The organism is Microbacterium paludicola, from assembly GCF_015235415.1.
Lineage (GTDB): Bacteria > Actinomycetota > Actinomycetes > Actinomycetales > Microbacteriaceae > Microbacterium > Microbacterium paludicola.
In genome coordinates this window covers 57672-111782 of sequence record NZ_JADGLL010000005.1, presented here as the reverse complement: position 1 = coordinate 111782, position 54111 = coordinate 57672, and the positions used below count along the sequence as shown (strand labels likewise).

Here is a 54111-nt window from a genome sequence, read left to right as displayed (position 1 = left end):
CAGTACAACGCTCCCGGATCGTCCGAGCCCACGCCCGAGCAGCCCGAGGCCACTGCCGCGCAGGAGCCGGCCGCGCAGGAGCCGGCGACGCCGGAGCAGCCCGCCGCCCCGCAGGAGCCCGACGCGACCGTTCCCCCGGCACCCGCCGAGCCGACCTACGCCGCTCCCGCCGAGCCGACGTACTCCGCTCCCGGGGCACCGACGTTCCCGGGCGCCCAGGCTCCGTACTCGCCTCCGGCCCCCGGCCAGGGCTACCCGCAGAGCTCCGTGCCGCCGTACGCGCAGCCGACGCCGCCCGCGCAGGGCTACCCGGGCGCCCCCGGCGACTCCGGTGGCCCGGGCACTCCCTACGGCGGTGCGCCGTACAAAGGGGCCCCCATGGCGCCGCCGGCTCCCGGCAAGGGCCTGGCGATCACCGGCCTCGTGCTGGGCATCCTCGGCTTCCTCGGCGCGCTGATCCCGTTCGGGATCTTCGGTGCGGGCCTGCTCCTGCTTGCCGCGCTCGTCATCGGCATCATCGTCCTGGTCAAGAAGAAGCCCGGCAAGGGAATGGGTCTGACCGCCGTGATCCTCGGCGGCGTCGGCCTCATCGCCGGCATCGCCATCACCATCGCCGTCTCCAGCTTCATCGCCGACCAGGTGCGCAACGCGCCCAACGAGATCCTGGAGCAGGCGTGCGACGACGCCGGGCTGACGCAGGAGGAGTGCGACGAGATCTACGGGCAGGGAGACGGACCCGCGACCGACCCCGGCATCGATGAGGGTGGAACGACCGGCGGGGAGGACGGCGCCGGCGTCGTCGCCGGATCCGTGGAGTTCGGCGAGACCGCGTTCGGCACGCGCGGCCCCGACGACGACTACTACTGGTTCACCGTCGAGGTGACCAACACCGACGAGGCGAACGCGCTCGAGAACTTCTACGCGAGCGTCGAGGCGGTGGACGCCGGCGGCACGATCCTCGACAGCTCGTCGATCGGCGGCATGCTGCTGCCGGGCACGACGATCTACACGGGCATCTTCTCGCAGATCGGCGACAACGAGATCGCGAAGCTCGATGTCCTTCCGGAGGAGGGCTTCGGGTCGGAACAGGTCGAGATGAGCGGCGCGTTCGCCGTCGAGGGCCTCGAGGCCGTGACCGACGAGTACTCGACCACCGTCACGGGCACGATCAGGAGCACGTTCGCGGAGGACCACGACAGCCTCGACCTGACGCTCATCGCGCGCGACGCCTCGGGAAAGATCGTGCTCGCCGATCAGGGCTACACCGACCGGGTTCCCGCCGGCGGATCGGCGAACTTCGAGATCTACCTGATCGACCCGATGCCCGAGGGGATCACCTACGAGGTGTACCCGCACATCTGGTGACGGGTCACACCGCGCAGCGGATGCAGCGGGTCGCGGTGGGGCGCGCCAGCAGGCGCCCCGCCGCGATCGGCTCGCCGCACACCTCGCACACGCCGTAGGTTCCGGCGTCGATGCGGGCGAGCGCCGCGTCGATCTCCTGCAGCTCGCGTCGGGCGGCATCGCTCAGGCCGCTCAACCGCGACCACTCCCCCGACAGCGTCGCCCCCTCGGGGTCGTGCTCGTCGTCTGCGGTCGCGTCGCCTCGCGCCGCCGCCACTCCCGACAGGTCGCTCGCGCGCGCGGCGAGGCGCCGCAGCGCGTCGGATCGCCGCTCGAGCAGCCGCTCGCGCGCGGCGTCGGACCCCTCGGACATGCGTGTCAGCCTACGCCGGACCTCCCCCACGCCCGGCGGTCACCGGCGCGTAGTCGTCCAGCGTCAGCGGCCGCACGCCGTCGTCGTGCAGCAGGAACTGCGCGCGCAGGGGCACATCCTGCAGCCGGAGCGCCTCTGCCATCGCGGCCGCCCAGGCGAGCTCCTCGCGCTCGAAGTCGGCCGCGCCCTCGCGCTCCCACACCAGCACGAGCGCCGCGGCACCCACCGCCTCGAGCACGAGGGGCATCCGCGCCGCGATCAGGTGCGCCGCGGTGACGGGCCCCAGGTCGTCGACGATGTTCGGCTCGTGCGGATCGCGGGGGAAGTCATCCGTCGGCATGATCGCCTCGCTGAGGCGGTCGTCCTCGTCCAGGAACAGCAGCCACAGCTGGCGCCGGATCGCGCCGGTGAGCAGGAGACCGATCAGCTCCTCGAGGTGGGCATCATCCAGCGGCTCCTCACGGAGCTCGTTCATGCGGCGCTCGTCCGCTTTTGTGTACGTCATGGAGAGAGCCTGACGCGCGCAGGCGATCCGGATCCGGGATCCGCGCATCCGGGGACGCCTTCACCGGTGGATGTCCCCTGTGGACGAATGAGACGACCCCCGCACCTTGTGGGTGCGGGGGTCTTGTTCCTGCTCAGGTAGAGCGGTCTCGTCAGCGAGCGGCAGAGCCCTCGACGTAGTCCTCGTCGGTCTGCTTCCAGGCGAACAGGGCGCGGAGCTCCTTGCCCGTGGCCTCGATGGGGTGCCCCTGCTCCTTCTCGCGCAGCGCGAGGAACTCCTGCGCGCCGTTGTCCTGGTCCTCGATGAAGCGCTTGGCGAACGCACCCGACTGGATGTCCGCGAGGACCTCCTGCATGCGCGCCTTCGTGCCGGCGTCGATGACACGGGGGCCCGAGACGTAGTCGCCGAACTCGGCCGTGTCGGAGATCGACCAGCGCTGCTTGGCGATGCCGCCCTCCCACATCAGGTCGACGATGAGCTTGAGCTCGTGCAGCACCTCGAAGTACGCGATCTGCGGCTGGTAGCCGGCTTCGGTGAGCACCTCGAAGCCCGCCTGCACGAGGTGGCTCATGCCACCGCAGAGCACCGCCTGCTCGCCGAACAGGTCGGTCTCGGTCTCCTCCGTGAAGGTCGTCTTGATGACGCCCGCGCGGGTGCCGCCGATGGCCTTCGCGTACGACAGCGCCACATCCCAGGCCTGGCCGGAGGCGTCGCGCTCGACCGCGATGATGTCCGGGATGCCGCGGCCCGCGACGAACTCGCGGCGCACGGTGTGGCCCGGCGCCTTCGGCGCGACGAGGATCACGTCGACACCGTCGGGAGCCTCGATGTAGCCGAAGCGGATGTTGAAGCCGTGCGCGAAGGCGAGCGTCTTGCCCTCGGTCAGGTTCGGGGCGATCGACTCGGAGTAGATGCCGCGCTGGTGCTGGTCGGGGGCGAGGATCATGATCAGGTCGGCCCACGCGGTGGCGTCGGCGACGTTCTTGACCTCGAAGCCCTCCTCCTGCGCCTTGGCGGTCGACTTCGACCCGTCCTTCAGCGCGATGGCGACCTCGACACCCGAGTCGCGAAGGTTCTGCGCGTGGGCGTGGCCCTGCGAGCCGTAACCGACGATCGCGACCTTCTTGCCCTGGATGAGCGACAGGTCGGCGTCCGCGTCGTAGAAGATCTCGGTGCTCACGGTGGTGGTTCTCCTTGGGTTGGGGTGTGGGAAGTTCGTGACGGTCGCTTCGGCTCGCTTCGCTCGCTCAGCAACCGGAAGCGGGTCAGCCGCGCATCACGCGTTCGGTGATGGACTTCGAGCCGCGGCCGAGAGCCACGAGGCCCGACTGGGCGAGTTCGCGGATGCCGAACGGCTCGATCGCCTTGAGGAAGGCGTCGACCTTGCCCTTGTCGCCCGTGATCTCGATCACGAGGGCATCCGGCGCGTAGTCGACGACGCTGCCGCGGAACAGGTTCACGACCTCGAGCACGTTCGAGCGCGAGGCGTTGTCGGCGCGCACCTTCACGAGCATGTGCTCGCGCTGGACGCTCGACGACGGATCGAGCTCGACGATCTTGATCACGTTGATCAGCTTGTTCAGCTGCTTGGTGACCTGCTCGAGGGGAAGCTCGTCGACGTCGACGACCACGGTGATCCGGGACAGGCCCGGCACCTCGGTCACGCCCACGGCGAGGGACTCGATGTTGAAGCCGCGGCGCGCGAACAGGCCGGCGACGCGGGTCAGCAGACCGGGCTTGTCCTCGACGAGGAGGCTCAGCACGTGCGTCGTCATGTCAGTCGTCCTCCGAGAACGCCGGGGCGTGGTCGCGTGCGTACTGCACGTAGCTGTTGCTGACGCCCTGCGGCACCATCGGCCACACCATCGCGTCGGCGCTCACGACGAAGTCGATCACGACGGGGCGGTCGTTGGTCTCGAGGGCCTTCTGGATGGCGGCATCCACGTCCTCCGCCTTCTCGACGCGGATGGCCAGGCAGCCGTACGCCTCGGCGAGCTTCACGAAGTCGGGAACCCGGATCGACTCGTGCCCCGTGTTCAGGTCGGTGTTCGAGTAGCGGCCGTCGTAGAACAGCGTCTGCCACTGGCGCACCATGCCGAGCGACGAGTTGTTGATGATGGCGACCTTGATCGGGATGTTGTTGATCGCGCAGGTGGCGAGCTCCTGATTGGTCATCTGGAAGCAGCCGTCGCCGTCGATCGCCCACACCACGCGCTCGGGCTGGGCGACCTTCGCGCCCATGGCGGCGGGCACCGAGTAGCCCATCGTGCCGGCGCCGCCGGAGTTGAGCCACGAGTTCGGGCGCTCGTACTTGATGAACTGCGCCGACCACATCTGGTGCTGTCCGACGCCCGCGGCGTAGATGCCCTCGGGGCCGGTGAGCTCGCCGATGCGGCTGATCACGTACTGCGGTGCGAGCAGGCCGTCGGTGGTCGGCGCGTAGCCGAGCGGGTACTGGTTCTGCAGGCCCCGGAGGTACGCCCACCACTCGGACGTGTCGGCCTTGTCGCCGATCGCGTGGAGCGCGGCGTCGAGGTCGACGAGCACGTCCTTCAGGTCGCCGACGATCGGCACGTCGGCCGTGCGGATCTTCGAGATCTCCGCGGGGTCGATGTCGACGTGCACGACCTGCGCGTTCGGGGCGAACAGCGCGGCCTTGCCGGTCACGCGGTCGTCGAACCGCGCGCCGAGGGCGACGATGAGGTCGGCCTCCTGCAGCGCGAGCACCGCGGGCACCGTGCCGTGCATGCCGGGCATGCCGAGGTGCTGCGGGTGCGAGTCGGGGAACGCCCCGCGGGCCATCAGCGTGGTCACCACCGGGGCGCCGCTCGCCTCGGCGAGGGTCTTCAGCTCCTCCGCGGCCCGGGCGCGGATCACGCCGCCGCCGACGTAGAGCACCGGCTTCTGCGCCTGCGCGAGCAGCGCGGCCGCGGCCTGGATCTGCTTGCCGTGCGCCTTGAGCACCGGCCGGTAGCCCGGCAGGTCGATCTTCGGCGGCCACACGAACGGCGCCTCGTTCTGCTGGGCGTCCTTCGTGATGTCGACGAGCACGGGGCCGGGGCGGCCGGTCGAGGCGATCTCGTACGCCGCGGCGATCGCGGCGGGGATCTCCGCGGCGTTCTTCACGAGGAACGAGTGCTTGGTGATCGGCATGGTGATGCCGACGATGTCCGCCTCCTGGAACGCGTCGGTGCCCATGAGCGTCGAGAACACCTGGCCGGTGATCGCGAGCAGCGGCACGGAGTCCATGTAGGCGTCGGCGATGGCGGTGACGAGGTTCGTCGCGCCGGGACCGGAGGTCGCGATGCACACGCCGACCTTGCCGGTGGCGGCCGCGTACCCCTCGGCCGCGTGACCGGCACCCTGCTCGTGGCGGACCAGGATGTGGCGCAGCTTCTCGGCCGACATCAGCGGGTCGTAGACGGGCAGGATCGCGCCGCCGGGCAGGCCGAAGACGTCGGTGACGCCGAGCAGCTCGAGCGAGCGGACGACGGCCTCGGCACCCGTGATGACGGGGGCCGACGGAGCGGCGGGACGGGACGCGGGAGGCCGCGGGAGGACCTTCGCCGCGTCGCCGGATGTCACGGAATGGAACGTGGAATCGGACGGCATGGTGATGCTTCCTTGAAGTCGGGTCGATGGATCCGCGTGAAGGGACGCGGATCAGCCGGTCGTCGCGCCCTCCGCTGCGGAGCGCACGAGTCGCGAGTACTTCGCCAGAACGCCTCGGGTGTAGCGCGGGGGCAGGGGCTCCCAGCCGGAACGGCGGGATTCGAGCTCTGCGTCGTCGACGAGTAGGTCGAGAGAGCGAGCCGCGATATCGACCCTGATCAGATCACCATCGCGCACCAGGGCGATGGGACCACCGTCCACCGCCTCGGGTGCAACATGGCCGATGCACAGTCCGGTTGTGCCGCCTGAGAATCGACCGTCCGTCAAGAGTAGTACATCCTTGCCGAGCCCTGCGCCCTTGATGGCCGCCGTGATGGCGAGCATCTCGCGCATGCCGGGGCCGCCCTTGGGGCCCTCGTAGCGGATGACGACCACGTCGCCGGCCTTCACGGTTCCCTCGGCGAGGGCATCCATCGCGGCCCGCTCGCGCTCGAACACGCGAGCGGGGCCCTCGAACACCGAGGCGTCGAACCCGGCCGTCTTCACGACCGCGCCCTCGGGGGCGAGCGATCCGTGGAGGATCGTGATGCCGCCGGTCGCGTGGATCGGGTTGTCGAAGCCGTGGATGACCTCGCCGTCGATCGGGTCGGGGTTCAGGTCCTTCAGGTTCTCGGCGAGCGTCTTGCCGGTGACGGTGAGCGCGTCGCCGTGAAGCAGGCCCTCGTCGAGCATCGCCTTCATGATCACGGGGATGCCGCCGTGACGGTCGACGTCGTTCATGACGTACTTGCCGAAGGGCTTCATGTCGGCGACGTGCGGCGTCCTGTCGCCGATGCGGTTGAAGTCGTGGAGCGTGAGGTCGACCTCGGCCTCGCGGGCGATCGCCAGGAGGTGCAGGACGACGTTCGTCGAGCCGCCGAGCGCCATGGCGAGGGCGATCGCGTTCTCGAACGACTCCTTCGTCAGGATGTCCTTGGTCGTGATCCCCTGGCGCAGCAGGTTGACGACGGCCTCGCCGGAGCGGTGCGCGAAGTAGTCGCGGCGGCGGTCGGCGGCGGGCGGCGCGGCGGAGCCGGGGAGGCTGAGGCCCAGGGCCTCGGCGACCGACGCCATCGTGTTCGCCGTGTACATGCCGCCGCAGGCACCCTCGCCGGGCGCGAACGCGCACTCGATGCGCTTGAGGTCCTCCTCGCTCATGAGGCCCGCGCGGCACGCGCCGACGCCCTCGAACGAGTCGATGATCGTGATGTCCTTCTCGGTGCCGTCCGACAGCTTCACCCAGCCCGGCGCGATCGATCCGGCGTACAGGAAGACGCTGGACAGGCCGAGGCGGGCGCTCGCCATGAGCATGCCGGGGATCGACTTGTCGCACCCGGCGAGCAGCACGGTTCCGTCGAGGCGCTCGGCCTGGATGACGGTCTCCACGCTGTCGGCGATGACCTCACGCGAGACGAGCGAGAAGTGCATTCCCTCGTGGCCCATCGAGATGCCGTCCGAGACGGAGATGGTGCCGAACTGCAGCGGGTAGCCGCCGCCCGAGTGGACGCCCTCCTTGGCGCCCTGCGCCAGGCGGTCGAGGCTCAGGTTGCAGGGGGTGATCTCGTTCCAGCTGGAGGCGATGCCGATCTGCGGCTTCTCCCAGTCGGCGTCGCCCATCCCGACCGCGCGGAGCATTCCTCGCGAGGTGGTCGCCTCGATCCCGTCGGTGACGACGCGGCTGCGGGGCTTGATGTCGGGCGTAGAGGACGGTGTTGCGAGGTCGACCATGTCGGCAGTCTATGCCCGGTGCGGAGGCGCTCCCGTTCGCCCGGACAAAGCGCCCTACGACGCACCGACGGCGCCTTCAGGATGCTCGCGAGACGGCCAGAGCGGTGAGCAACTCGGCGAGTTCGAGCGGGTCGGCGACCCGCACCTTGGCGGCCGTCTCGCCCTCCCCGACGCGGATGCCGAGGTCGCCCTCGCCCAGGCTGCGGAGGGCGTCCTCATCCGTGACGTCGTCCCCAGCGAAGACCACAGCCGTCGCCTCGGACTCTGCGCGCAGGCGCGCGATCGCCGTGTCCTTGCCTTCATGCCGCCAGGCGTATTCGACGACGTTCTTGCCCGTGCGGCGGCGCCACTCGGGGGCGCGTTCGGCCACCAGCGCGTCGACGAGCGACTGCGCGCGGGCGGCGTCGTGCTCCTGGGCAAGGCGGGTGTGCAGCGCGAAGCCGTAGGCCTTCGGCTCGACCCAGGCGCCGTCGATTCCCTCGACGGCACGCTCGACGTCGGCGACGAGCGCGTCGGCGATGCCCGCGCGCTCCACGACGTCCGCCATGGGGACGTCGTCCGCGGCGATCTCGATCCCGGCCGGTCGCCAGTGCTCGGCCCCGTGCGAGCCGGCGAGCCACACGACCGAGTCGTCCGCGTGCTCGCCGATCACCCGCAGATCCGCGAGCTGGCGACCGGACACGAACGCGACGGTCGTGTCGGGCGCCGCCGCAAGCCGGCGCACCGCCTCCGCCGCCTCAGGCAGCGCCCGGACCGCCATCGGATCGTCGCCGAGGGGAGCCAGCGTGCCATCGAAGTCGAGGGCGACCAGCAGTCTCTCCGTACGCGCGATCTCCTCGACGGCGGACGTCCACGCGGGGGCCATGGGGTTTCTCCTTCGGCTCAGCGACGAGCGTTGCGCGCCGTGCGGATCTTGTCGATGTCGTTGAGGATGTCGTGCGACCAGTCCTCGACGTCGTGTTCGAGGACACGGCGGCGCAGCGCGCGCATCCTGCGGGACTGCTCCCCCGGCGACATCTCGACGGCGCGCATGATCAGGTCCTTGAGGCCGCCGATGTCGTGCGGATTCACGAGCAGGGCGCTCGTGAGCTCGTCCGCCGCTCCGGCGAACTCGCTCAGCAGCAGCACGCCGGTGTTGTCGGTGCGGGCGGCGACGTACTCTTTGGCGACGAGGTTCATGCCGTCGCGCAGCGCGGTGACGAGCATCACGTCGGCCGCGAGGTAGAGCGCCACCATCTCCTCGCGCGGGAAGCCCTGGTGCAGGTAGCGGATCGCCGTGTGGTGCATTGTGTCGTAGTCGCCGTTGATCCGGCCGACCGTCAGCTCGATCTCGTCGCGCAGCTCGGCGTAGGCATCGACCCGCTGCCGTGACGGGCTCGCGACCTGCACGAGCGTGGCGTCGCCGACGGTGAGCCGGCCGTCCTGCAGCAGCTCGCCGAACGCCTTGAGGCGGTGGCGGATGCCCTTCGTGTAGTCGAGGCGGTCGACGCCGAGCAGGATCGTCTTGGGGTTTCCCAGCTGTTCGCGGATCTCGACCGCGCGCGCCCGGACCTTCGGGTCCTGCGCGAGCTCGATGTAGGACTGGGCGTCGATCGAGATCGGATACGCCTTCGCGATCGCGACCCGCGAGTCCTCCTTGCCGTCCTGCGGCGAGGTCACCACGATCTCGTTGGAGCGCGTCGTGTGGTGGAGCACCCGGCGCACGCTGCGCTGGAAGTTCCCGGCGTCGGCCTGGCGCTGGAATCCGATGACGTCGGCACCGAGCAGGCCCTCGAGCACCTGACGGCGCCACGGGAGCTGCGAGTACAGGCCGTATGCGGGGAACGGAATGTGGTGGAAGTAGCCGATGGTGACATCGGGCCGGAGCTCGCGGAGCAGCTTCGGCACGAGCTGCAGCTGATAGTCCTGCACCCAGACGACGCCGCCCTGCTCGACCGCGTCGGCTGCGGCCTGCGCGAAGCGGCGGTTGACCTGCACGTACGATTCCCACCACGACCGGCGGTACACCGGAGCGGCGATGACGTCGTGGTAGAGCGGCCAGATGGTGCCGTTGGCGAACCCCTCGTAGTACGACTCGATCTCCGGAGCGCTCAGCGGCACGGGCACGAGGCGGGCGCCCTCGAAGTCGAACGGCTCGATGTCGAGGTCGGGCTGGCCGCCCCATCCCACCCACGCGCGATCGGGCTTGCGCATGACCGGCTCGAGGGCGGTGACCAGACCGCCGGGCGAACGCCGCCAGCTCTCCTCGCCGTCCGGCGCGATCACCCGGTCGACGGGAAGGCGGTTGGCGACGACGACGAGATCTGCGCGAGACATATCGGCTCCTCCTAGGGGCTCCTTTTCACGGTATCAGCGGGGCCTTTCCGCGGCGGGCCCGGCCGCCGGGGCTTGACGGCGCATGCCCCGGCGGTTATGGCCGCGTGCCATGGGCACCGTCTCGCGCGCAAGCCCCTGCGCCCGGATGGTCCGGCCGCTAGCGTGGTGCCATGGCACTGCGCAAATACCTCAGCGGCACCGGACTGATCGGCACGCTCACGAGCGGCTACGCGCTGCTGCGCGGCGCGAACGCCCAGAAGTTCACCTGGCGCACCGGTCTCGGCTGGGTGAGCTGGGGCATCACCCTCGCGCTCACGATCGGCACGATCATCGACATCCGCAACGCCAGCCGCGGCCGCACCGTGTCGGAGGACTCCCCCATCCACGGCAAGGAGGCGAAGTACTACTCGCCCCGGGATGCCGAGAAGGAGCTCGCCAAGCGCCGTCGCTGAGGCCCCGCACCCGCGCGATCCGCGAATCAGGTGATGCCGCGGGTGAATTTCACCTTGGTAAGACCGAACGCGGCGCCCACTCGCACCAGGATCCACGACGTGCGGCATATCTTTGCCTCACCGCAGAGAGATTCGAGCAAAAGGAACCCCCCGTCCCTGGTCGCCCCCGACCCGCCCGACTGCGCACACTCGACGAAAGTGTCCGCGGATGCTGCCGACCGACAGGTCCGCGACCCTCGGCTGCGCCGAGGCCACCGTGCTCGAGGTATCGACGGGCGTGCGGCGTGGGCCGCGGAGGAGTAGACGATGATCGAAAGCCTCGAGATCACATCCGTAAGGCTCAGTGACCAGGTCGCGCGGCGCATCGCCGCTGCGATCATCGACGGCACGATCCCCGCGGGCGCCCGAGTGAGGGACAACGAACTCGCGCAGCAGCTCGGCGTGTCACGCATGCCCGTGCGGGAGGCGTTGCAGCGACTGCAGCGCGTGGGCTTGATCGAGACGGCGGCGAGCCGTTACACGCGTGTCACCGACGTGACGCCCGGACTGGTGCGTTCGACGCTCGAGTTCACCGCGCACTACACCACCTCGCTCCTGCGAATGGCGCTCCTGCGCATGGACCAGGCGCAGCGCGAGGAGGCGTCGACGCGTATCGACGAGATCATCACGCGCATGATCGCCTCCGATGCGGGGCTCGTCGCCCAACGCGAACTGCAGGAACTGCTGCTCGCCTACCCCGACAACAGTTTCATGGAGATCGTGTCGGGCGACCTGGGCATGGCGATCCAGCGCAATCTCACCGCTGCGGGACCCGTCGGCTCGGTCGCCGCGACTCTGGCCTACCTCACCGGCCTGCGGGACGCCGTGCGCGCGGGCGACGCCGACGAGGGCGAGCGGATCATCCGGGAGCACCACGGCGTGCAGGACTGACGTCAGAGCAGACCCTGCTCGCGCGCGACGCGCAGCATGTCGTGGCGCCGGGAGACGCCCAGCTTCCGGTAGATCGCCTGCAGCTGACTCTTCACCGTGTTGGCCGACACCTCCAACTGAGCGGCCGTCGCGGCGATCGACCTCACCGCGTCGATTGTTTCGAGAACGCGCCGCTCTCGTGGCGTCAGCGAGGCCAGCGTGACGGCAGGCTCCGGTCTTCGCATGTGCTGCCGGGCCAGGGAGACGAGGCTCGCGCTGTCATGCGAACGCTCGACGAAACCACGCAGATCTGCGAAATCGGTGCTTCCGATCAGGCCGAGCGCGACCGGCAGCGTGTCACGGTCCGCGAGCGCAACCGCGCGACCGAACGACTCGCGCGCCGCTTCCCTGGCTCCGCCACGCAGCTGCACGACCGCGAGCACCGCCCACGCCTCGATCACGAATCTCGGCATCGCACCGCCCTCCTCGATCGCGGCCATGGCCGACATCTCTGCGGCGTGGAGGTCACCCGCCTGAAGCAGCGCTGAGGCGCGGCGCGCTTCGGCGTAGAGGGGCAACCGAACGCCGGCCGGCGCCTGCAGCAGCCGCAGGGCGCGCGCCGGGGAGCCTTCGAGCAGCAGGCGGTACGACTCTGCGTATGCGAGCGCGCCGGCGTTGAGGGGCGCGGCGAGCAGACCGGGCGGCGATGTCTCGCAGGTGCGAGCGAGCTCGCTCTTGGCTCTCCCGATCTCGATTGGTCCGAGGTGCACCGCGTACATCACGGCCGCGGTCGCCGCGAGGATCCGGTGGTCGTACAGGTGATCCCCCGACAGCGCGACCAGCGAGGCGAGCGCGCCGCGGAAGTCGAGAGCGTCAGAGCGGCGCATCGACTCAGCGAGGCGCGCAGCAGACGACAGGCCGGCAGCCGTTCCCGGCCTCGCATGATGCACGGCGGACGCGCGCTCGATCCACTGCGCCGTGGCGTCGGCTCGCCCCGCAAAGGAGTTGAGCCAGGCCATCTCGGCTGCGGCCCCCGACGCGATGTCGTAGTCCGCTCGGGCGAACGCGGACGAGTACGTCTCCTCGAGCTGCGCTTCCGGCTGCGTGTCCCATCCGGTGCGCTCCATCGGCCCACCGACGACGAAGGCGAGCGCCCACTCGAACATCAGCCGCGGAGCAGAGGGAGGTGGCTCCTCACGCGCCGCCGCTCGGCGGTATTCGTCGCGCGCTTCGAAGGCGCACTCGACCGCCATCCCGACGTCGCCGGCCAGTCGTGCCGAGCGGCTCCGTGCGGTCAACTCGGCGACGCGGCGCCAGGCCGGGTCGGTGGACAGGCTCGTTCACCGAGCCGACGGTGGTGACGCACGGTAGGGGATCTGGAGATGAAGCTTCTTCCAGAGCGGCCGGCCCTCCAGCATCTCAGCGGGAACAGCCTCGGCTATGGCCCTGAGTGCCGTCGGATGCTCGCGGAGCATCACGTCCCAGTTCGCGTCCGCGAGCGCCATGGCATCCTCCCACTCGGCGTCGGCGAGGGCACGGAACGCCTGCGCCACGAGCGGTGGGACGCTCACACGAGCCCCCGTCGTCGTGCCGCCACGAGCAGTTCGCGTCGGTCATGCACTCCGAGCTTGCGGTAGAGCATTCGCAGCTGCGTCTTGACAGTGTTCGCCGAGACCATGAGGCGCGCGGCGGTCTCGGCGACCGTGTGCCCTTCGGTGAGCACCCCGAGCACGGTGCTCTCGCGTGTGCTCAGCCGCGGGCCTTCGGGGCCGGGTGTCAACGCGATGGGGGCCTCTGCCACCGCGAGCGCCAGGTGGGCGTGCGGATGCCGCCGAGGCAGAAGCGCGGTGAGCTCCCGCAGGTCGTCGGCAGGCAGCACTGCGAGTGCCACGAGCAGCCGGTGCTCGGCGGCAAGTTCCAGCGCCTCGCCGAACGCCTCCGCGGCCGCGCCATCCTCGCCGCGTCGCCGCAGCAGAATCGCATGCACGGCCAGCGCATCGATGCGCATCCGCGGCCAGCTGGCCCCTTCCGACAGGAAGCGGGTGGTCATCGCGTACGCGCGCTCGTCGTCGCCGAGCTGACGCAGGGCGGCGGCCGCGCGGCCCGACCCGATGGCGCCAGGAGCCCGCTCAGCCGTGCCGACGGCCTGCACCGCGAGCGCCGCCTGTCCGGAGAGCAGGTGCAGGCGCGCCTGCGCCACTCCCACCATCGCCTCGTTCAGATGAGCGGTCGCCCAGCCGTCGTGGAAGGTATCCAACTCGGCGCGCAGCTGCGCGAGCGTGGTGGCCGGGTCGAGCTGAGGATCGTGGGCGTCGATCAACGCGCGTACAGCGCACAGGAGGAGCGCGTGATCCCGCGCGTCGCCGACGGCGGCCAGTTCGGCGCGCGCCCCCGCGAGGTCGAGCTCATCGAGCAGCAGCTGCGCCCGAGCGATGCGGTCGGTGCGACGCGTGTGGTGCACGGTCGGGTGCTCCGCGCGGAGGCGGTCGATCCGGCCCAGTCAGGCCAGCGCCTGCGCTCTCTCCCCCGTGAGCGTCATGAGCCATGCGAGCTCGGCCGCGGCGTTGATCGCCGCACCCGGATACTCCTCCTGCTCGGCCGCCTCGTAGGAGCGCGTGAACAGCACGATGGCGTCGGCCCCTCGCCCGGCGAAGAGGGCGACGAGGGCCCACTCGTGATAGAGCTCGGCGCGGATGAACCTCGCTGCGGCGCGCTCTGCCTCCGGCGCCCGGGCGAGTTCGGACTGGGCACGCGCGGCCCACAACGCGGCATCGCCGAGCCGACCGCGTGTGCGCGCGGCCGCGGCGTACCCGGTATGCACGGCAAGGCGATCCACCAGGCTGTCGCTCGGGCGCAACGGAGGGAGCAGCCCACCCCACAGGCTCGGGCGCACGCGACCGAAGAAGGCGTGCGCGAGCGCCTGCCTGGTGACCACCCATAGCGGCCGCGCCCGCAGGACGTCGTCGGGCAGCGAGTCGGCCACCGTGCGCTTTACCTCGAGGCGGAAGCTGGAGAGGTATGACCAATGCTGCTCGCTGAGGGCGATCGCCTGGAGATGGTCGCCGTCCGCGAGCGCGCGGAAGATCGCGCTGACCCGGGGATCCTCCCCCTGGCTGCTCGGCATCCGATCTTCTTTCCTTCACTCGACGGATCGACGCGTCGAGACCGACGACACGCCCGAGGATTCTACGGTGCACCCCTGAGGGGCGAACCCCCGCATCCCCGTCCTTAAGCTCCCTGGGTGCTCACCATCGACGTCACCCAGCCCGGCACCCTCACTGCCGACTCGCGCGGAGCTGCGCGAGGCGTGCGCGCTCTACGAGCGCTGGCCGCGTGACCCGCGCCGAGAACGGAAGAAGCCCCGACGCGTCGTGACCGATACGTCGGGGCTTCTTGCTTGTGCACCCCCAGGGACTTGAACCCTGAACCCACTGATTAAGAGTCAGTTGCTCTGCCGATTGAGCTAGAGGTGCATGTTCCAGAGGCTGACTTTCGCGCTCCCGAACCGAGGGACTACGTTACCAGCCGGGATCGCTTCGCGCGAATCGGGGCGGCAGCTCCCGCTCTCCGGGCGTGTCACCGCGTCGTCGACAGGCGGAGATAGGATGGCCGCCCTGGCATACACGCCTCTCCTGCCCCCGAAGGAGTCAAGTGGCCGCTCTCATCCACATCCTCGTGAGGCAGGGTGCCCTGGCGCGGGAACGCGCTCTGGAGCTCGCCGGCTCCGATCGCGACGAACTGCAGCGGCTGCGCGAGCTGCTCGAGTCGGGCGAGCTTGACGGAGGCCCTCGACGGGATCACCTCGATCGAGGAGATCCTGCGCGTCGTCGCCTGATCAGAACGGCGCGTCCCGGCCCATCCTGAGATCGGGCATGGGCACCTCGGCGAGGGCTTCGAAGCGCACCATCGGGGTGGGCTTGTACGCGTAGGCGCGGCCGGCGGGTGAGACGTACTCGAGCAGTCCGTCGGGCCCTTGCCGCGTGCGCCAGGGCGAGTGATGCTTCAGGCGGTGATGCGCTTCGCAGAGGTGGGCGAGGTTCGTGACCTCGGTCGGGCCGCCCTCCGAGTACGGAACCGTGTGGTCGACGTCGGATCGTCGTGCGGGCTGTCGACAGCCGGGGAAGCGGCAGTGCTCATCTCTCGCCGTGAGGAACCGGCGCTGCGCGGCGGTCGGGGTGTACGCGTCGACGGAGAGCAACGCCCCGGTCTCGCAGTGCTGCCACAGGCGGGACCAGGTGGGCGCGCTCGCGGCGAGACGGCGGGCGGTGTCGGGGTCGATCGGGCCGTACCCGGCGAGGAACGCCGCACCGTCGCCGATGCCGTCGTCGTCGGTGAGGGTGTCGGTGGGGATGGTGACCTGGATGACGGCGCGGATGGCATCCACCCCCTCGCCTGCCGTGGGCGTGCCGGTGAGGACCATGTCGATGAGCAGGTCGGCGCGGTGGTGGTCGAGGGTGCGACCGTCGACGTCGCCGGCGGCGCGGGCGATGGCCTTGTTCTTGGTTCCCATCTGGGTGACCCGGTCGTGCATCGCGTAGATGAACGCGGCAGGGCCGACGATCAGCAGCTGCGCCATGCCGCCCTCAAGCGGGGAGGCCCACACGCCACGCGTGGCCATGGCTTCCTCGTGCCGCGCGGCGATCGGCAGCGGGTCGATCCGTTCGGCCACCACCTTCACCAGTGCGCGCAGCTGACCGACGGTCATGACCTCCGCGCGGGGAAGGACGATGCTCTCGTATTCGGCACGGGAGTCGTCATCCAGCCGCTCGCCCGCGGCGAGGATCACCTTCGCATGGGCCTCGGTGATGCACCCGTCGCGCAGCGCGGTGAAGGTGGCGGGGAACTCTGTGACCAGGGTGAGCGCGTCGGACATCCGGTTGCGGATCGTTCCGTCCGGGATCCGCGCCGCCGCACCGAGTTCTGCCGCCATGGACCGGGTGGCGAAGTCGTACTCCGACTCCGATCCGCTGCGCCGCGCCTGGGCCGCGGCGATCTGGGCGAGGCCCACCAGTGCGGATGCCTGGCGCGCACGCAGGCGTGCGATCTGCGCCTCGGCGTCGACGTATTCGTCGACCAGCGCCGACGTGCGGGCGTTCTCTTCGTCCGTGGGGATCCACGGAGCCGGAGCGATCGCCTGGGAGGTCATGAGGTGATTCTTCCAGGGGCCACCGACATTCCAGGTGAGGAAAAGGGCTGATCCGGGGTGTGAATCTGATCGCCTGGCACACAGGTTGTGGACGACAGATCCGAACGGCGGAGAGTGGCGGCGCCGTCGGCTGACACGAGTGTTTCGACTCGCTGCGCTCGCTCAACGCGACGTCCTCCGCGTCTCCGCCACGGCGCTGCTCGACGGATTCGTGTGGGCGCTGCCCGAGTGACGATCGCCGGATGACACGCCGGATGACGCACCGTGTTCCGCCGTCCGGACCCGGTGGGAGGCGCCGTTATCCTGAGAGCGTGACTCCCCCGGCGTCGGCCACCTCCCTTCCGCACGGCGATCCCGACGCCGACCTGCAGCTCGCGCTGCGGCTCGCCGACGCGGCCGATGCCGAGACCCTGCCGCGGTTCGACGCCGCCGACCTCGACGTGTCGCTCAAGGCCGACAGGTCGCACGTGACCGACGCCGACCTCGCGGCCGAGCGCGCGGTGCGCGCCCTGCTCGCGGAGCACCGCCCCGGCGACGGCGTGTTCGGTGAGGAGTACGGCTCGGACGCGCCGACGTCGCGCCGCTGGATCATCGACCCGATCGACGGCACCGCCAACTTCCTGCGCGGCGTCCCGGTGTGGGGCACGATGATCGGGCTGCAGATCGACGGCGTCGTGCGCCTCGGCGTGGTCAGCTCCCCCGCGTTCGGGCGCCGTTGGTGGGGTGCCGAGGGTCTCGGCGCCTGGACGAACACCCCCGAGGGTGAGCCGCGTCCGATCCGGGTGTCGACGGTGTCGACGCTCGACGAGGCGAGCGTGAGCTTCCAGAGCATCGCGCAGTGGGACCGCGCCGGACACCTCGACGCGCTCATCGCGCTCACCCGCGGCGTGTGGCGCGACCGCGCCTACGGCGACATCTGGTCGTACATGCTGCTCGCCGAGGGCCGGCTCGAGATGGTGGGCGAGTTCGACGTCAAGGAGTACGACCTCGCCGCCGCCGCCGCGATCGTCACGGCCGCCGGCGGCCGGTTCTCGTCGTTCGACGGTGAGCCCACGATCGCCGCGGGCTCCGCGGTCGCGACCAACGGGATACTGCACGACGCGATCCTCGACATCCTGCACGGCCGTTCGGGGCCCTCATGACCCTCGCTCGCCGCGCCACGGCGCTCGTGCTGGCGGTCGCGGCGACGCTCGCCCTCGCCGCATGCGCGCCGACCTCGCCCGCCGATCCGCAGGCGAGCGCTCCGGCAGGCGGCGAGCAGCAGTCGGATCCGACCATGCCGCCGACGTGCAAGACGATCCTGCCCGAGACCCTCGTCGCCGACTTCGAGAGCTACGGCCTGGTGCCGGTCGAGGAGCCGTTCAGCTTCGGCGATCCGGCGACCACGAGCATCCCCGACGGCGTCGAGTGCAAGTGGGGAAACGCCGACATCGCGACGGATCACGGCGTGCAGCTCTTCGGCTGGGCGCCGATCGACGCCGCCGGCACGGAGAAGTGGCTCACCTACCTCACCGAGCAGGGCTGGACGCGCACCGAGGGCGACGGCCTGATCTACCTGAGCGACCCGTTCGAGGGCGTCGAGGGCGTGACCTACGCCTTCGCCGATGGCTACGTGGTGCTCGCCGACAGCAAGGAGTTCGTCCAGCTCGTCAGCCCGCGCTGACGCGCCTCTGCCACGCGCAGGCGCTCCGGTCAAGCCGGATGCACAATCCTCTCGGGCCGCGTTACATGGTCATCCCAAGACCACGAGCGGTAACGGAGAGGAAGACCGATGTCGCAGAACTATGGTGCGGTGCCGCCGTCCACGCCGACGGGATACGGATCCGAGTCGGACACCACGGCATATGGATCGGACGCGTCCGGCCACGACTCGTCGGGCAAGACCGAGGCGGCGAAGCAGGAAGCCGCGGAGGTGAAGGACACGGCCAAGGCCGAGGCGGGGCACGTCGTCGACACCGCGAAGGAGGAGGCCTCGACGGTCGCGCACGAGGCCAAGACCCAGGCGAAGCAGGTCTATGCGCAGACGCGGCAGGAGCTGAGCGAGCAGGCGGCGACGCAGCAGCAGCGGGTCGCCGAGGGGCTTCGCTCCATCGGGGACGAGCTGCAGGCGATGGCCCGCGGATCCGAGAACCGCGGTATGGCGACCGAGTTCGTCGAGCAGGCCTCCGCCCGCCTGACGGATGCGTCGTCCTGGCTGTCCGACCGCGATCCGGGCTCGCTGCTGAACGAGGTCAAGTCGTTCGCACGTCGCAAGCCGGGCGTCTTCATCGCCGGCGCGCTCATCGCCGGCCTCGCCGCTGGACGCCTCACACGCGCCCTGGCGGAGAACGCCAAGGACGAGCAGGGCTCCACCGGCACCGGGACGGGCGCCGCGAACCCCACGCCGGGTGGCGAGGGCGCGCGCGGGGCCTTCGGCTCCGGCACGCCGAGCCCGGCGGGCATGGCGACGGCGGTGGATCAGTCGGGCACCGGAGCCGCGTACGGTGCGGGGGCTGCGGGTGTCGCAGCGACGGCCGGCACCGGGTATGGCGAGGCCGCGGGCAGCGGCTACGACGGCACGTCCGGCACCGGCTACGGCCAGGCCGACACCGCCGGCACCGGCTACGGCGAGGGCACCGGCTACACCCAGAGCACGGGCTACGGCTCGAGCGCGGAGACGGCGGAGTACCCGGCGGCCGGGCTCGACGACCCCGCGGCGTACCCGACGGAGGGCGCCGAGGGCGAGCCCACGCCGATGTACGACGAGTCGCGTGCCGCGAACCCCGCCGGTGAGCCGGGCTTCACGCCCCCTGGGGAGGCGAACGATGGTCGATGAGCACACTCCCTCCGAGCAGAAGGCGGCCTCGACGTCGCTCGGCGATCTGCTCGGCGAGGTGACGCAGGATCTCTCGGTGCTGATGCGCCAGGAGATCGCGCTGGCGAAGGCCGAGCTGAAGGAGTCCGCCACCAAGGCGGGCACCGGCGCGGGGATGATGGGCGGCGCCGGATACGCGGCGATGATGGCCGTCTTCTTCCTGTCGGTCGCCGTCTGGTGGGGAATCGGACAGCTCACCGGCCTGGGCTGGTCGGCCGTGATCGTCGCCCTCCTGTGGGCGGTGATCGGCGCGGTCCTGTTCCTCGTGGGCCGCAACAAGATCAAGGAAGTGAAGGGCGCTCCGCGCACCGCGGAGACGCTCGGGAAGATCCCGGACGCCCTGAAGAGAAATGAGGAGAACCGATGACCGATTCGCCTGAGGCGATCCGCGCCGAGATCGAGCGCACTCGCCGTGAACTCAGCTACGACGCCGACGCCCTCGTCGACAAGGTGACGCCCTCGAAGGTCGTCCACCGCCAGACCGACAAGATCAAGGGTGCCTTCGGCTCGGTCCGCGAGCGCATCATGGGAAGCGCCGACGACGCGGGCTCCTCGCTCCAGGACGCGGGCTCCTCCGTGAAGGACGCGACGCACCGGGTCGCCGCGAAGGCGGAGGGCAACCCCCTCGCGGTGGGAGTCATGGCCTTCGCCGCCGGTCTGCTCGTGTCGTCGCTGATCCCCGCCTCCGAGAAGGAGAAGCAGCTCGCCGACGACGTCAAGGACCAGGCGCAGCCGCTCGTCGACGAGGCGAAGCAGGTGGCTCAGCAGGTCGGGCAGGACCTGAAGGAGCCGGTGCAGGATGCCGCGACCGCCGTCAAGGACACCGCGACGGATGCCGCATCCCACGTCCGCGACGACGCGCAGGATGCCGCCGGCACCGTCCGCGAACGCGCGGACGAGGCGCGCGGAAACGTCAGCGGGGCCTGAGCCGCGACGACCACGGGAGGGGCGACGAGCGATCGTCGCCCCTCCTTCTGCGTGCGGGGTGGGGACCGCGCCGCGTCAGGGCGCGACGGGATAGTGCGACGAGACGGCGATGCGGTTCCACGCGTTGATCTCGACCACGAGCCAGATGATCGCCGAGATCTGCACGTCGTCGAGGAACGCGGCGGGGTCGACGCCGCGACCGGGATGAACACCACCCGCTCGGCGGGCGTCATCGACTCGAGCACCACAAGCAGCGCCGTGCTGACGCTGTCGTCCAGCGTGACACGATCCAGCGGATCCGGTGTGGGCTGTGCGAAGGCCGACGCGGGCACCGGCTCGGGAAGCCACGGGGCGACGTAGCGCTCCCGTCGCGCGCGGGCCGAGGTCAGCATGTCGAGGCACACGCGGCTCGCGACGCGGGTGAGCCAGGCCCGTGGCACCTCGATCGCGGCACGGTCGACCTCGCTCATCCGGTACCAGCGCGCGTACGTCTCCTGCACGGCGTCCTCGGCCTCGGCCACCGTGCCGAGCATCCGGAAGGCGAGCGAGACGAGGTGACGCCGCTCGCCGAGCACCTGCTCGTCGACCGTCGCCGCCGGATCCGTCACCTGGTCGTCCATTGGTTCATCCTCCTCGTCCTCAGGACGTCGCGACGCACGGATGTGTGAGGTGTCGCCGGATCGCGGGCCCGCGGATGGTCGCCCCGTCCTCCTGCCATGCCCGCCGCGTGGCGTCAAGCCGGAGGCGCGAGGCGGCCCGCTCGGGTTGCATTGGTGCATGAGCCCCGCGACCGATCATTCAGTGAACGACCAGAAGACCGCGCCGGATCCCGAGCACCCCGCGAAGCCCGACTCGATCGGCGAGATCGAGAAGCCGTCGTGGAAGTACGTGCTCAAGAAGACGTTCGCGGAGTTCAAGGACGACGAGTGCCAGGACCAGGCGGCAGGCCTCACCTACTACACGGTGCTGTCGGTGTTCCCCGCGCTCATCGCCGTGTTCTCGCTGCTCGGTGTCGTCGGCCAGGGCAAGGAGGCCGCGAACGCCGTGCTCGGCATCGTGGAGCAGGTCGCGCCGGATGCCGCGCAGGGCCTGAAGGGCCCGATCGAGGAGCTGGCGGGATCGGGGGCCGCCGGGTTCGCTCTCGTCATCGGTGTGCTCGTGGCCATCTGGTCGGCCTCCTCCTACGTCGGCGCGTTCGCCCGGGCCATGAACCGCGTGTGGGAGATCGACGAGGGGCGTCCCTTCTGGAAGCTGAAGCCCGCGCAGCTGGGCGTCACGCTGCTGGCGATCGCGCTCGTCGTCGTCGCGCTCATCCTGCTGATCGTGTCGGGACCGGTCGCGAAGGCGGTGGGCGAGGCGATCGGCATCGGCGAGGTCGGCCTGATGATCTGGCAGATCGCGAAGTGGCCCGTGCTCGCCTTCATCGTCGTGTTCTTCGTGGCCGTGCTCTACTACTTCACGCCCAACGCGAAGCAGCCGAAGTTCCGGTGGGTGAGCACCGGCGCGGTGATCGCCATCGTGGTGCTGGTGCTCGCCTCCCTCGGCTTCGGGATCTACGTCGCCAACTTCTCGAACTACGACCGCACCTACGGGTCGCTCGCGGGCGTCATCATCTTCCTGCTGTGGCTGTGGATCGCGAACCTCGCCCTGCTGTTCGGCGCCGAGTTCGACGCCGAACTCGAGCGAGGGCGCCAGCTGCAGGGCGGAATCGAGGCGGAGGAGCGCATCCAGCTGCCGCCGCGCGACACCTCGCGGATCGACAAGAAGGCCGAGCGCGAGGAGAAGGAGCTCGCCGAGGCGCGGGAGATCCGCGAGAACGCCGGCGACCCTGACGACCGCGACCGCCGCTGAACCGACGCGGCGCGTCAGGCGCTCGCGCAGCCGAAGGTGATGGCCCCGAACGCGGCCTCATCCGCCATCCGCGCGATCCGCGCGGGGTCGAGTTCGGGGTCGCCCGCGGAATCGAAGTCGAAGCGGACCTGCATGTTCGGATGGATCCAGAGGGTGCTGCGCCCGGATCCGTCCGGGTGGCGCCACGACAGCGAGAAGCACTCCGCGCGGCGCAGCTTGGTCGTCATCACGAGCTTCAGGTGAGCGAGCTCGAGGTCGTCGACGACGATCGGCGTGCCGAATCCGTCATAGGTGAGGCGCCCCATGGCGCCCACGGTACGCGGTGCGACCGGAATTCCGCAGGCCCGCGGTGGCGGGATCCGATCAGACGATCGATGCCGATCAGCGCGGCGCCCAGGGCATCCGCTCCGACCGCACGGTCTCCCCCGTTTCGGCGGCTTGCCGGATGAGCAGCCCGAGGTGGTGATCCTGCGCGGCCTCGGCGAGGTCGTAGATGGGAGGGCCGCCGTGCACGTGCGCCAGCATTCCGAGCAGGGCGCGGGCGATGCCGATCTCGTCCTCGGCGAGCCGCGCCGGCGCGAGGTCGTTGCGGAACAGCCACTGCCCGTGGAGCTGGTATCCCCGCAGGTACATCCCCTCGTGGTTCCCGGGGCCGCCGGCGTCGAGGCGCGTGATCTCGGAGCGGACAGGAGTGCGGTGATCCAGCACCCGACGCACCGTCGTGTCGCGAAGTTCGCCGTGCGAGCCGCGCAGCTGCAGCCGCGGGGTGCGGATCCACGAGCGGTACTGCTGCTCGTCGAAGTCGTACACACCCAGCCGTCCGTCGAAGTCGAGCCAGGCGAGCGTGCGCGTCGACGGCGCGATCCGCTCGTCCACCGGGTCGCCGGCGCGCTCGGGCCCCCACATCACCGGCGCCGCGGTGCGCATCGCGCGGATGGTGACGGGGTCGAAGCCGACTCCGAGCGCCCGCCGGATCACGCTCACGCCGTGGTACTCGTGGGCGATGGCGACGTCCGCCTGTGTCACCTCGCCGAGGAGACCCGCCTGGGCCACGGCAAGCTGCGCCGTGACGAGCGGCTCGAGGTGGTACTGCTCGGCGACCTGGATCACGGACCCGCCCTCGACGAGCCGGTGCAGGTCGACGAGCCCCGTGACATCGGGGGCGGGCGGCGTCTCGACGAGCACGGCGCGGCCGGCGGCCGCGAGCGCGGCGACGACGGCCGGTGCCCTGTCCCCCTGCACGGCGACGAACACGAAGTCGGCCTCCACCTCGCCGGCGAGGGCGGCGGCATCGGTCCAGACCGGTACGCCGTGTTCCCGCTCGAGGCCTTCACGCCGTTCGGGACGCCGAGTGGCGATGCCCGTCAGCCGCAGGCGTCCCTCGAGCCGCCGCGCGACGCGGGCGATCAGCCCCGCCCGGTATCCGTCTCCGACGATGGCGAAGGTCCCGGGCGTCGTCGGCTGCATCCCGCCACCGTATTGAGTGCACGAGTGTCGCGGCAACCGACGAGCCGGGAACGACGAAGCCCTCGCGATCCGGCGGGATCGCGAGGGCTTCGTTCAGTGCGACAACGTCCGTGGAGATGGGGGGAATCGAACCCCCGTCCATCGCTGAGTCTCTGGGGCTTCTCCGGGCGCAGTCTGTGAAAGCGTTCTGCTCGGCCCCGACCTTTGTCACAGACACCTAAGTCGACGGGCCCAGTCGAGAAAGAGTCCCGCGTGACGTCCCGACACCGTCACGCAGCAAGATCCCTAGATGACGCCAGAATCCGTGTCGGGATCACCCACGGTCTGACGGACTATCGGGCTCGCTTACGCAGCGAGGGCGAAGTCAGTGCGCTTGGAGTTGGCACTTATTGGTTTGCAGGGAGCGTTAACGAGATAACCCCGCATCCTCGGCCCGCTTCTCGCAGATTCGCAAGCAATGTCGAAACCGATCATCCCCGTGAATCCTTCGCGTGAAGGAGGCGCTGTCGCACTGTTGAGTTACCAGGCCCGCCTCACGGAGGGCCACCCTCGGTGAAGAACACCGAGCATCACAGACTACAACGGATCGCCGCGCCGCGCCATTCCCGCTCCCCGCCGACCGGCGCCGTCGGCCCGGGATCCCGCGGCACGGGGGTGTTCTTCGCGACGGGCGCCACCCACTACTGTGAGCGCATGGCAGACCCGAGCCACGCCGCGTCGACGCGCCCCGACGCCGATGTCCCCCGCCGCGAGGGCTACGCCGAGCGCCTGGCGCAGATGATCCGGATCCCGACGGTCAGCGCCGAGTACGCCGTGCGCGGCGCGGCCCCGTTCGAGGAGTTCGTCGCGCTGCTCGCCGAGCTGTATCCGCGCGTGCACGATTCGCTGGAACTCGAGCGGATCACCGACCTCGGGCTGCTGTACCGGTGGCGCGGCAGGAGCGATGCCTCCCCCGTTGTGCTCATGGCCCACTATGACGTGGTGCCCGCCGACGAGGCCGACGGATGGGCGCGTCGCCCGTTCGACGGCGTCGTCGCCGACGGCTGGGTGCACGGGCGCGGCGCCCTCGACGACAAGGGGCCGCTGCTCGTCATCCTCGAAGCGGTCGAGGATCTGCTCGCGACCGGCTTCACGCCCGCGCGCGACGTGCACCTCTCGTTCGGCGGCAACGAGGAGACGTTCGGCGACGCGGCGCGCGCGATCGCGCTGACCCTGCGCGAGCGCGGAATCGTGCCGTGGCTGGTCGTCGACGAGGGCGGTGCCGTCGTCGACTCTCCCCTGCCGTTTGTGAAGGGGCGTGCGGCGATGATCGGCGTCGGCGAGAAGGGCGTCGCGACGTTCCGGATCGAGGCGCAGGGCGACGGCGGTCACGCGTCCGCGCCGCGCGGCACGACGGCCATCGGGCGGATCGCCGCGGCCGTCGACCGCCTCGGCCCCGCGACGTTCCCGCCGCGGGTGACGACCGCGATCGCCCGGATGCTCGAGACCTTCGCGGGCAGGGCCACGGGCGCCTCTCGCCTGCTGCTGCGGATCCTCGCCGTCGCGAGGCCGCTCACCGCCCGGGTGTTCGCCCGCCTGGGCGGCGAGCCCGCGGCACTCGTCCGCACCACGATCGCGGCCACCCTGCTCGACGGCGGATCGGCCGCGAACGTCCTGCCCGCGCGCGCGTCGGCGACGCTGAACGTCCGAATCCTCCCCGGCGAGACCGTCGCGGGGACGCTCGCGCGCATCCGCCGGCGCATCCGGGATCCGAAGGTGAGCGTCGAGGTGCTGGAGGGAAGCGATCCCTCGCCCGAGTCACCCGTCGACGGGCCCGCGTTCGCCGCCGTGGCGGCCGCCGCGCGCGTCGCGTACCCGGATGCGCTGCCCGCGCCGTACCTGATGATGCAGGCGAGCGACGCGCGCCACTTCCACCGCTTCAGCCCCGCCGTATACCGCTTCGCGCCGCTCGAGATGTCGGCGGCGCAGCGGGCATCCATCCACGGCGTGGACGAGCGGGTCGAGGTCGCCTCGCTCGAGCGCGGCCGAGACTTCCACGTCGCCCTCATCACGAACCTGACGGAGCACTCATGAGCACCGCTGTCGTCGCCTCGAAGCCCCGGCTCGGCGCCCTCGCCGGCGTCGTCGGCTTCCTCGCGTTCGTCGAGTTCACGAGCGGCGTGCTGCCGGGGGTACTACACCCCGATGCTCACCGACATCGCGCGGCACGTGGGCATCCACGACGCCGACGTGAACTGGCTCGAGGGCTCGCAGCTGATGCTCTCGGCGCTGGTCGTGCCGATCTTCGCGAAGCTCGGCGACATGGTCGGCCACAAGCGCATGCTGCTCGTGTCCACCGCGCTCACCGCCGCCGCCTCGTTCGCCCTGCCGTTCACCGACTCGTTCGCGGTGTTCCTCGTCGCCTGGGCGCTGCAGGGCTTCTACGTCGTCTGGCTGCCCCTGGAGATCGCGCTGATCTGGTCGCGATCCCGCGCGAGCGGGGCCGGATCGATCCTGACCGCGCGCGCCGCGGGACTGCTCGTGGCGGCCCTCGAAGCCGGGGCGATCACCGGCGCCCTCGCCGGCGGGGCGCTCGTCGACGCACTGCCGCTGTGGATCGTGCTGCTCGTCCCGGCCCTCGCGGTCGCCGCGTGCTTCGTCGTCATCCTGTTCGGCGTCACCGAGTCGCCCGCGGTCAGCGGCGGCAGGCTCGACACCACGGGAATCGTGCTGCTGACGCTCGCGCTGCTCGCGTTCACGGGCGGTCTGAGCCTGCTTCGCCTCGACGGCGGACCGCTCGCCTGGGCGCTGGTGCTCGGCGGCGCGCTGCTGATCGTGCCGTTCGCGCTCTGGGAACGGCGGACGAAGGATCCGCTCATCGACGTGCGCATGTTCGTCGATCCTGCCCTCTGGCCGGTGTTCCTGACCGCAGGGCTGTTCGGCGTGAGCGTCCTCGGCGCGCAGGCGCCGCTGTCGACGTTCGCCCGCACGGATCCGGCCGTGCACGGATACGGGCTCGGCACGGCGGGCTTCGCGACGTCGGTGATCATCGGGCTGTACCTGATCGCGATGATCGGCGGTGCCCTGCTCTACCCCGTCGCCGCTCGCCTCGCGTCGCCGCGCGTGGCGCTGATCGGCGCGAGCGCGCTCGTCGGCGTCGGTTACCTGCTGTTCCTGCCGTTCCACGACGCGTACGCGCAGCTCGTGACGAACATGGCCGTCGCAGGCGTCGGCTCGGGCGCGCTCGTCGCCGCGCTTCCCGCCGCGGCGGCGTCCGCGGCGCCCGCCTGGGCGACGGGACAGGCGACCGGCCTCACGAACGCCGTCAAGACCGTCGGCGGCGCCATCGCGTCCTGCGTGTTCGGCATCGCCCTGCTGCAGGGTGCGGGGGCCGCGGCCGAGAGCACCGCGGGGTCGTTCGCGGGCTATGTCACGGTCTGGATCGTGTGCGGCGCGACGGGCCTCGCCGCCGCGGCCGCACTCACGGTCGTGCCGAACGGCGCGTTCACCGATCCGCGCGCGGAGGCGCCGATGCCTGTGGCGCCTCCCGGCTGATCTCCAGCGGTCGGCGCAGGATGATCCCGGGCAGGCCCCGGCGATCGGCCGTCGTGAAGACGAGCACGAGGCTCACGAAGGCGAACAGGATGTCGAGCGGGCTCAGCAGACCGAGCAGCTGGAAGCCGCTCGAATCCCCGCTCACTCGCGCATCACGTTTGCGCGTTCGTTCATGATCGCTTATCGTTCACGCATGCTGACGAACGAACGACACCGCCGGATCCTGGCGCGCGTGCAGGAGGACGGCGCCGTCGCCGTCGCCGATCTCGCCGCAGAGCTCGGGGCATCCGAGGCGACCCTGCGGCGCGACCTCGCCGACCTCGACGCGCAGGGCCTGCTGCGCCGCGTCCACGGTGGGGCACGCCGGGCCGAGCTGCGCGGACTCGAGCAGCCCTTCGGCGCGCGTGCCGGCAGCAATCCCGACGGCAAGCGCCGAATCGGCCAGGCGGCCGCCGCTCTGCTCGCACCCGGCGAAGCCGTCGTGCTCGACAGCGGCACGACGGCCGTCGAGGTCGCGCACGCGATGCGAGAGCTCTCCCTGCGCGTCGTTCCCCTGTCGCTGCCCGCCATGAACGCGCTCGCAGAGGGCGCTCGCGTCCGCATCACCGCCCCTGGTGGTGAGCTGCGACCCGGCGAGCACTCCTTCACCGGACCGCTGACCCAGCGCACCCTCTCGGGCCTGCGCTTCGACACGGCCGTGATCTCCCCGTGCGCGCTCAGCCTCGAGGGCGGCGCCACCGCGTACGACACCGACGACGCCGCGGTCAAGCAGGCCGCGATGGCATCGGCCGAGCGCCGCATCCTGCTGTGCGACGCCACCAAGTGGGGACGGTCAGCCTTCGCCGCGATCGCCGATCTCTCCTCGTTCGACATCCTTGTCACCGACCATCAGCCCACCCCCGAGGAGAGCGCCCTCCTCGAGGAGAGCCGCGTCGACGTGGTGATCGCGTGAGCGCCCGCGACCGGCGCGCACGCCGCGCCGTGATCGGCGCCTTCCTCGTCAACGGATTCCTGCTCGCGACCTGGGTCGTGAACATCCCGGCGATCCAACAGCAGTCGGGGGTCTCGCATGGTGTTCTCGGCGGGCTGCTGCTGCTCCTGGGGCTCGGCTCGTTCGTGGCGATGCAGGCGACCGGATGGATCGTCGACCGCGTCGGCAGTCGCGTCGCCACCATCACGGGCGCCGCCATGCTGATCCTCGCGACGCTGACACCGCCGCTCGCGACCGACCCCGTGACGCTCGCCGTCGCCGTGTTCGCGATCGGGCTCGGAAACGGCACGCTCGACGTCGCGATGAACGCGCACGCGGTCGTCGTCGAGCGGCGCTACCAGCGGCCGATCATGGCCAGCTTCCACGCCTGGTTCTCGGTCGGCGGCGCGATCGGCGCCGGCTTCGGCGCGCTGGGCCATGCGCTCGGCTGGGACCTTCCGGTGCTGTTCCTCGTCGCGGCGGCGATCGCCGCCACGGCCGCCGCGATCGCCCTTCCGGGCCTGCTGGGCGACGCGGACATCTCCCCGGCGACGCCCCACATCGACGGACCGGAGGGCGGCCCGGTTCCGGGGCTCGCCCGACGAGCGATCCTGCTCGGCACCCTCGCGTTCATGCTGATGCTCGCCGAGGGCGTCGCCGCCGACTGGAGCGCGCTGCACACGCGCGAGCACCTCGGCGCGTCCGAGTCGACCGCCGCCCTCGCCTATGCGGCCTTCGCGGTCGCCATGACCGCCGGGCGCTTCGCCGCCGACGGCGTCGCGGCCCGGGTCGGGCCGGTGGCGATCGTCCGCTACGGCGCCGCGGTGGCGGCCGTGGGCCTGCTCGTCGTCACGCTGTCGACGGCCGTGCCCGTCGCGCTCGGCGGCTGGATCCTGTTCGGCCTCGGCCTGTCGGGAGCGGTGCCGCAGATCTTCACCGCCGCCGGCGGCCTCGGCGCCGCCAACGCGGGTGTGGTGATGTCGCGGATCGTCGGCGCCGGCTACGTCGGCCTGCTCGCCGGACCGGCGCTGATCGGGTGGCTCGCCGAGGGGATGACGCTCAGCGTCGCGATCGCGGTGCCCATTCTCCTGTGCGGCGCCGCCGTGGCGCTCGCCTCGTCCGTGGCCGTGCCCCAGCCCGCGCAACCGGTGGCCGCATGACCCCGCGCCCCACGATCCGCGACGTCGGTCGCGCGGCCGGGGTGTCGCACCAGACGGTGTCGCGCGTACTCAACGGCTCAGAGGCCGTGCATCCCGCGACGCGGGAACGGGTGGTCGCCGCGATCGAGGCGCTCGGATACACGCGCAACGATTCGGCCGCGGAGCTTGCCCGGTCACGCCGGGGAGCCTGAACGACGGACGGCGAAGTTCAGCGCTGCGAAGCGCGCTCGCTCCACTCGTCCCACTTCGCCATGAGCTGCTCGATCGCGGCGTGGAAGCGCGCGGTGGCGGCGCCGGGAGTGGTGTCGCCGAAGTAGTGCGAGACCCAGTGGTGAAGACGTGCGGCTGCCTCGGGGTCTGCCTGGACGCGCTCGACCTCCTCCACGATGCGCGACGCGTCCTCGGCGCGCAGCCACTCGCACGCCGACAGGTAGCCGCCCTCGTCGACCTCGGCCGCCGGATCGACCGGACGCGTGATCAGCAGCGGCTTGCCCGCGGCGAGGCGGTCGTAGACCATCGCCGAGATGTCGACGATCGCGACATCCGCCGCGGCGAGCTGCCAGCCGAGATCCGGTCCGTCGTCGTACACATGGTGTGCATCCGGATCCGACGTGTTCGCCGCCTGCAATGCCGCGATGATCCGCTGGTTCGCCGCTCCGAACTCCGCGTCCACCACCCCGCTGCGCGGGTGGGGCCGGTAGATCACGCGGTGGCGCCCCGTGGCGAGCAGCGCCGAGACCAGCGCCTCCCCGTGTGAACGGATCGAGCCGTAGTGCGCCGACGGACGGTCGCCCTCCCACGTCGGGGCGTAGAGCACGACCGTGCGGTCATCCGGCATGTACGGCAGAGTTCCCGAGTAGTGATCCGCCTGCGGGCGACCGATCTCGATCGTGCGCCGGTCGAGATCGAAGTCCCACAGCGTGCGGCCGAGGCGCTCGCGCGCCGCCTGCCCCGCGATCAGCGCATAGTCGTACGCCTTGTACTGATTCGTGGTCATGTACATCTTGTCGGACTCGCCGTGGTTGATGAACACGTGCCAGCGCTCGCCGTACCGGAACATCTGGAAGTTGCGGGTGTTCTGGTTCACGTACAGGACGATCCGGATGTCCTGCTCAGCGAGGAAGCGCTCGATGTCGCGCACGGCCGGCACGTAGGCGACCGGAAGCGCATCGTCCTTCAGGATGGCCGCCGCGCCCGTTGCGTTGCGGGCCATAACGATGACCGGGTGCGCCTGCGCGAGCTCGGCCAGCGGGCGGTACCACTGGCGCAGCTGGTACATGTTGACATCGCCGTCGGCGAAGTACACGGCGATGCGGAACTGGCGCTGCCGGAACGGCGCGCGGGCCGCGATCGCGTGGCGGATCTCCTGCTTCGCGTGCCGTGCATCGAGGGCCTTCCTGACGAGTTCTGCGGCCTTCTTCACGTCACTCGCAATGCCCATCCGACAAGCCTAACCAGGGGTCTCCCGGCCTCCCCGTGGGATGATCGTCGAATGCGTAACGATCCCGCCGAGCGGCCGTCGCCGTCCCCGCGGGAGCGGTCTCGGCGCCAGGCGCCGCCCGTGCCGGCGGGCTCCGGCGTCTCGTTCGTCATGCCCGTTCTGAACGAGCACGACTACCTGCGCCGCGCCGTCGAGACGGTGCTCGAGCAGCAGGTCTACGGGCCCGTGGAGATCGTCCTCGCGCTCGGCCCGTCGAGTGACGGCACGACCGAGCTCGCGCAGCAGCTGGCCACGGAGGACGACCGCATCCTCCTCGTCGACAACCCCGCCGCCGACATCCCCGTGGGACTGAACGCCGCGATCCGGGCGAGCTCGCATCCCACCATCGTGCGCGTCGACGCGCACTCCGAGCTCGCCCCGGGCTACACGGAGCGGGCGCTGCGCACGCTCGAGCGCACCCGCGCCGGCAACGTCGGCGGTGTGATGCGCGCCGACGGACGCTCGCCCTTCCAGCGCGCGGTGGCCCGCGCGTACAACTCGCGCATCGGCCTCGGCGGCGGCGCCTATCACGGCGGCGCGCAGGAGGGCGAGGCGGAGTCGGCGTACCTCGGCGTGATGCGCCGCGCCGTGCTCGACGAGGTCGGGTTGTTCGACGAGTCGATCCGCCGCGGCGAGGACTGGGAGCTGAACCTCCGCATCCGCTCGGCCGGCTACCGCGTCTGGTTCGACCCGGCCTTGTCTGTGACCTACTGGCCCCGCGAGAGCTGGCACCGCCTCGCCCGCCAGTTCCTCGCCACCGGCACGTGGCGCGGCGAGCTCGTGCGCCGGTACGGCCTGCGCAACTCGCTGCGCTTCTTCGCCCCGCCCGCGCTCGTGCTCTCGGTCATCCTGAGCCTCGTCGTGGGCATCCTGCAGCTCACCGGCGCGATCGGCCCCGTCTGGTCGATCCTGCATGTGCCGGTGCTCGCGTACGTGCTGCTCGTCCTCGCCGTGGCGATCGGTCCGGGCGGCGGATCGGGGCTGCGCGACAAGCTCTGGACGCTCGCCGTGCTGCCGACGATGCACCTCGCGTGGGGCACCGGGTTCCTCGGCGGCTTGCTCCGCGGCGCGCACGACACGGTCGACACCTCCCGCCTCGCCGGTCGCAACACGCCTCTGCCGTAGGTGCCTCCCGGTCGTTGAGCGGAGTGAGCGCCAGCGAACGCAGTCGAAACCGCCGGCCGATCATCCGTTACGCCGGCTTCGACTCGCGGAGACCCGCACTGAGCGAGCGAAGCGAGTCGAAGTGTCGCTCAGCCCGTTTCGACTCCGCTTCGCTCCGCTCAACGACCGGTGGGGGTCGATCGACTGCAGGGGGTCACTGTTCCTGGTCGTTGAGCGGAGTGAGCGCCAGCGAACGCAGTCGAAACGGGGTGAGCGACGAGCGCCAGCGAGGAGTCGAAGCCATCGGCCGAGCGCCCGTTGCGCCGGCTTCGACTCCGCTGCGCTCCGCTCAACGACCGGTTGCCTTGACGAAGCCGCGGTCGAGGATGCGGGCGACGACGCGCTCGGCCGCGCGGCCGTCGTCGCGGGCGTTGAAGCGCGCGGTCCACGCGGCGTAGCGCTCGGCGTGGGCGGCGGGATCCGCCGCGAGCGCCGCGACGAGCTCGTCCTGCGTGCGGACGACCGGGCCGGGCGCGTGCGCCGTGAGGTCGAAGTAGAACCCGCGCAGCTGGCCCCGGTAGTGCTCGATGTCGGGCACGAGGAAGTACATCGGCTTCCCGGTCACGCCGAAGTCGAACATCACCGAGGAGTAGTCGGTGATGAGCGCATCGGCCGCGAGCAGCAGCGGCGCGGTGTCGGGATAGCCGGTGACGTCGATCACCCGGGCGCCCTCGAGGTCGTGCCCCGGCAGCAGGGTGCGCGAGTGCCCGCGGACCAGGACGACCGATCCGGTCTCGGATGCCAGCGCGACCGGATCCAGGAAGTCGACGATCTCCTGCCGGTCGTCGCGCCAGGTGGGAGCGTACAGCAGCACCCGCTCCCCCGGCGCGATGCCGAGCTCGGCGCGCACCGCGGCCGCGTCGCCCGTGGTGAGCACGTCGTTGCGCGGATAGCCCTCGACCCACAGCGGGCGGCCGAGGAAGGCATAGGCCTTGCGCAGGATGCGGGCCGCGTACGGGTTCTGGGCGAGCAGCACGTCCCAGCGCAGCGATTCCTTGACCACCGCTCCCGCGCGCCGCGGGTCGAAGCCGGGTCGGTGCAGCGCCAGGCGCTTGAGCGGGGTGCCGTGCCACGTCTGCAGCACCGTCTGGCCCTTGCGCCGCGAGTACCGCCGGCGCAGCCAGTCGTTGACCACGAGCAGCCGCGCCACGCTGCGTGCGCGCCACCACTCGGGGCTGCCCTCGACCACGGCGATCGCTCCCTCGGGAACGCGCACCGACAGGTCGACGACGCTCCAGTACCGGATGACGCCCGGCGCCGTGCGGGCGAGCTCACGGTCGATCGCGAGCGGATTGCACCCGGCCCCGCGTCCGTAGAAGCTCTCGAAGAACACCGCGTTCTCGAGCGGCGCCGTGTGGTCGACGTAGCGGCGCTCGAGGGCGGCCTGCGCCTCGGCGCCGTCGTAGATCGGGTCGATCGGCGGCCCCACGACGAGCATGTCGCCGCGGAGCATCGCGCGAAGCCCCGGAAGGACGCGCAGCGGCAGCTCGGCATCGGGCTCGACGCCGTCGATCCGCAGCGCGTACTCGCCGGCGGGAAGCGGAAGCTCGGGACCGCCCCAGCGCGCCGCGCGCAGGGGGAAGCGCGCCGTCCAGGTCTTGCCGCCCCCGGTGATCCGGCCGGTCACGTGCGCCCGGCGGCCGGTGAGCGTCGCGCTCGCGGGACGCGCCCCCGTCCCCTGGACGACGAGCTGCGGATCGGCCGGGTCGAACCGTGCCGTGGTCGTGGATGTCACTTCGACTCGCTCTCAGTGCGTTGCGGAAGCCGGGAGGCGATCGCCGCGTACACCCGCTCGGTGCTGCGGCCGTCACGGAACGCGTGCACGCGGTCGCTGAGCTCGCGCGAGCGTCGGGTGTGCGCGGCGGCGATCTCGGGGTCGCCAAGCAGGGTGTCGAGCTGCGGCAGGAGCTCGGCCCAGGTGGTCGCCACGTCGTCACCGGCGACGTCGCGGTAGGCGCCGTAGAAGCCGCGCCGCCGCGCGTACGCGGTGACATCCGGGGCGAGGAACAGCACCGGAAGAGGCACGAGCGCGACGTCGTACACGAGCGACGAGTAGTCGGTCACGAGGGCGTCGAGGCCGGGAAGCGCGGGAGTGATGTCGGCGAGAACGTCGGCGCCGAGCCGCCGCACGCGTCGCACGCCGGCCGGGGGCGCGTACTCCCCCGCGCCAAGGCGGTGGGAGCGCACGAGCAGCACGGCGTCGTGGCGCTCGAGCGTCTCGTCGATCGCGCGCCAGTCGGCCTCGCTCGGAACGGCGGGGTCGGTCTCGCCGTCGCGCCACGTCGGCGCGTACAGCACGAGCCGCGGGTCGCCCTCGGGAAGGTCCGGGATGACGTCCCGCAGCAGCGCACGCGCGTTCTCGCGACGCTCGTCGGCGGATCCGCGCGAGAGGACGTCGACGCGCGGCTCGCCGGTGACGACGATCCGGTCCTCGGGAAGGCCGAAGGCCGTCTCGAGGCGTCCGCGCACGAGGTGCGAGGCGGCGGGCAGGATGTCGATGCGCCGCGCCGACGCGCGATACAGGATGCCGATCGCGCGGCTGACGAGCGGGGCGGCCACGGGCACGGGGCTGCGCGTCGTCTCGGGAGCGTCGAGCCCGATGCGCTTGAGCGGGATGCCGTGCCACAGCTGCGCGATCACGGGCCGGCCGAACAGGCCGCCGCTGAGGGCGTACGGGTTGACGTCGCCGAGCCCGTAGGCGACGACGATGACGCCCGCGCGGGCGGTCGCCCAGAACCCCGCGAGCGACGACTTCGGCACCACCGTCATCCCGAGGGCCGATGCCGTGCGCGCCTCATCCGGGTCGTCGGTCAGCCAGAGGGCGTCGCGGTCGTGCTCGGCGGCGACATGCCACAGCTGCAGCGGGCCGTCTCCCACGCCGGCGCCGCAGCCGAAGACCCAGACCTGGTCGCGCGGCACGATCAGCGTGACGAGCCGCCCGAGGACGTACAGCGGGAGCCGCGCGATCTTCCGGGCGTTACCCGCACCGAAAGAGAAGGAGGCCACCCCGTCAGCCTAACGGGGTGGCCTCCTCACTTCCGGGTTCGCGCGCTACTGCGTCAGCTCGCCGAGCGTGACGTCGACCGTGTGCGATTCGCCGCCGCGCACATAGGTCAGGGTCGCGTCGCTACCCGCGGCGACGGCGCGCACCTGGGCGGTGAGGTCGGTGGCGGTGCCGATGCGGACGCCGTTGAACTCGGTGACGATGTCGCCCTTGCGAAGGCCGGCCTCCGCGGCGGCGCCACCCGGCGTCACCTGGGCGATCAGCGCGCCCGACGTCGTGGCATTCTCGTCGACGCTCGCCGGCTGCACGGTCGCGCCGAGCAGGCCGTGCGTCGCCTCGCCGTCGGCGATGAGCTCGTCGCTGATGCGCTGGACGATGTTGGACGGGATCGCGAATCCGACGCCGATGGATCCGGATTCCTCGCTGCCGCCGGACGACGCGATCGCGACGTTGATGCCGATCAGCCGCCCCTGCGAGTCGACGAGCGCACCGCCGGAGTTTCCGTGGTTGATCGCCGCGTCGGTCTGGATCACGGAGATCGAGATCGACTGGTTGGGCACCGTCTCCTCGGGCTGGCCGTTGTCGAACCGGAACGGACTCTCGGGCTCCTCCTCCTCGGGGGCGGGCTGCGTCTCGTCGCCCGAGTCGGGCGCCGCGGCCGAGGCGATCTCGATGCTGCGGTTGAGGGCGCTGACGATGCCGGTCGTGACCGTGTTGGGCAGGCCGAGCGGCGCCCCGAGGGCGACCGTCGTGTCGCCCACGTTCAGCTTCGACGAGTCGGCGAACTCCACGGGGGTGAGGTTCTCGGCGTCGACGAGCTTGATCACCGCGAGGTCGTACGTCGGGTCGGTGCCGACGACCTCCGCCTGGTAGATGCGGCCGTCCGACGTCGTGACGCGGATGCTCGGCGAGGCCGTCGCGCCGCCGAGGGTGACGACGTGCGTGTTCGTGACGACGTAGCCGTCCTCGCTCAGGATGACGCCCGATCCGCTGCCTGCCTGCGACTGATCCTGGACGTCGATGGTGACGACGCTCGGCAGCACCTCGGTCGCGACCGCGGTCGCCTCGTTGACCGAGCCGGGGTTGTTGACCGTGATGTTCGACGGGCCCGTCTGCGAGCTGGCCGAGACGCCGCCGCCGGCGAGCTCGTCCTGCAGCGCCCCGCCGCCGACGCCCGCGGCGCCGCCGATGAGGGCCGCCGCGACGAGGATGCCGGCCACGCGCCCGGCACCGCTCTTGCGGCGGGGCTTGTCCGTCTGCTCCGCCGCGCCCGCGGCGGCCATCCGGAACTGGGGCGGGAGCGGCTCGGTCGCCTGCGTCTGCGCGTGGGCGGCCTGCCCGAAGGCCTGGCCGCCGCCCTGCGGGTGGCCGTGCCCGGGCTGCTGGCCCGGCGCGGCGAACTGCGGCGGCTGCGGAATCGAGCCGTGAGGCGCCGCCCAGCCTCCCTGCGGGGCCGGAGGCCGCGGCGGCACGTGGAGGTCGTGGGGCGCGCGGTACTCACCGCCCTGCGGGGCCGGGGGCACCTGGGCCCCTGGCTGCTGCGGGTTCATCTCGGACGTGTTCTCGTCGGAGGGGTTCACATCGGAACGCTGGTCGTCCATGGCTGCTCCTTCTTCCAAAGCCCTTACAGCGTCGCGCCGGATGCTTTGGACTTCCTATGACGACCGTAAGCCGGATGTGTGACTTCCGGGGCCCGATCCGCGCAGGCCGCGCCGGTAGCCTGACGGGATGCACGACATCGACGCCTCTCCCGTTCCCGGTGCGTGGCGCCGCACGGCCGCCGGTGCGGGCCTCCTTCGCGCCGACGGATCGGTGGCGAGCACGATCTTCGCGGAGATGACCGCGCTGGCAGCCGCCACGGGCGCGATCAACCTCGGCCAGGGCTTTCCGGACGAGGACGGTCCCGTCGAGGTGCTGGAGGCCGCGCGCGAGGCGATCTCGCGGGGCGCGAATCAGTACCCGCCGGGGCTCGGCGTGCTCGAGCTGCGCGAGGCGATCAGCGAGCATCAGCGCCGCTTCTACGGCCTGGAGGTGGATCCGGCCACCGAGGTGATCGTCACCGCGGGCGCCACCGAGGCGCTCGCCGCCGCACTGCTGGCGTTGGTGGACGGTCCGGAGGACGAGGTCGTCGTCTTCGAGCCGTTCTACGACTCGTATGCCGCCTGCGTCGCGCTCTCCGGTGCGACCCTGCGCACGGTTCCGCTGCGGTGGCCACAGTTCCAGCCCGACCTCGACGAGCTCGCGGCCGTCGTGAACGATCGCACCCGGATCATCCTTGTCAACGATCCGCACAACCCGACCGGCGCCGTGTTCGGGCGGGAGGTGCTCGAGCAGATCGTGCGTCTGGCCGAGCGTCACGATGCGGTGATCCTGACCGACGAGGTGTACGAGCACCTCACCTTCGGGGTTCCGCACACCCCCATCGCGACGCTTCCCGGCGCGTGGGAGCGGACCCTGACGATCTCGTCGGGCGGGAAGACCTTCCGCACGACCGGCTGGAAGATCGGCTGGATCACCGGCCCCGCGCGGCTCCTGACCGCGGTGCTCACGGTGAAGCAGTATCTGACCTACACGAACGGGGCGCCGCTGCAGCCGGCGATCGCCGTCGGCCTGCGCCTTCCCGACGCGTTCTTCACCGGGATCGCCGATGACATGCGGATCAAGCGGGACATCCTGGGCACCGGCCTGCGTGCCGCGGGGCTCGCGGTGTCCGAACCGGAGGGGTCGTACTTCACCGTCGCGGATGCGGCATCGCTCGGTGCGACCGAGGCGGACGCGTTCTGCCGCGGGCCGCTCGCCGAAGCCGGGGTCGTCGGCATCCCCGTCACGGCGTTCGTCACGCCGGAGCGTCGCGCCGAGTACGCGACGCTGATCCGGTTCGCCGCCTGCAAGCGCGTCGAGGTGCTCGAAGAGGCGGCGACGCGGCTGGCGTCCCTCGCGGGGCGCTAGCGCGGAACCACCCGGTACCGGCGCAGCGCGAGCGCGGGGTTGACCCGCCGGACGTTGCGGATGGTGTCGGGATCGGCCCAGCCGATCGCCACATCCGTCGCGGTGCCGATGCCCGCGATCGTCACGCCGAGCGGATCGATCACCGCCGAGTGCCCGACGCCGAGCGTCGGCGGATGATCGGCGGCGGCGACGTACATCGTGTTCTCGATCGCGCGGGCGGTGAGCAGCGTCGTCCAGTGATGTTCCTTGAGCGGACCGCGCACCCACTCCGCGGGCACCAGCGCGACGTCCGCCCCGGCATCCGCCAGGGTGCGGGCGACCTCCGGGAAGCGCAGGTCGTAGCAGGTCATCAGGCCGAATCGCAGGCCGCCGGCCTCGAACGTCTGCGGCTCGTCCAGCGCGCCCGCCTCGATCCAGTCGGACTCGCGCTGCCCGAACGCGTCGTAGAGGTGCTGCTTGCGGTACCGCGCGACGAGGCCGGATCCGTCGACCGCGACGACCGTGTTGCGCACGCGCCCGTCATCCGCGCGCTCGGTGAGCCCGGCGACGACGTGCACCCCGAGGCGCCCCGCGGTCGCCGTGAGCGCCTGGACGAAGGGGCCGTCGAGGTCCTCGGCGTTCGCGGCGAGGGTGGCGTCGAAGGGATCGGTGAAGTAGCTGGAGTACTCCGGGAAGAGCACGACGGATGCGCCGCGGGACGCGGCCCGCTCGGCGAGCGCCTGGATCGAGGCGCGGTTCGCCTCCGCATCCGCTGTCGGCGCGAACTGCGCGACGGCGATCCCGACGGATCCGGTCACGGCGTCCTCCTCTCGCGCCGCGCCCGCAGCACCGAGGGCATGACGAGCCACAGCAGGATGACGAACACGGCGAGCGCCCCGCCGGTCACCCACGCGGCGAGAGGCCCGACGACGACGTCGAAGACGAACCCGACGACGCCGACCAGCATCGCCGAGACGATGATCAGCGCCGACACCATCGCGATGTGCCCGTAGGCGACGGTGGTGCCCTTCGCGCCCTCCCCGAACAGCGCGCGGTGAAGGGCGACCGGTGCCAGGGCGATCACGGCACTGACGGCCGAGAGCACAACGAGGATCAGATAGAACACCCGCTGCCCGTCGCTCAGGTCGAGGAACGCCGGCTGGAACGCGAGGGCGAGGAGGAAACCGGTGAGGATCTGCGTGCCGGTCTGCAGGACGCGCAGCTCCTGGAGCAGCTCGTTCCAGTTGCGGTCGTAGCGCTCGGCGGGCGTCTCGTCGCGGTGCGCAGGATCAAGCTGCACGGCATCGGGCTGCGCTCGGTCGCGGGGGTCGCCGGTCATGGGTCCATCCTCCCGGTGGCGAAGCGCCCCGGGCAAACCCCTTGCGGACTCGGACGCCGTAGGAAGCGGCGAAGCCCGGGTCCGACCGGGACGTGATGTCCGCGGTGGGCCCGGGCTGAGGATCGCTTGCTCCCCCCGGAGTAACGATCCGAACGGCCGATGGCCGGCCCGCCCGCATCCCCCCGGATGCCGACGTGCCCCTCCAGGGTCGCACCGTCCGCTGATCCCCGACAGGGGGTGAACTACCCATGCAGCCCCGGAGCTCGGATCATTCGCGCTCGATCGGCACCCAGAGCTCGAAGGTCGCGGTGCGGAAATCGTCGGCGCGATCGAGGATCGCGACGATCTCGGGCCCGAGGCGCAGCCGCCAGGGGTTCGACGGGAACCACTCGGTGGCGGTCGCCGCCCAGGTGCTCTGCAGCGTCTCCGGGTAGGCGCCACTGCCGCGGAACACCGCCCACATGCCGGCGCGGACCTCGACGACATCCAGGTCATCGGGCACGGCCGTCCCTGCGGTGACGGCGACTCCGTGCAGGTAGGTGAGCTCGCTCCCCTCGGCGCGGTCGTCGTCGATGTCGGCAGTCACCTGCAGCAGTCCCGACGGCTCGGTGTCGCTCAGGGCCTTCAGGCGCAGGTGCTCCTCCATCGGGATCGCCGCGACGTGGGCCTGGATGTGCGGGTTCACGCCCTCGTGGATGAGCGGCACGCGCGTGGCGTGGCCGATCAGCCGGAAGGCAGGTCGTTCGGTCAGTCGTGCATCCATGGGTGTCGTCCCTTCTACGGTCAGGCGGAACCTGAGCTGCGGTTGTGCGCGAAGGGGACCGCCGTCGCGGCGCACGTCGGACGGCCCGGCGCCGTGGACGGCGCGGAACGCCCGGCCGAACGCGTCGCTCGAGCCGTAGCCATAGCGAATGGCCAGGTCGAGCAGCTCGTCGCCCGCGACCACGTCGGACGCGGCGAGCGTCATGCGGCGGCGCCGGATGTACTCCGACAGCGGCATTCCCGCCAGCGCCGAGAACATCCGGCGCAGGTGGTACTCGGTCGTGCCCTCGGTGCGTGCGAACGCGGAGACATCGAGCTGGTCGTCGAGCGTCTCCTCGATCAGTGCCGAGAGCCGGTTCAGAGTCGCGATCATGCGGTCCCCCTTCTGCGTCAACTCTTCTCGTCCGCGCGGGCTCGCACCCGATCATCCTGGTCCGATCCTGTCGTGTGAATGCGCGGGCTTGGGTCCGCGGCTGCTGACTTCGTCCGTGGCCCCTTGTAACGTCAACCGCGAGAGAAACGAGGACGCCATGGACTTCCGGATCGAACTCATCTTCGTGCCCGTCTCCGACACGGATCGCGCGGTCACGTTCTACGGCGACACGCTCGGCTGGAACGTGGACCACGACCATCGAGTGGACGATTCGCTGCGATTCGTGCAGGTGACGCCGCCCGGTTCGGCCTGCTCGATCAGCTTCGGCGACGGCATCACTGACGATGCTCCCGGAAGCATGCGAAACGTGCAGGTCGTGGTCGAGGACGCCGACGAGGCTCTCGCATATCTGCGCGATCGCGGCGTCGAGGCTGAGGGCGTCGACGATCAGCCCTGGGGTCGATTCGTGCGCTTCGCCGATCCCGACGGCAACGCCTGGGTGCTACAGCAACTCGTGCGACCCGGCGGATAGACGCGTGCCGATACCCCGCCGCACAGGTCGGCACCTCCGCCCGCACCGTGCAGCCTGCGCGCCCAAAGGGATGTCGCCGACGGCACGTCGCGCGCGTAGCTCGGGTCGTATACGAGGCCAGGAACACGAGCGCGCACAGCACAGGGCTCAGCACGAGCGCCTGGCTTCACTCGCCGGCGGCGATGTCGCCGGGGGCTCCTGTGTGCGTTGCCTTGAGGGGCGAGCTGCTTTCGGCCCAGCTGAGAAGGATCCGCAGTTTCTCCTCGGATGGCGATCCGAAGTCGGCGGCGTATACCGACATGAAGTCGCCCTCTGATCCGGGAATGTCGAGAGTCTCGAAGTTGAGGGTCATGATGCCGACGGACTCGTGGTGGATCCGCTTGGCGCCGTGGCCGTGCTTGTAAAGGCGGTATCCCGCCCACAGTCGGGCGAAGTCCTCGGAGGCAACCGACAGCTCACCGACCAGACGCTCGAGGGACTCGTCGGGACGCCGCGGATCGCGCGCGGCACGGAGAGCGGCGACGGTCGGGCCGGCCACGTCTTCCCAGTCGGGATACCTGGTCCGCGTTGTCGGATCGAGGAAGAGCCACCGAAGGATGTTTCGCTCGCGCGCCGGCAGAGCGTCGAAGTCGGTGAGGAGGACCTTCGCCGCGCGGTTCCATGCGAGGACGTCCATGCGCCGGTTCTGCACGATCACCGGAAGTGGGTCCATAGCCCTCACGAGATTGGCGATGCCCTTGCGCACGTGCACCGTTCGGTGCTCGTTCGGGCGCGGAAGCGGGGGCGACCCGACGCCGACGAGGGAACGCAGATGTGTCTGCTCCAGGGCATCGAGCCCGAGGAGGGCGGCACCGCGCTCGTCGTCGCCGCGGACTTGACCGATGCGGATGCGGCTGAGCGGGCCGTTCAGAACATCGTGTCGGAGCTCGGCCGCATCGACACTCTCGTCAACGCAGCCGGCGTCATGCTCAACGGCCCGTCCGACGAGTCGCCGCTCGAGGAGTGGGACCGCATGGTCGACATCAACCTGCGCGGGCTCATGTACGTGACCAAGGCTGCGCTGCCTCTCCCGACTTGGGCGGTGAAGCCTCCGGGGTTCTTTCTTGCGCCGGGACAGGCCCGAGCACGGCTGCGCTGTCGAGATCAGAGGTGCCAGGCGAGCCCGTCGGACTCGAGCGCATCAAGGTGTGCCAGGAAGCCGTCACCGTTCTCGTGGACGGTGACACGACCTGCCGCAACGTGCTCGTCGATCTCGCGCTCGCGCTGCTGCCAGCGCGCAGCCCAGAACCAAGCCTGATCGGCGGGGACGGGCAGCGAGGGGCGCAGTTCAATGACGCCGTTGAGCAGGTATATCGCCACACCTCTGATCTGGCTCCGGCGCGGAACCCATGGTGGGATCTCGGATGCACTGCTCCGCAAGTCATTCATCGCCGGGATCGGTTGCCAGGGTGCAGGACTCGCCTGCGGCTGGTGGACGACCTCGGACATCACGAAATTCTCACGAGCCGGACGACCAACCCGGCGTGATGTCGCTCAGTCATGACTTCCCCGTTCGGTGGTTGGCTCGCCGCTCATGCGACGAGCACGGTGTTCAGGGCGATCCATGCGACGGTCGTGGTCAACGCAGTCCATAGCACAATCGATACGGCCTGCCACAGCAGCACCCACCCTCGAGCGGCACCGGAGGCCACGAGCATGGCCGCGGTGAAATGCGTCGGGATGGCGAGCGGCGCGAGGATGCTCGCGCCCGGCACGCCGAACCTGACCATCCATCTGCGCACGCGCATGCGCGCCTTGGATTCGGGCTTGGCCGCCCGTTGCTCGATCTCGGCGATGGTCATGACCGCGCCGTTCTCCGCTCCCTGGGACACCGTGCTGACTGACGCGCGTGCGGATCGACGTGTCGTTACTGCGGATCGCGCCCGCGAGCTCACTAGGACGACGACGAGCACGGCCAGAAAGTTGCCGATCGCGGCCGCGATGCCCGCGACGATCGGGCTGATCCCACCCACGACGCCGATAGGAGATGCGCCCTCGCCCTCGATGAAGGGGATCGCTGCCGCGAGCAGCACAATGAACGGCTGGACGAGCTCAGGCACCTGGGCGACAAGCGCCTGGAAGCCGGCAATCAGATCCTCGATAGGATTCACGCTGTTCCTCACTCTGTGATCGCCGACTTCTGTCGGCCTGATCCCAGCTGAGGGCCTGTTCTCAGAACATTGTCAAGCGCTGGGAGGCACGGGCCCATCGTCCGTATCACTCGAAGTGCTCAGGAACTCGCTGGCGATCAGGCTCGCGCGGGCGAGCACGTCGAGCTGCGCATGGTGATACAGCTCGACCAGCGCTTCGACGAAGGTCTCGGCGGTCACATCCATGCTCTTGCGGAGGTTCCCGACCGGGTCGCGCAGCCACGGAAACTCATGCAAGCTCCGGGCCAGGTCCGGAGCGAGCCTCTCCGCCAGCTCCTGGCGCATCATCTCGTCGGCGTCAACGGCGAGCGCGTTTAACTCGTCATCGATGTCCTTCGGCGACTGCTCGACCATAGTCCGCACGTCCGCCAGTGCCGCTTCGTCGTACGGCTGCGTGTACAGGTGGATCATCGAGCTGTCCGCTTGCGAGAGTCGGAAAGCCACCGACTCGAATCCCGCGGGCACGTCCGCGGGGGCTCGCGCGCGGACGATCGCGGCGATGTCGGCCCGCGCCTTCTCCAGCCGGTCGATGTTCGCCGCGAGTTCGTCATCCAACTCCCGCAACGCAAGGAGCGTCGTCTCACCGCCGGCTCCCACTTCGCCGATCTGCCCGAGCGGCACGCCGAGGCCGCTCAACCGGCGGATGCGCAGCAGGCGCACCAGGTGACGGACCTCGTACTGCTTGTAGCCGTTGTTCTCTCGGGCGGGCTCTTCCAGCAGGCCCAGCCTGTGGTAATGACGGACGGTGTTCACCGTCGTCCCAGCAAGCTTGGCCAGTTCGCGCGTGCTCCAGGCCACGTCATCTTCCTCTCAAACGCAGATGCTCGTATCTGGCACTCAGCTCCCAGCACACGGTCAAGCCGCTCAGGCCGCGTCACCGGTTCGCGATGAGCCGACCGGCTCTCGCACGTGAACTATGCCAACCGGTACAGAATTCCCGGGGCGTATCCCGTTCGGTCGATGATCGCCGCGGCTCCGATCTGGACGAGGAGCTCCGGTGCGAGGACGGGAACGCCGGTGATCGTAGTCGGCGGGTCGGACCCAGTCGACGATGTAGAAGGTTAGCCGCGCGATGGCCGCGCCCCCGCCTCGCGTCACCTTTGACACCGATGACGCTGTTCTACAGCGCGGCATAGACGTGACCGAGGTCAGGAGTGGCTGACTCGGAGTCCGGTGTGACACCGTGAGCAGGACCAGGCGAGATCCCGTGGCGATGGCCACCACCGCATCGTCGGTCTGCTCGAGCAGCCGTCGGGGTGCGAACGCCCAGCGGTCACGTCTCGCTCCCCCTGTCGACGTGCGAGGGACCGTCCAGAGATGTCGGGGGAACTCGACGTCTTCGAGCGTGTTGTTCCGGACGTAGCGACGGTCATCGCGTGGCTCTTCGGGAGGCATCTGGCGGGGAACGCTCCGCTGCGAGCGGGCGGTCATCCATCCCGGCCACAACGCATGGTGCCGCTCCTGGCGTACCTGGCTGAACCCCGCCTGCGTCTCGCCATCCTCACGAATGACGGGCCATCACCGCGGAGCACCCCTACTCCTCGTCCCTTCGTTGGATTTTGACCCGGTTGTAGGAACACCGCCTTGACTGATCCGGGCGGCACCCACGGACGCCACGTTTGTGTACCATTCGATACAGAACGCGGCGGATGAAGGATCGTGTCGAGAGACGGATGGATGAACGAAATGAAGACAGCGCACCTCGGGCCGCTCGAAGTACCGCGGCTGGGCCTCGGCGTGATGGGCATGTCAGCCTTCTACACCGGCGCAGGTGGCTCAGAAGCACAGCATGTGAGCACGATCCACCGCGCGATGGATCTCGGCGTCACGATGTTCGACACCGCTGAGGTGTACGGCCCCTTCGTGAACGAGGAGCTGCTCGGCAAAGCACTGCAGGGACGCCGCGAGCGCGCGGTAATCGCGACTAAGTTCGGGCTGATCTCGCACACCGGCCGACCGGCTCCCGACAGCTCGCCGCAGAACGTGCGGATCGCCGTAGAAGGCTCATTGCGTCGGCTGCGCACCGACGTCATCGACCTGTACTACCAGCATCGCGTCGACCCGAACACGCCGATCGAGGAGACGTTCGGCGCGCTCTCAGAGCTCGTCGCGGAGGGCAAGGTCCGCCATCTCGGCCTCTCGGAGGCCAGTGCCGACACGGTGCGGCGAGCGCACGGGGTGCACCCCGTGACCGCTGTACAGACCGAGTACTCGCTTTGGACGAGGGATGTGGAGGACGAGCTGCTGCCCACCCTCAAGGAGCTGGGCGCGGGACTCGTCCCGTACTCACCGCTCGGCCACGGCTTCCTGGCGGGCGGCATCCGCACGCTCGACGGCCTGGCACCTGACGACTGGCGCAGGAGCAACCCCCGCTTCACCGGCGATAACCTGAAGAGAAATCTCGCGATCCTCGATGAGGTGCAAGCAGTCGCACTCGAATCGCACGCTACTCCGGCTCAGGTGGCTCTCGCGTGGTTGCTGGCCCGCGGCCCTATGCTCGCACCAATTCCAGGCACCACCAGAATCGCCCGGCTCGAGGAGAACCTCGCCGCGGATGCCCTCGAGCTCTCACCCGGTCAACTCGCCCGGCTCGACGCGCTCCCCCGACCCGAGGGTGAGCGTCATTCGGCGGCCGACATGGCCGCGATCGATCGCTGACCATCGAGCTCCGTATCGGGTCGGCGCCCCGTCCGCTCATCGGCCCGCACGATGACCGGCGGCGGCAGACGCACCCGTTTTGGACTAAACGAAACATAATCCTGACCACGCATCGAATGGAAGATCATGAGCAAAAACACCATCAGAGTCGGAATCATCGGCGCCGACACCGCGGCGAGCTGGGCCGGGGCGTCGCACATCCCCGCCATCGCGGCCCAGCCGCGGTTCGTGTTGGAGGCCGTGGCGACACGACGCGAGGAATCGGCGAAGCGCGCCGCGGAGGTATTTGGCGCACGGCGGTGGTTCGCTGACCCCTACGCCCTCATCGCCGACCCCGATGTCGACCTCGTCACGGTCGCCGTGAAGGTGCCTGCCCACCGAGATCTCGTGATGGCGGCCCTCGCCGCGGGAAAGGCCGTCTACTCGGAATCTCCCCTCGGCGCGAACCTCCGTGAGACGGAGGAGATGGCCGCGGCCGTGGGGACTCAGCACACGGCGATCGGTCTGCAGGGCAGCCTGAACCCCTCGGTGCGACGTGCGGCGGAGATCATCGCCAAGGGTGCCGTCGGGCGTGTTCTCTCGGCCCGTGTTCACGCCACGACGTTCGGCTATGGCCCGAAGTCTATCTCGACCTACGACTACTTCAACAAGCAGCAAGCAGGGGCCAGTTTCCTCACGATCACGACCGCGCACGTGCTGGACGTCATCGAGACCGTCCTCGGACACATCACCGAGGTGGATGCGCGGACGGAGAGGCTCTGGCCGCAGGTAGCGCTCACCGACTCCGGTGAGACGTCAGAACGTGAGGTCGACGATCACATCGATCTCATCGCCAAGACGAGTTCCGGCGCTCCCGTGTCGGTGCAGGTGCTCGCGGGTGTGGCGATGGAGGACTCCCGGTTCACGCTGGAGGTGCGTGGTGCAGAAGGGTGGGTGAAGCTCGAGGGCAACCATCCCGGCGGTGTCCAGGTCGGCGATCTCATCCTTTCGGCAAGCGTTGCGTTCGACGCACCCGATGCGCCGGCTTCGTCCGGTGTCGGTCCCACCGCCGCGGAGTTCTGGACGGGTGCCGCGATCAACGTGGGAGAGGTGTACGCGAGTCTCGCGCGAGATATCGACGAGGGCACCTTTGTGACGCCGGGCTTCGCTCACGCGCTGCACAACAGGCAGCTCGTCGCGCGGGTGGAGGAAGCGGCCCGTAGCGGGCAGCGACAGTAGAACACTTCGGCAGGGTGCGGGCGGCCACGGCGGCGGCCCGCACACTGTTGTCGAGCCGACTCGGTGGTGACACCTAACGCACCGATGAAGACGGTCGTGAAGTTCGCTGTGTCAGTCGTGGGACCAGGACGCCGCTTTCATCGCCAGATCAGCCACCCGGCGCAGTTCCGCCTCGCTCATTCCCGTCGCCGCTTGAACGGCGATGCCGTACGCGACCGTCGTGATGTAGCTCGCCAGCGTGCGTGGGTCCTCGGTCTCCGGCAGGTCGCCCTCGGCCTGCGCACGCAGAAATCGGGACTCGAGGCGCGCAGTGGCATCCTGGCGCCAGTCGATGAGGACCTTCTGGGCAGTGAGTCCGTTGTCGCCGGCCGACAGCGCAGCCTGGACGCCCAGGCATCCGTGGGGCGTCTCGCGACGTGTGCTGGCAGCGGCAGCGCCGCGAAGAATGGACTGGGCCACTTGGCGTGCGGTCGGCTCGGAAAGTGCACGGATTCCGTAGGAGGCTGGGCCTTCTGTGTACCGCTCGACCACTCGCTGGAACAGCTCGTCCTTGTTCCCGAACGCCGCATACATGCTGCTGCGAGTGATGCCCATCGCCTCAGTCAGGTCCGTCAGGCTCGCCCCTTCATATCCCTTGGCCCAGAACACCCTCATGGCTTGTTCCAGGGCATAGTCGGGATCGAACTCGCGAGGTCGCCCCAGCTTGGTCTGCGATACGGGCATGGTAGTAATTATGCCCCGTTACGGACCAGACAGTCCGGATGACGCGGATTTTCCAGACGTTCATGCCGCCGTTGGTGAGCACAGCTGAGGTGACGAATGCCGCCGAGCCGCCCGCGACGAAACCGAAAGCGACGGGTGCGTCGATGACCTGCGTCGACGAGCCCCAGGCGTCGACGCAGGTGCACGCGACTCCGGGCTCCAACTACACGAGCCCGCCCAGCAGGAAGCTGAGGGAGTACGCCTCCCAGAGGGCGCCGATGATGAGGAGCACGAGCGCGGGGAGCGCCAGAAGTCCAAGCTTCTGCAGGCCGCGGAGGTACCCTCGGCGCCGGGTTTCTACCCCGGCAGTGCGCGGGAAGAGCCAGTGCTTGCCGATCAGGAAGGCGCCGAGAAGGAACAGGATGTATGCCTGCAGCTCGATCACGAGGGTGAGGGAGTGCGGGATGAAGAGGATCCATTCGCCCTCCGATTGGGGGGCGATGGTGATCCCGGTCGTCACGGCCCAGTAGCCGAAGAAGGCGAGCCCCGCGAACGGCACGATGAGCGAGGGTAGGACGATGGTCAGGGCACTGAGGCCGAACAGGTTCACGCCGAGGATTGCCAGCGCGAACAGCGCGGGGTTGGTGACGAGCCCGCGGACGAGCTCGCCAGTTCCGTCTGCTTCCAAGCCGGCGGCCTCCTGTGCGACGAGATCGGGGAAGATCAGCCCGAGGACCAACCCGATGAGCGTCAGTCCGTATGCAGCCGCGTTGAGAATGAGGTAGACGCGCAGATTCTCACGCACCACCCGGAAGGGACGACGCAAGAGACGCACGCGCGGAGGAAGATCGTTTATGGGCACTGAAGTGGTCATGCATCCAGTGCACTCCGGCTGCTCGGTGCGAGGTAGTGCGCCGGTGTCACCAGGACGAGTGACACCGTGTCACATGCCATCTCAGAGCCAGCCGCGCGACCGGGCATGACGCGCGGCGTCCTGTCGCGTTGCGCTGTGCGTCTTCTGCATGGCGCTCGAAAGGTAGTTGCGCACGGTGCCGGGAGCCAGATGCAGTCGCGCAGCGATCTCCCTTACCGAGTACCCCTCCAGCGTCACCCGGAGCGCATCGAGCTCCCGATCCGAGAGTGGTGAGTCATCGATCATGGACGCCTCGAGGACGTCGTGGTCGACCCATCGGCCGCCCTCGTGCAACCGGTGAATGACGTCGCCGATGAGTTCAGGATCGGCAGATTTGCTCATGAAGCCGCGCACCCCCGCTTTCAGCGCTCGCCGAAGGACCCCCGGTCGCGCGTGTCGCGTCAGCATCAGGATCTTCTGTTCCGGCACCTGGCGCCGAATCGACTCGACCGCGTGCAGACCGTCAGTACCGGGCATCTCGAGATCGATCACCAGCACGTCAGGCCGCTCGCGGACGGCGACGGTCACTGCCTCGGCGCCGTCCGACGCCTGACCGACGATGGCGATCGAGCCGTCGAGCGTCAGGAGCGCGCCCAGCGTGTATCGCAGAAGCTGCTCGTCGTCGGCGAGGACCACACGGATACTGTCGCCGCTGCTCATCGTCGTTCTCCAACCCGGCCCTCGTATGCGATCGATGCGGCCCTGCCGCGCGCAGGGATTCGCGCACGGACGGTGAAGATGTCGTCCTGCCGCGAGAAGTCGAGCGCGCCGCCGACGGCTTGGATCCGCCGTTGGAGTCGCGCGAGTCCTCGTGCACGGATCTCGCTCGCGGCAAGAGCGCCGTCGTTCTTGATCTCGACGTCGGCGGCGCTGGCGGTGATGGTCACCCACGACGGCTCCGCGTGACGCAGGAGGTTGGTCGTGGCCTCACGGAGCGTGTGTGCCAGGAGCGAGTGGGGACGGGAGGAACGGTCCAGCTCGGTGCGGATCGACACGCTCATACCGGATGCCTCGGCGAGGGCCCGCGTGTTCTCGAGCTCGGCAACGAGGTCAATCTCGTAGCGGGCATGAGTGAGTTCGCGCGTCTTGGCGACGGTGTCATCGACCAGCCGACGGATCTCGGCGAGCTCTCCCGCCGCGCGGTGCGGATCGTCCTCCAACAATCGACGGGCGAGCGTCGCCTTCAGTTTGATGACATGCAGCGACTGCCCTTGGATATCGTGCAGGTCGCCCGCGAAGCGCACCCGCTCCTCCGCCACAGCAAGCGCCGATTCGATCACTTTGGCGCGCTCGGCCTCGCGCACGAGCTGCCAGGCGAGTTCGCCGACGAAGACCACCGCGACGATGTAGAGCGTCCCAGCCGCCGGCACGACGACGAACTGGATGACGAGGGTAGGTGTCGGCATATGCGTCAGAAGGGACACCGCACCGAACCCCGCCACGACCAGCGCCAGCAGGAGGGAGGCGATCAGGCGGTGCCTTCTAGCCTTCATGACGAGCAGGGCGCCCACCAGGGCGAAGGGCATGAAGCTGATGGGACTGTTCGCCATAAACGCCCCGTATAGATAAGTCGCTCCGGCGAAGACGAAGAGGAACACGGCGCGCGGGGCGTACCCGTCGAGCCGCCACTCCTTCAGCAGCGTCGTGGTGAACGCCAGGGTGAGTCCGACGAACAGCGCCTCCCACCAGGATGTGCTGGTGAGGACGACGCCGATCACCGACAGCGGGGCGATCGCGAGGATGGCGGAACCGACCACCATCCGCCGCATCCTTGCGATCGCCCGCGAATCGGTCGGCCTTTCGCTTTCGATCACCAGGGCTCCTCTCCCAGATGCTGCCGTCGGATCGCCGTCCTAACGGGGATCTTCGCGACCATCGCGCCGATGAGCGCGCCCAGGGCAACGTACTGCAGCACCGGAAGATCCAGGAACGGGCGTGTGATCCATTCCGGGAGCGTGGTGAAGAGGCCGAAATCATAGAGCAGTCCTAGATACGCGAGGAACACGGTCGCGGAGAGGACGATGAGCGCGTTGAGCACCAGATCGAGAGCTTTCATCTATCGAGCCTCCGGGGCAGGCAGTCCCTCCCGGTAGTGACACCGTGTCACCACCCGTCCGAACGGAGGCGGGAGGGGCGGCATTCCCGGCGGTATGCACGGTCCGACCGGCTCGCGACGACAGCGAACTCCGCCGTATCGCGCCTCAGGGGCGCGGGGGCAGGCAGCGAGAGCGGTCATCTCGCGGTCACCCGGCTGCGTGCGGAGGGGCGCAAGTCGTCACGCCCGACCTAGTCGAAACAGCTCCCGGGGGTCGCCGTGGATTCGGTGACTAGGAACAGGCGCGGCGTTCTTCGCGCGCGGGAGCGCGAGCATGGGAGCCTCGACGTGCGATTCAACTACATGGGTCGGACGGGAACCTGCGCTGACATCGTCCTCTAGACGGGGATGGTGCCCCGTCACAGCAGCAGTTGACGCGAGGGGGAGATCCGCTTGACCCTGTGGCGAAGACAGGGTGTGGTCTGGACGTCATGAGCGAACACTCCCCTCGCCGAGCGTCTCGGCGCCGCCTGTACGGGATACTCGCCGCCGTGGTGTCGGTTGTCTTCGTCGCCACTGCGTGCGCCCCGGCGGCCCCACCCCCGTCGGAAGCGTCGGAGGGTGGCGGGCTCGAGCGGTTCTACGAACAGCGGCTGGATCTCGAACCCTGCGAGTTGCCCGGACACGTCCCCGAGAACGTCATCGTGGGCGAGTGCGGACATGTCGAGGTGCCGCTGGACTACGAAGACCCTGATGCGGCATTGGCGCAGATCGCGGTATTTCGAGTGCCTGCGCGCGGCGACGCCCGGATCGGTTCACTCGTGGTTAACCCGGGCGGGCCGGGCTTCCCGGGCGTGGGCTACGCAGCTCAGCTCGCTGATGTCTGGGTCGATAACGCGCTGACCGAGCGGTTCGACATCGTCGGCTTCGATCCACGCGGCACCGGGGCGACCGTGCCCGCGCTCGATTGCTACAGTGACGCCGAACGCGATGCCGGGGCGGGCAGCGCGAGCCAGTTGTCGTACTCGGGTGTGCGCCCACTCGTGGAGGCGTGCGCCGAGAGCGTAGGCGGCGAGGAGGCGTTGGCGCACCTCGGCACCCGCGACGTGGCGCGGGACATGGACGTCATCCGCGCGGTACTCGGTGACACGTCACTGTCCTTCGCGGGTTCGAGCTACGGCACGAGGCTGGGCGCGGTGTACGCCGAGATGTATCCCGAGAACGTGCGCGCCCTCGTGTTGGATGGCGCGCTCGATCCGCACGCGACCACTCTGGAGCGCCGCGTGCAGCAGTGGGCGGGCTTCCAAGAGTCGTTCGAACAGTTCGCAGCCTTCTGCGCCCAGCAAGGCGCCTGCGTAATCGGCGACGACCCCGCAACGGCGACCGAGGAGTATCAGCAACTGACGCGCCCGCTCGTCGACTCCCCGCTCCTGACGACCTCCGGCCGCGAACTCACCTTCGCCGATGTGAGCGACGCGATGGTGACAGGTCTCTACAGCTCCGCGACCTGGCCGGTGATGAGCCAGGGACTTTTCGAGCTCGCCCAAGGAGACGGCACCATCATGCTCGGGCTCAGGGACTTCTACCTCGGTCGAACCCCGGAAGGCACCTACGACAACAGCACTGAAGCGACCCTGGCGATCAACTGCCTGGACGAGGACCGCTTCACCCCGGCGGAGCTCGCCGAGCTGGAGCGTGCCGCCCTCGACGCCGCTCCTTTCCTGGACCCCGGGACCCCGATCCTTGAGACGTCGGACCTCTGCGAAGGGTGGCCCGTCGAACCAACGCTGGGCTTCCCGTACGCCGACGGGATTCGCGGTCTTCCCCCGACGCTCACGGTGTCGGTGACCGGTGACCCCGCGACACCGCACGCCGGCGGCATCCGACTCGCGGAAACTCTCGGCGGATCGCTGCTGACCGTCGAGGGGGACCAGCACGGGGCACTGCTGGCAGCCAACAACTGCGTGGAAGCGGCGGTCGCTGCCTACCTGATAGACCTGGAGGTACCAGCTCGCGACGCCGAGTGTGCACTGGCAGGGGCCGACGGATGATCCAGATCGCGCCCCGCGAGCGGGGAACCCACGATAATCGGGTCATGCCGTGGAGCACGACCGAGCTCGCCACGCTCGCGGGAACGACCGTCAACACCATCCGCCACTATCACCGCCTTGGGCTGCTGGAGCACCCCGAGCGTCGCTCCAACGGATACAAGAGCTACGAAGCGACGCATCTGCTGCGACTGCTGCAGATCCGGCGGTTGCGCGATATCGGCGTGCCCCTGGACCGAATCGAACAAGTGGCGTCGGATGAGCGACCGCCGGAAACCTTGAGAGCGATCGACGCAGGGCTCGACATCCAGATCCAGCGACTGCAGAGGATGCGTTCGGATATCAGCGTGATTCTCAAGGGTGACTTCGCCGCGTGGCTCCCCCTCCAGTTCGAAGACGTCGCTGACCGACTGTCATCTGCCGAGAAAGCGGCGATCCTCCTGTCGACAACACTGTATGACAGTCGTGCCTTGGCGGATATGCGGCAGATGCTCCTCGACGAGCCGGACCACTCGGATGGGGCGAGTGAGGAATTCGACGCTCTCCCACCAGACGCGGACGAGGCCACCCGAGTCCGCCTGGCAGTGCGTTTCGCCCCCGAACTGGCGCTGGTGTTCCGCCAGTACCCGTGGCTTACAGATCCTTCCGAGCGCGTAAGCGTGCCGCTGGACGCCGCGCAGGCTGCGATGGCCGAGGCGATGGTCGCGCTGTACAACCCCGCACAGCGCGATGTCATGGCTCGGGCAATCGAGATCGCGCGAGCCGACAGCCGCGCAGCTACGCAGGACTGACATCCCAGGCTGTCGCGCCGGGCAGCACACTCGAGGGCTTGCGAATAAAACTCTGCCCGCGCATGTTAGATGTGTACCGAACGGTCCTGAATGCCCGTTCTATACGCCGCCGTTTCGATGCATGAAAGAGAAGAATCGTCATGAAAGCTGCCGTCATCACCTCGTTCGGGGATCCCTCGGTGCTGCGCGTCGCGGAGGCGCCGCAGCCGACGCCAGGTCGCGCTCAGGTACTGGTGAGGGTCCACGCTGCCGGGGTGAACCCGGCAGAGATTCTCGCGCGTGCCGGCGCATTCCGCCTGCGCGCTCCCGCCATCATCGGATTCGAGTTCGCCGGCGTCGTCGAGGGCGTCGGCCCGGGCGTGGATGAGAGCCTGGTCGGCGAGCGCGTCGCTGGGTGGCCGGACTCCGCCACCCAGGGCTCCTACGCCGAATACACGGTGAGCAGCAACTATGCGACCATACCCGACGGGGTCTCCTTCGAGCAGGCCGCGGCGACGGTCATCGGTGCCGACAACGCGGCGCGGGCGCTCGGGCTGCTGAACCTCCACCCGGGCGACACGCTCGTCGTCACTGGTGCGAGCGGCGCGTTGGGCAGCGCCGCCGTACAGTTCGCGAGACACCGCGGTGTGACGGTGATCGGTGTCGCCGGCACCTCGAACGCCGACTTCGTCGAGAGTCTCGGTGCGATCCCGGTCGCTCACGGGCCAGGCCTCGTCGCCCGCATCCGTGCCGCCGCTCCGGACGGAGTCGACGCCGCACTGGACACGGCCGGGAAGGGGCTCCTGCCC

At 69.9% G+C, this 54111-nt stretch carries 54 protein-coding genes, 1 tRNA gene, 1 other RNA gene and 4 pseudogenes (1 of these 60 cut by a window edge); 24 read left to right on the top strand and 36 right to left on the bottom strand.

What is annotated here, in order from left to right; genetic code table 11:
- Positions 1 to 1365 (top strand): annotated as a pseudogene (locus IR155_RS04150) (hypothetical protein); the annotation flags it as partial.
- Positions 1366 to 1369: 4 nt separating this feature from the next.
- Here the strand turns inward: IR155_RS04150 and IR155_RS04145 are convergent.
- The 8 genes from IR155_RS04145 to IR155_RS04110 all read right to left on the bottom strand — a co-directional run bounded on the left by IR155_RS04145 (position 1370) and on the right by IR155_RS04110 (position 9917).
- The gene (locus IR155_RS04145) at positions 1370 to 1717 is read right to left on the bottom strand and encodes a TraR/DksA family transcriptional regulator (protein WP_135113462.1); all 348 of its coding nucleotides are present in this window, start codon (positions 1715 to 1717) and stop codon (positions 1370 to 1372) included.
- A gap of 10 nt (positions 1718 to 1727) precedes the next feature.
- Complete coding sequence (locus IR155_RS04140; protein ID WP_135113460.1) at positions 1728 to 2222, bottom strand: hypothetical protein; 495 nt, start codon at positions 2220 to 2222, stop codon at positions 1728 to 1730.
- Between the two features lie 151 nt (positions 2223 to 2373).
- Complete coding sequence (ilvC, locus tag IR155_RS04135; protein ID WP_135113458.1) at positions 2374 to 3402, bottom strand: ketol-acid reductoisomerase; 1029 nt, start codon at positions 3400 to 3402, stop codon at positions 2374 to 2376.
- An 85-nt stretch (positions 3403 to 3487) separates the two neighbouring features.
- Entirely contained in the window at positions 3488 to 3997 is a 510-nt protein-coding gene (gene ilvN / locus IR155_RS04130; RefSeq protein ID WP_135113456.1) for an acetolactate synthase small subunit, read from the bottom strand.
- Between the two features lies 1 nt (position 3998).
- Complete coding sequence (locus IR155_RS04125) at positions 3999 to 5834, bottom strand: acetolactate synthase large subunit (protein ID WP_135113454.1); 1836 nt, start codon at positions 5832 to 5834, stop codon at positions 3999 to 4001.
- A gap of 51 nt (positions 5835 to 5885) precedes the next feature.
- A complete protein-coding gene (gene ilvD / locus IR155_RS04120; protein WP_135113452.1) occupies positions 5886 to 7601 on the bottom strand; it encodes a dihydroxy-acid dehydratase in 1716 nt (571 codons plus the stop codon).
- 76 nt (positions 7602 to 7677) lie between these two features.
- Positions 7678 to 8466, bottom strand: a complete 789-nt coding sequence (gene otsB / locus IR155_RS04115) for a trehalose-phosphatase (RefSeq protein WP_135113450.1) — start codon at positions 8464 to 8466, stop codon at positions 7678 to 7680.
- A 17-nt stretch (positions 8467 to 8483) separates the two neighbouring features.
- Positions 8484 to 9917 (bottom strand): alpha,alpha-trehalose-phosphate synthase (UDP-forming), encoded by a 1434-nt coding sequence (locus IR155_RS04110; RefSeq protein ID WP_135113448.1) that lies wholly within the window; start codon positions 9915 to 9917, stop codon positions 8484 to 8486.
- A 170-nt stretch (positions 9918 to 10087) separates the two neighbouring features.
- Between IR155_RS04110 and IR155_RS04105 the strand changes: the two genes are divergently transcribed.
- Positions 10088 to 10369, top strand: a complete 282-nt coding sequence (locus tag IR155_RS04105; RefSeq protein ID WP_228066612.1) for a hypothetical protein — start codon at positions 10088 to 10090, stop codon at positions 10367 to 10369.
- Between the two features lie 306 nt (positions 10370 to 10675).
- Complete coding sequence (locus IR155_RS16125) at positions 10676 to 11299, top strand: GntR family transcriptional regulator (RefSeq protein ID WP_135113446.1); 624 nt, start codon at positions 10676 to 10678, stop codon at positions 11297 to 11299.
- 2 nt (positions 11300 to 11301) lie between these two features.
- Here the strand turns inward: IR155_RS16125 and IR155_RS04095 are convergent, their stop codons facing one another.
- The 6 genes from IR155_RS04095 to IR155_RS04070 all read right to left on the bottom strand — a co-directional run bounded on the left by IR155_RS04095 (position 11302) and on the right by IR155_RS04070 (position 16424).
- A complete protein-coding gene (locus IR155_RS04095) occupies positions 11302 to 12444 on the bottom strand; it encodes a helix-turn-helix domain-containing protein (RefSeq protein ID WP_167760700.1) in 1143 nt (380 codons plus the stop codon).
- Positions 12445 to 12618: 174 nt separating this feature from the next.
- A complete protein-coding gene (locus IR155_RS04090) occupies positions 12619 to 12849 on the bottom strand; it encodes a hypothetical protein (RefSeq protein WP_135113442.1) in 231 nt (76 codons plus the stop codon).
- On the bottom strand, positions 12846 to 13739 hold the full coding sequence (locus IR155_RS16205) for a helix-turn-helix transcriptional regulator (protein WP_135113440.1): 894 nt from the start codon (positions 13737 to 13739) through the stop codon (positions 12846 to 12848). The genes IR155_RS04090 and IR155_RS16205 overlap by 4 nt, the downstream gene beginning before the upstream one ends.
- A 39-nt stretch (positions 13740 to 13778) precedes the next feature.
- On the bottom strand, positions 13779 to 14402 hold the full coding sequence (locus IR155_RS04080; protein WP_135113438.1) for a hypothetical protein: 624 nt from the start codon (positions 14400 to 14402) through the stop codon (positions 13779 to 13781).
- A gap of 276 nt (positions 14403 to 14678) precedes the next feature.
- Positions 14679 to 14751, bottom strand: a tRNA-Lys gene (locus IR155_RS04075).
- Between the two features lie 362 nt (positions 14752 to 15113).
- Positions 15114 to 16424 (bottom strand): HNH endonuclease signature motif containing protein, encoded by a 1311-nt coding sequence (locus IR155_RS04070; protein ID WP_135113437.1) that lies wholly within the window; start codon positions 16422 to 16424, stop codon positions 15114 to 15116.
- 311 nt (positions 16425 to 16735) lie between these two features.
- Here IR155_RS04070 and IR155_RS04065 point away from each other — a divergent pair, with 311 nt between their 5' ends.
- From IR155_RS04065 to IR155_RS15895, 6 genes are all read left to right on the top strand, one after another.
- Positions 16736 to 17566 (top strand): inositol monophosphatase family protein, encoded by an 831-nt coding sequence (locus IR155_RS04065; RefSeq protein WP_233441094.1) that lies wholly within the window; start codon positions 16736 to 16738, stop codon positions 17564 to 17566.
- Positions 17563 to 18087: a hypothetical protein gene (locus tag IR155_RS04060; protein WP_135113435.1), complete on the top strand. Its 525-nt coding sequence runs from the start codon at positions 17563 to 17565 to the stop codon at positions 18085 to 18087. Before IR155_RS04065 ends, IR155_RS04060 begins: the two co-directional genes overlap by 4 nt.
- Before the next feature lie 108 nt (positions 18088 to 18195).
- Positions 18196 to 19239: a hypothetical protein gene (locus IR155_RS04055; RefSeq protein ID WP_135113433.1), complete on the top strand. Its 1044-nt coding sequence runs from the start codon at positions 18196 to 18198 to the stop codon at positions 19237 to 19239.
- Complete coding sequence (locus IR155_RS04050) at positions 19229 to 19645, top strand: phage holin family protein (protein ID WP_135113431.1); 417 nt, start codon at positions 19229 to 19231, stop codon at positions 19643 to 19645. Before IR155_RS04055 ends, IR155_RS04050 begins: the two co-directional genes overlap by 11 nt.
- Complete coding sequence (locus tag IR155_RS04045) at positions 19642 to 20205, top strand: DUF3618 domain-containing protein (RefSeq protein WP_135113429.1); 564 nt, start codon at positions 19642 to 19644, stop codon at positions 20203 to 20205. The genes IR155_RS04050 and IR155_RS04045 overlap by 4 nt, the downstream gene beginning before the upstream one ends.
- Positions 20206 to 20409: 204 nt before the next feature.
- Positions 20410 to 20565: a hypothetical protein gene (locus IR155_RS15895; protein ID WP_228066638.1), complete on the top strand. Its 156-nt coding sequence runs from the start codon at positions 20410 to 20412 to the stop codon at positions 20563 to 20565.
- A gap of 74 nt (positions 20566 to 20639) precedes the next feature.
- On the opposite strand, the pseudogene IR155_RS16120 reads toward IR155_RS15895, so the two are convergent.
- Positions 20640 to 20738: pseudogene (locus tag IR155_RS16120) on the bottom strand (RNA polymerase subunit sigma-24); the annotation flags it as partial.
- Positions 20739 to 20982: 244 nt separating this feature from the next.
- Here IR155_RS16120 and IR155_RS04035 point away from each other — a divergent pair.
- On the top strand, positions 20983 to 22056 hold the full coding sequence (locus tag IR155_RS04035; protein ID WP_194210291.1) for a YihY/virulence factor BrkB family protein: 1074 nt from the start codon (positions 20983 to 20985) through the stop codon (positions 22054 to 22056).
- Between the two features lie 14 nt (positions 22057 to 22070).
- Here IR155_RS04035 and IR155_RS04030 read toward each other — a convergent pair whose 3' ends face one another.
- From IR155_RS04030 to ssrA, 3 genes are all read right to left on the bottom strand, one after another.
- Entirely contained in the window at positions 22071 to 22361 is a 291-nt protein-coding gene (locus IR155_RS04030) for a DUF7882 family protein (RefSeq protein WP_135113427.1), read from the bottom strand.
- A 76-nt stretch (positions 22362 to 22437) separates the two neighbouring features.
- Positions 22438 to 23523 carry a Gfo/Idh/MocA family oxidoreductase gene (locus IR155_RS04025; RefSeq protein WP_135113425.1) on the bottom strand — a complete coding sequence of 362 codons (1086 nt, stop codon included), beginning with the start codon at positions 23521 to 23523 and terminating at the stop codon, positions 22438 to 22440.
- Between the two features lie 108 nt (positions 23524 to 23631).
- Positions 23632 to 24001, bottom strand: a transfer-messenger RNA (tmRNA) gene (ssrA, locus tag IR155_RS04020).
- A gap of 215 nt (positions 24002 to 24216) precedes the next feature.
- Here ssrA and IR155_RS04015 point away from each other — a divergent pair.
- Together IR155_RS04015 and IR155_RS04010 are read left to right on the top strand one after the other, a co-directional pair.
- Positions 24217 to 25596, top strand: coding sequence for a M20/M25/M40 family metallo-hydrolase (locus tag IR155_RS04015; protein WP_135113423.1), 1380 nt, complete (start codon positions 24217 to 24219; stop codon positions 25594 to 25596).
- A pseudogene (locus IR155_RS04010) lies at positions 25593 to 27057 on the top strand (MFS transporter). Before IR155_RS04015 ends, IR155_RS04010 begins: the two are co-directional and overlap by 4 nt.
- On the opposite strand, the gene IR155_RS04005 reads toward IR155_RS04010, so the two are convergent.
- Positions 27008 to 27202: a hypothetical protein gene (locus IR155_RS04005; protein ID WP_135113421.1), complete on the bottom strand. Its 195-nt coding sequence runs from the start codon at positions 27200 to 27202 to the stop codon at positions 27008 to 27010. The pseudogene IR155_RS04010 and the gene IR155_RS04005 sit on opposite strands and share 50 nt — an antisense overlap.
- A gap of 48 nt (positions 27203 to 27250) precedes the next feature.
- Between IR155_RS04005 and IR155_RS04000 the strand changes: the two genes are divergently transcribed.
- From IR155_RS04000 to IR155_RS03990, 3 genes are read left to right on the top strand one after another with little or no spacing between them, the layout of a single operon-like run.
- Positions 27251 to 28009: a DeoR/GlpR family DNA-binding transcription regulator gene (locus tag IR155_RS04000; RefSeq protein WP_135113419.1), complete on the top strand. Its 759-nt coding sequence runs from the start codon at positions 27251 to 27253 to the stop codon at positions 28007 to 28009.
- Positions 28006 to 29187 carry an MFS transporter gene (locus tag IR155_RS03995; RefSeq protein WP_135113417.1) on the top strand — a complete coding sequence of 394 codons (1182 nt, stop codon included), beginning with the start codon at positions 28006 to 28008 and terminating at the stop codon, positions 29185 to 29187. The genes IR155_RS04000 and IR155_RS03995 overlap by 4 nt, the downstream gene beginning before the upstream one ends.
- Entirely contained in the window at positions 29184 to 29378 is a 195-nt protein-coding gene (locus tag IR155_RS03990) for a LacI family DNA-binding transcriptional regulator (protein WP_135113415.1), read from the top strand. Before IR155_RS03995 ends, IR155_RS03990 begins: the two co-directional genes overlap by 4 nt.
- Positions 29379 to 29395: 17 nt before the next feature.
- Here IR155_RS03990 and IR155_RS03985 read toward each other — a convergent pair whose 3' ends face one another.
- On the bottom strand, positions 29396 to 30628 hold the full coding sequence (locus IR155_RS03985) for a CDP-glycerol glycerophosphotransferase family protein (protein ID WP_135113413.1): 1233 nt from the start codon (positions 30626 to 30628) through the stop codon (positions 29396 to 29398).
- Positions 30629 to 30778: 150 nt separating this feature from the next.
- Between IR155_RS03985 and IR155_RS03980 the strand changes: the two genes are divergently transcribed.
- Positions 30779 to 31792 carry a glycosyltransferase family 2 protein gene (locus tag IR155_RS03980; protein ID WP_228066633.1) on the top strand — a complete coding sequence of 338 codons (1014 nt, stop codon included), beginning with the start codon at positions 30779 to 30781 and terminating at the stop codon, positions 31790 to 31792.
- 328 nt (positions 31793 to 32120) lie between these two features.
- Here the strand turns inward: IR155_RS03980 and IR155_RS03975 are convergent, their stop codons facing one another.
- The 3 genes from IR155_RS03975 to IR155_RS03965 are packed head-to-tail and all read right to left on the bottom strand — an operon-like array spanning position 32121 to position 36436.
- Complete coding sequence (locus IR155_RS03975) at positions 32121 to 33566, bottom strand: CDP-glycerol glycerophosphotransferase family protein (RefSeq protein ID WP_135113409.1); 1446 nt, start codon at positions 33564 to 33566, stop codon at positions 32121 to 32123.
- Positions 33563 to 34837: a CDP-glycerol glycerophosphotransferase family protein gene (locus IR155_RS03970; protein WP_135113407.1), complete on the bottom strand. Its 1275-nt coding sequence runs from the start codon at positions 34835 to 34837 to the stop codon at positions 33563 to 33565. Before IR155_RS03970 ends, IR155_RS03975 begins: the two co-directional genes overlap by 4 nt.
- Positions 34838 to 34882: 45 nt before the next feature.
- The gene (locus IR155_RS03965) at positions 34883 to 36436 is read right to left on the bottom strand and encodes a S1C family serine protease (protein WP_135113405.1); all 1554 of its coding nucleotides are present in this window, start codon (positions 36434 to 36436) and stop codon (positions 34883 to 34885) included.
- A 127-nt stretch (positions 36437 to 36563) separates the two neighbouring features.
- On the opposite strand from IR155_RS03965, the gene IR155_RS03960 reads away from it, so the two are divergent.
- The gene (locus tag IR155_RS03960) at positions 36564 to 37784 is read left to right on the top strand and encodes an aminotransferase class I/II-fold pyridoxal phosphate-dependent enzyme (RefSeq protein ID WP_135113403.1); all 1221 of its coding nucleotides are present in this window, start codon (positions 36564 to 36566) and stop codon (positions 37782 to 37784) included.
- Here the strand turns inward: IR155_RS03960 and IR155_RS03955 are convergent.
- The 3 genes from IR155_RS03955 to IR155_RS03945 form a co-directional block, all read right to left on the bottom strand.
- Positions 37781 to 38581 carry a carbon-nitrogen hydrolase family protein gene (locus IR155_RS03955; protein WP_135113400.1) on the bottom strand — a complete coding sequence of 267 codons (801 nt, stop codon included), beginning with the start codon at positions 38579 to 38581 and terminating at the stop codon, positions 37781 to 37783. The genes IR155_RS03960 and IR155_RS03955 overlap by 4 nt on opposite strands.
- On the bottom strand, positions 38578 to 39102 hold the full coding sequence (locus IR155_RS03950; RefSeq protein WP_135113398.1) for a DUF6328 family protein: 525 nt from the start codon (positions 39100 to 39102) through the stop codon (positions 38578 to 38580). The genes IR155_RS03955 and IR155_RS03950 overlap by 4 nt, the downstream gene beginning before the upstream one ends.
- Before the next feature lie 268 nt (positions 39103 to 39370).
- Positions 39371 to 40237: an AraC family transcriptional regulator gene (locus tag IR155_RS03945; RefSeq protein WP_135113396.1), complete on the bottom strand. Its 867-nt coding sequence runs from the start codon at positions 40235 to 40237 to the stop codon at positions 39371 to 39373.
- Between the two features lie 157 nt (positions 40238 to 40394).
- Between IR155_RS03945 and IR155_RS03940 the strand changes: the two genes are divergently transcribed.
- Positions 40395 to 40769 carry a glyoxalase superfamily protein gene (locus IR155_RS03940; RefSeq protein ID WP_135113394.1) on the top strand — a complete coding sequence of 125 codons (375 nt, stop codon included), beginning with the start codon at positions 40395 to 40397 and terminating at the stop codon, positions 40767 to 40769.
- Between the two features lie 166 nt (positions 40770 to 40935).
- Here the strand turns inward: IR155_RS03940 and IR155_RS03935 are convergent, their stop codons facing one another.
- Positions 40936 to 41514 (bottom strand): MmyB family transcriptional regulator, encoded by a 579-nt coding sequence (locus IR155_RS03935; RefSeq protein ID WP_267899509.1) that lies wholly within the window; start codon positions 41512 to 41514, stop codon positions 40936 to 40938.
- Here IR155_RS03935 and IR155_RS16325 point away from each other — a divergent pair.
- A pseudogene (locus tag IR155_RS16325) lies at positions 41515 to 41826 on the top strand (SDR family NAD(P)-dependent oxidoreductase); the annotation flags it as partial. It abuts the gene before it with no gap.
- Between the two features lie 86 nt (positions 41827 to 41912).
- Here the strand turns inward: IR155_RS16325 and IR155_RS15885 are convergent.
- The 3 genes from IR155_RS15885 to IR155_RS03915 form a co-directional block, all read right to left on the bottom strand.
- A complete protein-coding gene (locus tag IR155_RS15885) occupies positions 41913 to 42257 on the bottom strand; it encodes a hypothetical protein (protein ID WP_228066611.1) in 345 nt (114 codons plus the stop codon).
- An 83-nt stretch (positions 42258 to 42340) separates the two neighbouring features.
- Complete coding sequence (locus IR155_RS03920) at positions 42341 to 42919, bottom strand: small multidrug efflux protein (RefSeq protein ID WP_135113390.1); 579 nt, start codon at positions 42917 to 42919, stop codon at positions 42341 to 42343.
- Positions 42920 to 42991: 72 nt separating this feature from the next.
- Positions 42992 to 43756, bottom strand: a complete 765-nt coding sequence (locus tag IR155_RS03915; RefSeq protein ID WP_135113388.1) for a helix-turn-helix domain-containing protein — start codon at positions 43754 to 43756, stop codon at positions 42992 to 42994.
- An 888-nt stretch (positions 43757 to 44644) separates the two neighbouring features.
- Here IR155_RS03915 and IR155_RS03910 point away from each other — a divergent pair.
- On the top strand, positions 44645 to 45616 hold the full coding sequence (locus tag IR155_RS03910) for an aldo/keto reductase (RefSeq protein ID WP_135113386.1): 972 nt from the start codon (positions 44645 to 44647) through the stop codon (positions 45614 to 45616).
- Here the strand turns inward: IR155_RS03910 and IR155_RS03905 are convergent.
- On the bottom strand, positions 45580 to 45816 hold the full coding sequence (locus IR155_RS03905; protein ID WP_167760697.1) for a hypothetical protein: 237 nt from the start codon (positions 45814 to 45816) through the stop codon (positions 45580 to 45582). The two genes, IR155_RS03910 and IR155_RS03905, sit on opposite strands and share 37 nt — an antisense overlap.
- On the opposite strand from IR155_RS03905, the gene IR155_RS03900 reads away from it, so the two are divergent.
- On the top strand, positions 45743 to 46834 hold the full coding sequence (locus tag IR155_RS03900; RefSeq protein ID WP_135113384.1) for a Gfo/Idh/MocA family protein: 1092 nt from the start codon (positions 45743 to 45745) through the stop codon (positions 46832 to 46834). The genes IR155_RS03905 and IR155_RS03900 overlap by 74 nt on opposite strands.
- Before the next feature lie 111 nt (positions 46835 to 46945).
- On the opposite strand, the gene IR155_RS03895 is transcribed toward IR155_RS03900, so the two are convergent.
- The 5 genes from IR155_RS03895 to IR155_RS03875 all read right to left on the bottom strand — a co-directional run bounded on the left by IR155_RS03895 (position 46946) and on the right by IR155_RS03875 (position 50505).
- Positions 46946 to 47557, bottom strand: coding sequence for a TetR/AcrR family transcriptional regulator (locus IR155_RS03895; protein ID WP_135113382.1), 612 nt, complete (start codon positions 47555 to 47557; stop codon positions 46946 to 46948).
- Between the two features lie 202 nt (positions 47558 to 47759).
- A complete protein-coding gene (locus tag IR155_RS03890) occupies positions 47760 to 48341 on the bottom strand; it encodes a hypothetical protein (protein WP_209306730.1) in 582 nt (193 codons plus the stop codon).
- Between the two features lie 150 nt (positions 48342 to 48491).
- A complete protein-coding gene (locus tag IR155_RS03885) occupies positions 48492 to 49109 on the bottom strand; it encodes a response regulator transcription factor (protein ID WP_135113378.1) in 618 nt (205 codons plus the stop codon).
- On the bottom strand, positions 49106 to 50209 hold the full coding sequence (locus IR155_RS03880; RefSeq protein WP_167760698.1) for a sensor histidine kinase: 1104 nt from the start codon (positions 50207 to 50209) through the stop codon (positions 49106 to 49108). Before IR155_RS03880 ends, IR155_RS03885 begins: the two co-directional genes overlap by 4 nt.
- Before the next feature lie 50 nt (positions 50210 to 50259).
- The gene (locus IR155_RS03875; protein WP_135113374.1) at positions 50260 to 50505 is read right to left on the bottom strand and encodes a hypothetical protein; all 246 of its coding nucleotides are present in this window, start codon (positions 50503 to 50505) and stop codon (positions 50260 to 50262) included.
- A gap of 530 nt (positions 50506 to 51035) precedes the next feature.
- On the opposite strand from IR155_RS03875, the gene IR155_RS03870 reads away from it, so the two are divergent.
- The 3 genes from IR155_RS03870 to IR155_RS03860 all read left to right on the top strand — a co-directional run.
- On the top strand, positions 51036 to 52535 hold the full coding sequence (locus tag IR155_RS03870; protein ID WP_209306729.1) for an alpha/beta hydrolase: 1500 nt from the start codon (positions 51036 to 51038) through the stop codon (positions 52533 to 52535).
- Positions 52532 to 53323: a helix-turn-helix domain-containing protein gene (locus IR155_RS03865; protein ID WP_228066610.1), complete on the top strand. Its 792-nt coding sequence runs from the start codon at positions 52532 to 52534 to the stop codon at positions 53321 to 53323. The genes IR155_RS03870 and IR155_RS03865 overlap by 4 nt, the downstream gene beginning before the upstream one ends.
- Before the next feature lie 140 nt (positions 53324 to 53463).
- Positions 53464 to 54111 carry the 5' portion of an NADP-dependent oxidoreductase gene (locus IR155_RS03860; protein ID WP_135113370.1) on the top strand. It continues 258 nt past the right edge of the window, so the window shows 648 of its 906 coding nt (coding positions 1-648); the start codon lies at positions 53464 to 53466; its stop codon lies beyond the right edge, outside the window.

Bases quoted from the DNA above. Each gene is read 5' to 3' on its own strand.
- IR155_RS04145 (WP_135113462.1), bottom strand. From the start codon at position 1,717: ATGTCCGAGGGGTCCGACGCCGCGCGCGAGCGGCTGCTCGAGCGGCGA.
- IR155_RS04140 (WP_135113460.1), bottom strand. From the start codon at position 2,222: ATGACGTACACAAAAGCGGACGAGCGCCGCATGAACGAGCTCCGTGAG.
- ilvN (WP_135113456.1), bottom strand. From the start codon at position 3,997: ATGACGACGCACGTGCTGAGCCTCCTCGTCGAGGACAAGCCCGGTCTG.
- IR155_RS04125 (WP_135113454.1), bottom strand. From the start codon at position 5,834: ATGCCGTCCGATTCCACGTTCCATTCCGTGACATCCGGCGACGCGGCG.
- ilvD (WP_135113452.1), bottom strand. From the start codon at position 7,601: ATGGTCGACCTCGCAACACCGTCCTCTACGCCCGACATCAAGCCCCGC.
- otsB (WP_135113450.1), bottom strand. From the start codon at position 8,466: ATGGCCCCCGCGTGGACGTCCGCCGTCGAGGAGATCGCGCGTACGGAG.
- IR155_RS04110 (WP_135113448.1), bottom strand. From the start codon at position 9,917: ATGTCTCGCGCAGATCTCGTCGTCGTCGCCAACCGCCTTCCCGTCGAC.
- IR155_RS04105 (WP_228066612.1), top strand. From the start codon at position 10,088: ATGGCACTGCGCAAATACCTCAGCGGCACCGGACTGATCGGCACGCTC.
- IR155_RS16125 (WP_135113446.1), top strand. From the start codon at position 10,676: ATGATCGAAAGCCTCGAGATCACATCCGTAAGGCTCAGTGACCAGGTC.
- IR155_RS04095 (WP_167760700.1), bottom strand. From the start codon at position 12,444: ATGTTCGAGTGGGCGCTCGCCTTCGTCGTCGGTGGGCCGATGGAGCGC.
- IR155_RS04080 (WP_135113438.1), bottom strand. From the start codon at position 14,402: ATGCCGAGCAGCCAGGGGGAGGATCCCCGGGTCAGCGCGATCTTCCGC.
- IR155_RS04070 (WP_135113437.1), bottom strand. From the start codon at position 16,424: ATGACCTCCCAGGCGATCGCTCCGGCTCCGTGGATCCCCACGGACGAA.
- IR155_RS04060 (WP_135113435.1), top strand. From the start codon at position 17,563: ATGACCCTCGCTCGCCGCGCCACGGCGCTCGTGCTGGCGGTCGCGGCG.
- IR155_RS04055 (WP_135113433.1), top strand. From the start codon at position 18,196: ATGTCGCAGAACTATGGTGCGGTGCCGCCGTCCACGCCGACGGGATAC.
- IR155_RS04050 (WP_135113431.1), top strand. From the start codon at position 19,229: ATGGTCGATGAGCACACTCCCTCCGAGCAGAAGGCGGCCTCGACGTCG.
- IR155_RS04045 (WP_135113429.1), top strand. From the start codon at position 19,642: ATGACCGATTCGCCTGAGGCGATCCGCGCCGAGATCGAGCGCACTCGC.
- IR155_RS15895 (WP_228066638.1), top strand. From the start codon at position 20,410: ATGAACACCACCCGCTCGGCGGGCGTCATCGACTCGAGCACCACAAGC.
- IR155_RS04035 (WP_194210291.1), top strand. From the start codon at position 20,983: ATGAGCCCCGCGACCGATCATTCAGTGAACGACCAGAAGACCGCGCCG.
- IR155_RS04030 (WP_135113427.1), bottom strand. From the start codon at position 22,361: ATGGGGCGCCTCACCTATGACGGATTCGGCACGCCGATCGTCGTCGAC.
- IR155_RS04025 (WP_135113425.1), bottom strand. From the start codon at position 23,523: ATGCAGCCGACGACGCCCGGGACCTTCGCCATCGTCGGAGACGGATAC.
- IR155_RS04015 (WP_135113423.1), top strand. From the start codon at position 24,217: ATGGCAGACCCGAGCCACGCCGCGTCGACGCGCCCCGACGCCGATGTC.
- IR155_RS04000 (WP_135113419.1), top strand. From the start codon at position 27,251: ATGCTGACGAACGAACGACACCGCCGGATCCTGGCGCGCGTGCAGGAG.
- IR155_RS03990 (WP_135113415.1), top strand. From the start codon at position 29,184: ATGACCCCGCGCCCCACGATCCGCGACGTCGGTCGCGCGGCCGGGGTG.
- IR155_RS03985 (WP_135113413.1), bottom strand. From the start codon at position 30,628: ATGGGCATTGCGAGTGACGTGAAGAAGGCCGCAGAACTCGTCAGGAAG.
- IR155_RS03980 (WP_228066633.1), top strand. From the start codon at position 30,779: ATGCCCGTTCTGAACGAGCACGACTACCTGCGCCGCGCCGTCGAGACG.
- IR155_RS03965 (WP_135113405.1), bottom strand. From the start codon at position 36,436: ATGGACGACCAGCGTTCCGATGTGAACCCCTCCGACGAGAACACGTCC.
- IR155_RS03960 (WP_135113403.1), top strand. From the start codon at position 36,564: ATGCACGACATCGACGCCTCTCCCGTTCCCGGTGCGTGGCGCCGCACG.
- IR155_RS03950 (WP_135113398.1), bottom strand. From the start codon at position 39,102: ATGACCGGCGACCCCCGCGACCGAGCGCAGCCCGATGCCGTGCAGCTT.
- IR155_RS03945 (WP_135113396.1), bottom strand. From the start codon at position 40,237: ATGATCGCGACTCTGAACCGGCTCTCGGCACTGATCGAGGAGACGCTC.
- IR155_RS03940 (WP_135113394.1), top strand. From the start codon at position 40,395: ATGGACTTCCGGATCGAACTCATCTTCGTGCCCGTCTCCGACACGGAT.
- IR155_RS15885 (WP_228066611.1), bottom strand. From the start codon at position 42,257: ATGTCCGAGGTCGTCCACCAGCCGCAGGCGAGTCCTGCACCCTGGCAA.
- IR155_RS03910 (WP_135113386.1), top strand. From the start codon at position 44,645: ATGAAGACAGCGCACCTCGGGCCGCTCGAAGTACCGCGGCTGGGCCTC.
- IR155_RS03900 (WP_135113384.1), top strand. From the start codon at position 45,743: ATGAGCAAAAACACCATCAGAGTCGGAATCATCGGCGCCGACACCGCG.
- IR155_RS03905 (WP_167760697.1), bottom strand. From the start codon at position 45,816: ATGTGCGACGCCCCGGCCCAGCTCGCCGCGGTGTCGGCGCCGATGATT.
- IR155_RS03895 (WP_135113382.1), bottom strand. From the start codon at position 47,557: ATGCCCGTATCGCAGACCAAGCTGGGGCGACCTCGCGAGTTCGATCCC.
- IR155_RS03885 (WP_135113378.1), bottom strand. From the start codon at position 49,109: ATGAGCAGCGGCGACAGTATCCGTGTGGTCCTCGCCGACGACGAGCAG.
- IR155_RS03880 (WP_167760698.1), bottom strand. From the start codon at position 50,209: ATGGTGGTCGGTTCCGCCATCCTCGCGATCGCCCCGCTGTCGGTGATC.
- IR155_RS03875 (WP_135113374.1), bottom strand. From the start codon at position 50,505: ATGAAAGCTCTCGATCTGGTGCTCAACGCGCTCATCGTCCTCTCCGCG.
- IR155_RS03865 (WP_228066610.1), top strand. From the start codon at position 52,532: ATGATCCAGATCGCGCCCCGCGAGCGGGGAACCCACGATAATCGGGTC.